Origin of the sequence: Necropsobacter rosorum (assembly GCF_964241405.1) — a bacterium.
GTDB lineage: Bacteria > Pseudomonadota > Gammaproteobacteria > Enterobacterales > Pasteurellaceae > Necropsobacter > Necropsobacter rosorum.
The window spans coordinates 1-57,671 of record NZ_CAXSXF010000006.1 but is presented as its reverse complement, the minus strand read 5'-3'; the positions used below and the strand labels follow the sequence as shown (position 1 = coordinate 57,671).

The following is a 57,671-nucleotide window of genomic DNA, read 5'->3' as shown; positions in this document are numbered from 1 at the left end:
GTAATAGGTCATCAGCACCGCATAGTTGCGCTCCAGACGGATAATTTCGCCGAAGCTGTCTTTTTCCACCAGTACGCCGACGCGATCCAGCCCCAGCACATGTTCCAGCATCGCCTGCGGCGTTTCCGTCGGAATAATTATATCGTCGGAATAAGGCACGTTTTGCAAAAACTGCTGATAGCTTGCCAGCTGTTCCAATAATTGCTCGCGCGATAACGCTCGCTGACGGGAAGACAATAACGCCGTGCCGGTTAAATTCATCGCATTGACCGCCGCCGCTTTGTTAATATTCACCATCACCTGCTGCGATACCGAATCCACCGCTTTACTGAACCAAAGCGAACGTTCTTCATCGCTATTGTCTTTCCATTGCGGAAAATGCTGATTTAAATAGTTGCTCAGCACAATGGGTTCGCCGAAATTCACATAACCTTTGCCCAAATTACGCAGTTTTTTAATCACGCGCAGCACCAAGCCGGCGTTTTCCTTTTCTTTCGCCGCACCGCGCAGCTCTTTGGCATAAGTATCCACTTCCAGCACATGTTCATAGCCCACATACACCGGTACCACGGAAATCGGACGGGTCTGGCGCTGTTGCAGCGCCTGCAAAGTCATGGACATCATACCGGTTTTCGGCGCCAGCAAGCGCCCGGTTCGGGAACGCCCGCCCTCAATAAAATATTCCACCGAATAACCGCGGTGGAACAGTTCCGCCAGATATTCACGGAAAATCGTAGAATACAGACGATTACCTTTAAAAGTGCGGCGAATAAAAAACGCTCCGCCGCGGCGGAACATGCCGCCCACCGGCCAGAAATTCAGATTGATGCCGGCGGCGATATGCGGTGTGACAAGCCCTTGATGATACAGCACATAAGACAATAATAAATAGTCGATATGGCTGCGGTGACAAGGCACATAAACGATTTCATGCCCTTCCAGCGCCAGTTTGCGTACGCGATCCGCATTCTGTACATCAATGCCCTGATACAGTTTATTCCATAACCAGCGCAGAAAACGATCCGCCATGCGCAGCCCTTCATAGCTGACATTGGCGGCGATTTCGTCGAGCATTTTATAGGCTTCTTTTTCGGCTTTATCGCGGCTGATTTTTTTGTTTTTAGCCTCGTCTTCAATGGCGTCTAAAATGGTCGGCAGCTGCAACAGTTTATTAAACATCGCCTCCCGGTTCGGCAGGCGCGGCCCGGTAGCGGAAATCCGTTGTTTGGAAAAGTGGATCTTCGCCACACGCGCCAGTTTGTTGGCGATTTTTTTATCGGAGCCGTGTTCGTTGACCATGTAGCGTAAAGAGACCGCCTGTGAAAAACGCACGAAAGTATCGCGCCCGAACCAAATTGCCGCCGCCGTTTTCTGAATGCCGTTCAGCAAGCGTAAATTCGGCAAGCCGGATTTATCCTCATGCCCCGGCGAACGCCCCCATAATACCGACCCCGGAATCAGCTGCACGTCAAGCGCTTCACAAGTGCGGTGCAATTCGAGGTATTTATTAAAAATGGTGGTGGTTTCCTGTTTCGCCCCTTTGCTTTTGAAAATCCGGCGTCCTTCGTCCAAAAATACGAAGCGCGGTAATTCGATACCGTTAATGCGATTCTGTTCAAAGGGATCCGGCAGACCGACGCTCAAACAGTTCTGACGGAAAATAACCAAGTCGGTTTGTGAAGTATAAGGCAGCACATAAACAATGGGCTGTGCGGTGTTCAGTTTTAACTCTTCGATGGGATGATGGGGAATCGGGTTGTCTTTCACCAACAAAGACAAAGGTAATTCAAGTAATTTTCTGTATAAATTAAGCACACCGGGCATATAAATTCCATTAATTGATTAACAGGTTGCAAATTTAACGCATTTTAGCATAAAAACAGCATATTTCTTTTAGGTAGATCACAAAAGAAAGATTGCAACGATTGCCATTCTGTATATAATACCAGTTGTCATGTATATAAAAACAGGGGGAGAACTATGGCATTCACGAAAGCACTTACCGCACGCCAGCAAGAAGTTTATGATCTGCTAAAACGCCATTTGGAAACCACCGGTATGCCGCCTACCCGCGCGGAAATTTCAAAAGAGCTGGGATTCCGCTCACCGAATGCGGCGGAAGAGCATTTGAAAGCACTGGCCAGAAAAGGGGTGATCGAGATTATCTCCGGCGCCTCGCGCGGTATCCGGTTACTGGCTAACGAAGATGAAAACGAAGAAGAGGGATTACCGCTGATCGGGCGCGTCGCCGCGGGCGCACCGATTCTCGCCGAACAGCATATCGAAGGCACTTACCGGGTCGATGCCAATATGTTTAAACCGCAGGCGGATTTTTTACTGAAAGTCTATGGTCAGTCGATGAAAAACATCGGCATTCTGGACGGTGATTTACTTGCCGTACACAGCACCAAAGATGTGCGCAACGGTCAGGTTATCGTCGCCCGCATTGAAGATGAAGTGACGGTAAAACGTCTGGAACGGAAGGGATCAATCATTTACCTGCACGCCGAAAACGAAGAATTCGAACCGATTGTCGTTGATCTAAACCAGCAGGCGGATTTTGAAATTGAAGGCATTGCGGTGGGCATTATCCGCAATAACGCCTGGATGTAAGCCCTTCAGATTATCGGCACGCCTTTACGCCCTCCGGCAAGCCGGCCGATAATCGCTCGTACTACAGTACCTACCGTCGGCGGCATACTCGTCGCATACCAATATTCCCCTTGCCCTTTATCCGCGTTGTCTGTATAATCGCACGCCTTACAGTCATATTCAATTTTCGTTCCTTGCTTCCGCAAGATTGGTGACTGGTCTTACCGTCGGAGGCTGATTAACCCGTAAGGAGCAGTAATGCGTCACTACGAAATCGTGTTTATGGTTCACCCGGACCAAAGCGAACAAGTACCGGGCATGATTGAACGCTACACAGGTTCTGTAAAAGAAGCCGGCGGTCAAATCCATCGCCTAGAAGATTGGGGTCGCCGTCAGTTAGCTTACCCAATCAACAAATTACATAAAGCACATTATGTGCTGATGAATGTAGAAGCGCCTCAAGAAGTCATCGACGAGCTAGAAACAACTTTCCGTTACAACGACGCAGTTCTTCGTAACGTAATTATTCGTACTAAGCACGCCGTAACAGAAGCGTCCCCAATGGTTAAAGCGCGTGATGAACGTAAAGCTTTAGCTGAAGTTGAAAACAACGATTTTGAGGATGCTGAAGAGTAATTTGACCATTCACAACCGTTTATCATTAATCGGACAAATTGCCGATTTTCCTAAACGGACAACCAGCCCTAACGGCGTCGAGCACTGTCGCTTTTATCTGGAACATCGTTCCGAACAGCAGGAAGCAGGATTGGCGCGCCGAGCATGGTGTAAAATGCCGGTTCAGATTAGCGGCGGGCAATTAATGGAAAAAACTCAAAGCATTACGGTCGGCAGCAAATTACTGGTAACGGGGTTTATTACCTCCCATAAATCGGCAAACGGTTTAAGCCAGATTGTATTGCATGCCGAGCAAATCGAATTTATAGATTAGGAGACTAGCCATATGGCACGTTATTTCCGTCGTCGTAAGTTCTGCCGTTTCACAGCGGAAAATGTGGTAGAAATCGATTACAAAGATATCGCGACATTAAAGAACTACATTACAGAGAGCGGCAAAATTGTTCCAAGCCGTATTACCGGTACTCGTGCGAAGTATCAACGTCAGTTAGCCCGCGCCATCAAACGCGCACGCTATTTAGCGTTACTTCCGTACACTGACAATCATCAGTAAGCAAGAGAGGATACGGTAATGCAAGTAATTCTTTTAGATAAAATCGTTCACCTCGGTAACGTAGGTGATCAAGTGAACGTTAAACCGGGTTATGCGCGTAACTTCTTAATTCCGCAAGGAAAAGCGGTTATGGCAACCAAAGCTAACGTTGAACACTTTGAAGCGCGTCGCGCCGAATTAGAAGCCAAAGTTGCAGAAGAACTTGCTGCGGCACAGGCTCGCGCGGCGAAGTTAACCGAACTGGCAACTGTGACTATCGCCTCCAAAGCCGGTGATGAAGGCCGTTTATTCGGTTCGATCACAACTCGCGATGTGGCGGAAGCAGTAACAGCGGCAGGTGTTGAAGTGGCGAAAAGCGAAGTTCGCCTGTCAACCGGCCCGATTCGGACAACCGGTGAGCACGAAGTGCGCTTCCAGCTGCACGGTGAAGTATTCGCAACATTAAACGTCATCGTTGTTGGTGAATAATTCCCTGTCATACTGATAAAACCCGGTATTTTGCCGGGTTTTTGTTTCTCATGAGATAACATTCTTTCCTTGCTTTCCCCTGTTCGGGGTGTCAAACTTACACTACTTTATTCCACACAAGGGAATTTCTATGGCTCGCAAAACGACAAAAAAAACCACCGCACTTCATGATCCGAATTATCAGCAGGAACTGGAAAAATATGGCAATCCGATTCCCAGCCGGGAATTTATTTTAAGCATTATCCGCGACCATAACGCACCAATGTCGAAAGAAGAAATTCTGGCCTCACTCGACATTCACAACGACGCGCAACAGGAAGGCATGCGCCGGCGGTTACGGGCAATGGAAAACGACGGTCAGCTGGTTTTCACCAAACGCAGCCGTTATGCTCTGCCGGAAAAACTGGATCTGCTAAAAGGCACGGTTATCGGCCATCGTGAGGGCTACGGATTTTTACAGGTGGAAGGAGCGAAATCCGACTGGTTTATTCCCAACGGACAAATGCAGCGCGTAATGCACGGCGATTATGTGCTGGCACAGCCGAACGGGTTTGATCGCAAAGGGCGTCCCGAAGTGCGCATTGTGCGGGTGCTGGAAAACCGCAAAAAACAGCTCGTCGGCCGCTTCTTTTTAGAAGAAGGCATCGGTTATGTGGTGCCTGACGACAGCCGCGTCAACCGCGATATTTTAATCCCCGACGAACACCGCAAAGGCGCCCGCATGGGGCAGGTGGTGGTGGTCGAACTGAAACCGCGCACCGCATCCTTTACCCGCCCGGTCGGCATGATCAAAGAAATTCTGGGCGAAAATATGGCAAAGGGCATGGAAACCGAAATCGCCATTCGCAATCATGATATTCCCCACGTTTTCCCAAGTGCGGTGCAAAAACAGAGTAAAAAATTCACGCAAGAGGTGCCGGAAGAGGCGAAACAGCATCGGACGGATTTACGTCATTTGCCGTTGGTGACCATTGACGGCGAAGATGCGCGCGATTTTGACGATGCCGTATATTGTGAGAAAAAACGCGGCGGCGGTTGGACGCTCTGGGTGGCGATTGCCGATGTCAGCTATTATGTCCGTCCGCGCAGCGCACTGGATACGGAAGCCTATAACCGCGGCAATTCGGTGTATTTTCCCAATCGCGTAGTGCCCATGCTGCCGGAGGTTCTGTCCAACGGCTTATGCTCGCTGAACCCGCAGGTTGACCGCCTCTGTATGGTGTGCGAGTTAACCTTATCGGCAAAAGGCAAAATGACCGGTTATCGTTTCTATGAAGCGGTGATGAATTCACACGCCCGCCTCACTTATACCAAGGTGGCGCGCATTCTGGACGGCGACGAAACATTATGCCAGCGCTATCAGGCGCTGGTGCCTCACCTACAGGCGCTGCATGCTATGTATCAGGCGTTGATTAACGCCCGTCATCAGCGCGGCGCCATTGATTTTGAAACCATTGAGAGCAAATTCGTATTCAATGCCATGGGGCGTATCGAACGCATCGAACCGGTAATACGCAACGAGGCGCACAAAATCATCGAAGAATGTATGATTCTTGCCAATATCGCGGCGGCGAACTTTATGCAGCGCCACGACGAACCGGCACTTTACCGTATCCACGCCGGGCCGAGCGAAGAAAAACTGCTCGCATTCCGCGCGTTTTTAAATGAATGCGGTTTAACCTTGGGCGGCGATAAAAAACCGACCACCGCCGATTACGCCAAATTGCTGGAAACCGTGCGCGAACGGCCGGATCACGAACTGATCCAAACTATGCTGCTGCGTTCGCTGAGCCAAGCGGTATATGATCCCGATAATATCGGTCACTTCGGTCTGGCATTGGAAGAATATGCCCATTTCACCTCGCCGATCCGGCGTTATCCTGATCTCACGTTGCACCGCGGCATCAAATACCTGCTTGCCAAACAGCAAGGTTCGAAACGCAAAACCACTAACGGCGGCGGTTACCATTACTCCGCCGATGAGATGGCGATTCTGGGCGAACACTGTTCCATGACCGAGCGCCGCGCCGACGACGCGACCCGCGATGTCGCCGATTGGCTGAAATGCGAATATATGCAGGATCATGTCGGCGAAGTATTCGACGGTGTGATCTCCTCAGTGACCGGTTTCGGGTTCTTTGTTCGTCTCAATGATTTGTTTATCGACGGCTTGGTGCACATTTCGACCTTAGACAATGATTATTATCAGTTTGAGCCGGGAAAACAGCAGCTTATCGGCGAAAACAGCGGCATGGTTTACCGTCTGGGCGACAGCGTCAGCATCCGCGTCGAGGCAGTCAGTCTGGAACAGCGTCAGGTGGATTTCGCCTTGGTTTCCAGCAACCGCAAGCCGCTGCGCGCCGGCAAAACGGCAAGAGAAAAAGCCAAGCAAACGCTGCGTTATGCCGACAGTATCAAAAAACAGAAAAGCAAGGCAAAATCAGAGCGGAAAAGTACTAAAAAAACCGGCACCAAGAAAAAAAGTGCGGTAAAAAAATCAACTGTTTCCGGCCGCAAATAAAGTTGTTATCGAAAGGCTACGGGCGGTGCGCATCACCGCCCATTATTTTAATCATTTAAGCTCAATAATAATCAAGGAAAACTATGTCTGAAAATATTTACGGCATCCATGCCGTCAACGCCTTCCTCGCCAATGCGCCCGAGCGTTTGATTGAAGTGTATGTGCTGAAAGGCCGAGAAGACAAACGCTTGCAACCGATGGTTGAGGCGCTTCACCGCTTCGGTATCGCAATACAGTTCGTCAACCGCGACACGCTGGATAAAAAAGCCGCCGGCGAAGTGCATCAGGGTATTATCGCCCGCATACAAGCGGCAAAAGAGCTGAACGAACATGATCTGGACAATATTCTGCACAATCACCGCGCGCCGTTATTATTGGTGCTGGACGGCGTCACCGATCCGCACAATCTGGGCGCCTGCCTGCGTACCGCCGATGCGGCGGGGGTGTGCGCCGTTATTGTTCCGAAAGACAAATCCGCGCAACTGACGGCGACCGCGCGCAAAGTCGCCTGCGGTGCGGCGGAAGTCGTCCCGCTGATCCGCGTGACCAACCTCGCGCGCACCTTACGGGATCTGCAGCAAAAGCATAATATCTGGGTGGTCGGTACGGCAGGCGAGGCGACGGAAACGCTGTATCAAAGCAAACTGAACGGCCCGCTGGCGCTGGTTATGGGAGCAGAGGGCGACGGTATGCGCCGACTGACGCGCGAAACCTGCGATCAGCTGGTCAGCATTCCAATGGCAGGCTCGGTATCCTCACTGAATGTGTCCGTCGCCACCGGCGTGTGCCTGTTCGAAATCGTCAGACAGCGCACCCGTTTCTGATCATTTTGACATCGCCACTTTATCAAGCACCGGGTTATTGGTAAAATTTGCCGTCATTGACACAAGATAATCAGGATTCAGTATGTTACAAAAATTAATATGTTCCGCAGTGAGTTTAGTGATGTTAGGCTGCTCCTGGCATGCCCGGCCGGATACTTTCCCGGCCGAATTCGCCAACGCGGATTATGTATTGTCCGACAGCGACGCGCAGCGCTGGGTTGCCGCCAGTCGTCAGGCGGAACAATGCGTTTACCCGAATTTAACCCGTATCCAGCAGGAACATTTTTCTAAAGAAGACGCGTATATTCATTCTCAGTATGTCTTTTTCTACCCGCTGGAAAGCGTGATCGGCGCCGATTATGTCAAAATGATTCAGGGCGATGAAAAATCCATGGGCTATGCGCAATATCAATACAAGAAATTCAAAGAGACCGAATTCGAGCCGCTGCCCGACGCACAATGCACCGTACTGCGCCTGAAAGCCCGCGATGATCTTGCCGTCGTCAAAGGTCAATATAAAAGCGGTATGGTGGAAGAAACCAACAGCGACGGCAGCAAAAGCAGCGACGGCGTCGCCACCAACCAGAATAAATTCTTCTTTGATATTATCAAATGGGGCTCGGCGTTATTATTGTAAGCGCTGAAATACGCGTTAAAATTTATAAAAAAATAACCGCACTTTGTTTGTCAATAATAGATTTTCTAAAGTGCGGTCAAATTTTTCATCGTTTAAGCCCTATTTCAGCTTAGTCAGAAAATATTCTACAAAGAGATTGAGATGGTTTTCTAATATTATCTTACTCTCCTAATTCCTGAAGTTTCGCCATCAAATTATCGTGTTTTAAATTACTTAATCGTTCTTCCAGAATATCAATTAAACTATTCAGAGAGATTTCTTTAACTAAAATATTATCGCTGTCTTTAATAATTTGTGTTTTTCCTTTGGTGATAATCCAAATTTGCTTATTATTGGTCGTATTCAGACTGATTTCTTTTTTATCAATTGTAATCTGAGTTTTGTTTAATCTATTAATATAATTTTCGATTTGATCCTTTTTATAATCTTTATAAAATTCGGATAAAGTACAATCATATAACACTTCCAACGCCTTAATTTTAAAGAAACCGTCCGCATTACCCGCTTGTTTTGCGCGCGGATATTGATAGGCATCGGTTAAACCCAACAGTTTTAAGATGGTAAAACAATAATCCTCAAACACATAGGGATCAGAAATAAAATCGGCATTCGTTCTGATTGTTTTCACAATATTGGCAATGGTACTTTGAAGATCAATACTGTTTTTACTTTCCGCTTCTTTCGTTTTGCTAATATTGACTGCGGATAAAAAGCCGTCTTTACCGACCCGGATTTCAAAATAAACGACATCATCTTTAGCCAGATCTGAAAATGTCAAGCCGGAAGCAAGATTAGACTTGCTGAAATAAATATCCTGCTTTCCATCAATATTAAAAATAAATCCGGATTCTTTTTCTTGATTCAGCGTTTTAATTTTACTTTGTTGTATTCCGACCGGAAATGCAGGTATAACTTTATTGGCGAAACATCCTTCTTCAGAGACAACATTAGGTAAAAACCGTACTTCCATCCCAACCGAAAGCTGTTCAAAATTAACGTTAATCAGATCAACTTCTCTAAAATAAAAATCCTTTTCTGAGATTCCATGTATTTTATGAATAAAACCAAAGCGTTTTTCCATATTTAATGTTTTAATTTTACCTGTAACTTTCTCAGCCATAATATCTCCTGTTTAAAAAGAAAAATGGATAATAAATTAATTTATTATCCATTATATATTTATTATTTAAAAGCAACCCTTGCATTTCTAAACAACCGCATCCAGGCGCCGTCTTCGCTCCAGTCTGCCGGGTGCCAGGAGTTGCTGACGGTGCGGAATACGCGTTCCGGGTGCGGCATCATGATAGCGATGCGACCGTCGGTATTGGATAAGGCGGTGATGCCGTCCACCGAACCGTTCGGGTTGGCCGGATAGGTTTCCGTCGGCTGTAGGTTGTTGTTGATATATTGCACCACAATCAGGTTCTGCTCGCGCAATTGCTGTAGCTGCTGCACATGTTTAAATTCCGCCCGGCCTTCGCCATGAGATACCGCAATCGGCATATGGGAACCGTCCATGCCGGTAAACCATAGGGAATTGCTGCGGTTAATACGGACTAAAGCGGCGCGGGCTTCAAAACGCTCGGATTTATTACGCACAAAACGCGGCCAGGCTTGTGCACCCGGAATAATATCGGTAAGGTTGGAAAGCATTTGGCAACCGTTACACACGCCTAACGCCAGTGTATTCGGGTTCTCGAAAAAGGCGGCGAATTGATCGCGAAGTGCGGTGTTAAATAAAATAGATTTCGCCCAGCCGCCGCCGGCACCCAGTACGTCACCGTAAGAGAAGCCGCCGCAAGCCACCAGCGCGTTGAAATCCTGCAGATTCCGGCGGGCGGAATGCAAATCGCTCATGTGTACGTCAACGGCTTCAAAACCGGCGCGATCAAACGCCGCCGCCATTTCCACATGGCTGTTAACCCCTTGTTCGCGCAGAATGGCGATACGCGGTCTGGCTCCGCTGGCAATATAAGGTGCGGCGATATCTTCGTTTATATCGTAGCTCAGATGCGCCGAGAAACCTTTGTCGGCAGGATCCTGCTTGGCGGCAAATTCCTGATCGGCGCATTCCGGATTATCGCGCAGGCGCTGCATTTGGTGAGTCAGTTCCGCCCAGATTGCGCGTAAGGCAGAACGTTTTTCCGCCAGCAACACTTTATTGCCGCGGGTAATTTCAAATTCATCCTCTTCGGTGACCGTGCCCAGTTCTTTGGTTAAATGAAGCAACCCATGCCGGCTCAACACGTCGCGAACCGCCGCTAAATCGCTCTCCCGCACCTGAATGACCGCACCGAGCTCTTCACTAAACAGTACGCTCAGATCGTTATCACCCAACGCGCTGATATCCACGGACACGCCACAATGGCCGGCAAACGCCATTTCCGCCAGCGTGACCACCAACCCGCCGTCGGAACGGTCATGATAAGCCAGTAATTTTTCCTGCCCTACCAGAGTTTGCATCGCATTAAAAAAGCCTTTCAGCGTTTCGGCGCTGACGACATCCGCCGGCTTGTCGCCCAGTTGCCGATACACCTGCGCAAGTGCGGTGGCGCCCAGACGGTTTTTGCCCTCGCCCAGATCAATTAATAATAAACGGCTGCCGCCTTGATCGGTGCGTAATTGCGGCGTCACGGTTTTGCGCACGTCTTCCACCCGGGCAAAGGCGCTGATGATTAAAGACAACGGCGCAGTAACGGATTTTTGTTCACCGTTTTCATGCCAGGTGGTTTTCATCGACATGGAATCTTTCCCCACCGGAATCGTCAAGCCGAGCTGCGGGCAAAGTTCCTCGCCCACCGCTTTGACCGCCGCATACAGCCCAGCATCTTCACCGCAGTGACCGGCGGCGGACATCCAGTTGGCGGATAATTTAATTCGTTTGATATCGCCGATATCCGTAGCCGCGATATTGGTAATACTTTCCGCTACGGCCAAACGGGCGGAGGCGGTGAAATCCAGCAAGGCCACCGGCGCCCGCTCGCCCATTGACATTGCCTCGCCGTAATAGCTGTCCAGACTGGCGGTGGTCACCGCACAGTCCGCCACCGGAATCTGCCACGGGCCGACCATCTGATCGCGCGCCACCATGCCGGTAACCGAACGGTCGCCGATCGTAATCAGGAAGGTTTTTTCCGCCACCACAGGCAGACGCAATACCCGGTACAACGCTTCCTGCACACCGATTTCATCTTGCAAAAGCGGCGGATTTTCCACCGCACTTGAGCGCACATCGCGGGTCATTTTCGGCGTTTTACCCAATAATACGCCCATCGGCAAATCGATCGGATTATTGTCGAAATGCGCGTCATGCAACGTCAAATGCGCCTCAGCCGTCGCTTCGCCGATGATGGCATAAGGTGCGCGTTCGCGGCGGCAAAGCTGTTCGAATACGGCTAATTTATCCGCTGCCACGGCCAGCACATAACGTTCCTGCGATTCGTTACACCAGATTTCCAGCGGTGACATGCCGCGTTCGTCACATAAAATATTGCGCAGCTCAAATTTTCCGCCGCGCCCGCCGTCATGCACCAGCTCCGGCATGGCGTTGGATAAACCGCCGGCACCCACATCATGAATAAAGGCGATCGGATTGTCTTCGCCCAACTGCCAGCAGCGATCGATCACTTCCTGACAACGGCGTTCCATTTCCGGGTTGTCGCGCTGTACAGAGGCGAAATCCAAATCCTCTTTTGATTTGCCGGAAGCCATCGATGAGGCCGCGCCGCCGCCCAAACCGATATTCATTGCCGGCCCGCCGAGGACGATCAGTTTCGCTCCGACCGGAATCTCGCCTTTTTGCACATGTTCAGCGCGGATGTTGCCGATACCGCCCGCCAGCATAATCGGTTTATGGTAGCCGCGCACTTCTTCCCCGTTGAAGCTGTTGACTTTTTGTTCATAGGTACGGAAATAGCCGAGTAATGCCGGACGGCCGAATTCGTTGTTAAAGGCCGCACCGCCCAATGGCCCGTCAATCATAATATCCAGCGCGGAAGCAATCCGGCTCGGTTTGGAGAGCGGCGCTTCCCAAGGCTGTTCAAAGCCCGGAATCAATAAGTTGGAAACGGAAAAACCGACCAGTCCCGCTTTCGGTTTGGCGCCGCGGCCGGTGGCGCCTTCATCGCGGATTTCGCCGCCGGAACCGGTCGCCGCGCCCGGGAACGGCGAAATTGCCGTCGGGTGATTGTGGGTTTCCACTTTCATTAAAATATGCGTATCTTCATTATGATAACGGTACTGACCGTCCTGATCGGGGAAGAAACGGCCGACCTTAGAGCCTTCCATCACCGCGGCATTGTCTTTATATGCGGACAACACATAATCCGGTGTTTTTTCAAAGGTATTTTTAATCATTTTAAACAGGGATTTTTGCTGCTTTTCGCCGTCAATCACCCAATCGGCGTTAAAAATTTTATGCCGGCAATGTTCCGAGTTAGCCTGCGCGAACATATACAGTTCAATATCGTGCGGATTGCGCCCAAGTGCGGTGAAATTTTCCACTAAATAATCAATTTCGTCCGCCGCCAGCGCCAGCCCTAAATCCGCATTCGCCGCCACTAACGCCTGACGGCCACCATTGAGAATATCCACCGTGGTAAAAGGTTTCGGCGCCTGATGCCGGAACAATACCTGCGCCTGTTCCGGCGTGCGGATCACCGTTTCCATCATGCGGTCGTAAATATGGGAGACCAACTGCTGTTCTTCGGCCTCACTTAATGGGCGTGTCATATCAAAATAAAACGCCAGACCGCGTTCCAGCCGCAGCACTTTGTCCAAACCGCAGTTATGGGCGATATCCGTCGCTTTCGACGACCAGGAAGAAATCGTCCCCACCCGCGGGATCACGATAAAACACTCGCCGGCCGGTTCGTGCTGCGCCAGTGTCGGGCCGTATTGCAATAACCGGGTCAGTTTCTGCGTTTCATCGGCATTCAGCGCCTCGCTCAGTTCGGCAAAATGCAAATATTCCGCATAGCAGGATTTAACCGGCAAGTCGGCTTTCTGGAAACGTTGCGCTAAGTGATTTAAACGGAATGAAGACAAAGCGGGTGAACCGCGGAAAACCTGTAACATAAACTTTTTACCATGGGTTAGAGTTGAGAAAAAACGGGAATATTATAAAGGAATTTAAACGGAAACGAAAACGTTTGCGCCGCATAACAGAAAAAACGCCCTTATTTCTCAACAAGGGCGTTTCGGCATACCGGCTGGCAATTAACCCATACCGTATTTTTTTAATTTTTTGCGCAAGGTACCGCGGTTGATACCTAACATGGTTGCCGCACGGGTTTGATTGCCGCGGGTATATTGCATAACCATATCCAGCATAGGGTGTTCAACTTCCGCTAAAACCAATTCATAAAGATCGTTCACATCCTGACCGTCTAACTGTGATAAATAGTTTCTTAACGCCTGTTTCACTGAATCGCGCAGCGGTTTGTTGGTGACCTGAGATTGTGAATTTAAAACTGAAACCGTTAACGCTTCAGCCGGATTACGTTGTTGTTCTAACATGTCTCTCTATCCAATTGAATCAAATTAAAATAATCTTCCAATGCCGCGAGCTGCCCTGCGGCTGTCGTAATGGCATTAAAAGTCTGTTTAAAACCGGAATTAGGTTGAATTCCCTGTAAATACCAAGCCACATGCTTGCGTGCTATGCGATACCCTTTTCCCTCACCGTAAAACCGGTGAAGCGCACGGATATGGCGCAAAATCACACCGCACTTTTCCGCTAAACTTGGTGGTGAAACTATCGAATCCGCTTCAACTAAAGCCGCCACCGATTGAAAAATCCATGGGTTGCCCAGTGCGCCGCGTCCGATCATGATTGCATCCGCACCGGTATAATTAAGCACATCCAATGCTTTACGGGCGGATGTAATATCGCCGTTTGCGATAACCGGAATAGAAACCTGCCGCTTCACCGCGCCGATATTGTCGTATTCAGCCTCCCCTTCAAATAAACATTCACGGGTACGCCCGTGAACGGTTAAAGCCTGAATACCGGATTGCTCCGCTATTTTCGCGATTTCCACGCAATTTCTGTTTTTCCGATCCCAGCCTGTTCTGATTTTTAGTGTTACAGGCACATTCACAGCATTGACGACCGCTTCAAGGATCCGCCGAACCAAATCAGGATATTGCAAAAGTGCCGAACCGGCCATTCTGCGATTTACCTTCTTGGCGGGGCAGCCCATATTAATATCAATAATCTGCGCCCCGTACTCGACGTTTACTTGTGCCGCCTGCGCCATTTCATCGGGATCGGCTCCCGCTATCTGTACGGCATTTATCCCTGCATCCTGATGATGAGACAGACGCAGTTTCGACTTTTCGGTATGCCAGACCTGAGGATTGGCCGACATCATTTCGGAATAAGTCAGACCTGCGCCGTAACGGGCGCAAATCCGCCGGAATGGTTGGTCGGTAATGCCTGCCATCGGCGCGAGAAGAACACGGTTTTTCAACTGATAAGATCCAATCCGCATTTTTCACTTCCCCGTTACACGCTAATCCAATCAAAGCCGGACATGCCGTTCGCCGCCTATCCGGCGACAAGGCGTGCTATCATACGCACTTTTACCCCATTTGAAAAGCATATTTTTTATACAAAATATAATTTTTTTTCAATTGTTTAACCGATGTCTAAATTTCGATAAATTAATTGCTAAAAAATAGACGGCGGGCTTGACAAGGTCAGTTTAATTTCCCCGTAATCCGGCACCATTCTTCTCTTACTTCGACAGGCGCAAGCGTAAAACGTTCGGCATAGGTTTCACACACTGACGATGCCTGAGTTTGCAAAATGCCGGATAAACAAAGTAGCCCGTTCGGTTTTACCAATTGACGGATAACGGGATACAATTCTTTCAGCGGCCCGGCCAGAATATTAGCCACCACCACATCCGCCTTTAACTCCGCCGGTTGATCCGAGGCTAAAAACAGCTGCAGCCGCTCGGCCACGCCGTTGTGCTGCGCATTATTGCGGCTGGCCAAAATCGCCTGCGGATCGATGTCGATTCCTACCGCACTTTGCGCCCCCAGTTTCAAGGCGGCAATGGCCAGAATCCCGGAACCACAGCCGAAATCGATCACCGTTTTAGCGCGTAAATCCAAACCGTCCAGCCATTCCAGACACAAGGCAGTGGTCGGATGTGTGCCCGTGCCGAACGCCAAGCCGGGATCCAGCATCACATTCACCGCCGTGTCATCCGGCACTTCGCGCCAACTCGGACAAATCCACAGACGCTGACCAAAACGCATCGGATGAAAATTATCCATCCACGCGCGTTCCCAGTCTTTATCTTCAATTTGCTCAATCTTATAGGCGAATCCTGCCGGCAGCAGCTCGCTTTGTTCAAGTGCGGTTAAAATTTGCCGCATATCGGTTTCGGCATCAAATAACGCCATAATATCCGTATTGCCCCACAGGCGGGTTTCGCCCGGCAGCGGTTCAAAAATCGGCGTATCCTGACTGTCCATAAAGGTCACGGACACCGCGCCGATAGCCTGTAAATAATCACTGATGCGTTCCGCCATCTGATCCGTGCTGTTTAAACGGATTTGTACCCAAGCCATTGTTTATCCTATTTGTTTACCAACTCGTTGATTAATTTTAATAGCGACGGAAATTCGGTGCAGCCTTCACGATCCACGAAATGCCCGCCGCGCGGCAGACGAATATACACTGCCTGCAAATGTTTTGCCAGTGCGTCGCTATAGGTATGCGGCACGACGCTATCGTCCAGTGCCGAAATTACATAAGCCGGAAACGGCATGCAGGGCGGCGCAATGGCATACAGATTGGAAAACGGCGTTAATTCCGCCAGCCCTTCTACCGGTTGATAAAAACCGGAGACAAAAATCGCCGCCCGCGGCCGGGCATAGTTAAAGGCCAGAAAATTCAATACCGCAATCGACCCCAGACTGTGCCCGATGATGATCGTCTCGTCATCCATCTCCACATTTTGCTTTAAATAATCCAGCCATTGTTGTGCATTCGGCGTCTCCGCATTCGGCATAGCCAGAATATGACATTCCATCCCCCTAGCGGCCAATTGCTGCGCCAACCACGGAAACCAGTGTTTATCCGGATTGGCGCGATAACCGTGTACGATATAAACTTTGCGCATACTGTCTCCCTTTTATTGACTTACATTGCACTTTCTTTCGCCGATTTTATTGGCAAGTAAAAAGGCCAGCAAGCCGAATACCAATGACGGCACGATAGCATGAAAATGGAATAATTTAATGCCGACAGTGGTGAGTGCGATATAGCTGCCTAATCCCACCACCATTGAACCGATAGCGCCGTACGCATTGGCTTTCCGCCAGTACAGCCCTAACACGATAACCCATAAAAACGCCGCTTCCAGCCCGCCGAAGGCGAACAGGTTGAGCCAGATAATCATATCCGGCGGGTTCAAGGCCGCCACAATCAACAGTGCGGTCAGCCCCAGCGTAATTAACGATGAAAAACGGCCGATTTTTTTCTGATCCCTCGCCCTTTCCGGCTTCGCCGACAAATATAAATCCTTCACGAAAATGGAGGAAGACTGAATCAGTTGCGCATCAATGGTGGACATAATCGCCGACATCGGTGCCGCCAGAAAAATTCCCGCCACAATCGGCGGCAACACCTGCAACATCAACGTCGGAATCACCTGATCCGGCACGGTTAAATCGGGAATAATCGCTTTGCCCAGCGCCCCGGCCAAATGCATGCCCAGCATAATCACGGATAGCACGGCCGTGCCGATCAGCATACCGCGATGCAGGGCTTTGCTGTCCTTAAACGCCATGCAGCGCACCGCCGTATGCGGCAGCCCCACCACCCCGAAACACACCAGAATCCAGAAAGAAGCCATAAACTGGAAATCCAGCATGTCATTCGGGCCGTATGGCGTGACCAGTTCGGGATTAATTTCCGTTAATTTTTGCACCGCACTTTCCACCCCGCCGGCGGCATAAATCGTGCCGACCAGCAGAATAACGGTGCCTAAAATCATTACCGTGCCCTGAATCGTGTCGGTCAGCACCACCGCACGGAAACCGCCGATAAAGGTATAAAGCCCGACGGTTAAGGCAAAAATCAGCAAAGATTGGGTATAACCGATACCGATTGAGGTTTCCAGTAGCCGCGCACCGCCGATAAACTGCACCGTCATCGCGGCAAAAAAGGCGATTAACAGCGCCAGCCCTGCGATCCAGACCAGATATTTATTTTTATAGCGATACAATAGCAGGTCATTGATGGTCAAGGCATTGGTTTCGCGGGAAAGCAAGGCGAATTTTTTGCCCAGCGCGCCCAACGCCAGCCAGACCGCCGGCACCTGAATCATCGCCAGCAACACCCAGCCCAAACCGAACTTATATGCCGCCCCCGGCCCGCCGATAAACGAACTGGCGCTGGCATAGGTGGAGGCCGTCGTCATCGCCAGCACGAAACCGGTCATTGAACGGTTGCCCACATAATATTCGGTTAAAAAATCGCCTTTGGTGCGTTTTACATAAGCGTAAAGCGCCGCACCGAAAATAAAGGTCAGATAAATGACCAGCGGAAGCACAATGCCTAAATTCATTGATCTTCCCCCGCCGTGTTGTCATGTTCAAGCGGAATATCCTGATAGACGATCTTAATCACCCAATAGGCGACGACAATAAATAAAACCGGCAAATAAAAACAGGATAATTCAAACCATAACGGAAAACCGACAGGCCCGCGGGTATCCTGCGGCAAATAAGCGCACAGACACCAGCCGATCACATACAGCACCGTTAATCCCAGCGCCCAGCGGGCTTCTTTAGCCGCTTGGCGATAACGCGGATCCTTTTTCATTTTTGTCATACTCTGTGGTTTTAGTACTCATTTTCGCATAAAAAAATCCCTCCCTCCGTCACCGGAGGAAGGGAAATTCAACATCAATCCCGCATACCTAGTTTCTTTTCCAGGTAGTGAATATTGGTGCCGCCCTGCTGGAAGTTTTTATCCTCCAGAATTAATTCATGCAGCGGAATATTGGTTTTAATTCCGCTGATAATGGTTTCCGCCAAGGCATTTTGCATGCGGCGAATCGCTACTTCACGGCTATCGCCGTAAGTGATGAGTTTCGCAATCATGGAATCGTAATGCGGCGGCACGGTATAACCGGCATACACATGGGAATCCCAACGCACACCCAAACCGCCCGGCGAGTGCAAATGAGTGACTTTACCCGGCGACGGCAGGAAAGTATTCGGATCTTCGGCGTTGATCCGGCATTCGATCGCATGCCCTCTTACTTTGATATCCTCCTGTTTAAAGGAAATCGGCAACCCGGCGGCAATCCGCAGCTGCTCTTTCACCAGATCCACACCGGTGATCATTTCCGTCACCGGATGTTCCACCTGAATACGGGTATTCATTTCAATGAAATAAAATTCGCCGTTTTCGTATAAAAATTCAAACGTGCCGGCACCGCGATAGCCGATTTCCACACAGGCTTTGGCACAGCGGGAACCGATATCGCGCCGAATTTCCTCGGAAATCCCCGGCGCCGGCGCTTCTTCCACCACTTTCTGATGGCGGCGCTGCATGGAACAGTCGCGTTCGGCCAGATACACCGCATTGCCGTGCGTATCCGCCAGCACCTGAATTTCCACATGGCGCGGATTTTCCAGATATTTTTCCATATACACCATGTCATTATTAAACGCCGCTTTGGCTTCCGCTTTAGTCATGGCAATGGATTCTTCCAGCGCACTTTCGCTGCGCACCACGCGCATACCGCGCCCGCCGCCGCCGCCGGAGGCTTTGATAATAACCGGATAACCGATGCGTTTGGCAATCTCTTTATTTTTCGCCATATCGCTGCCCACCGGGCCGTCAGAACCCGGCACGCACGGCACGCCGGCTTTTTTCATGGCATGAATGGCGGATACTTTATCGCCCATTAAACGGATAACTTCCGCAGTCGGCCCGATAAAAATAAAGCCGGAGCGTTCCACCTGTTCGGCAAAATCGGCGTTTTCCGACAAAAAGCCATAGCCCGGATGAATGGCATCGGCGCCGGTCACTTCCGCGGCGGCAATAATCGCCGGAATATTCAAATAACTTTTGGCAGACGGCGCCGGCCCAATGCACACCGTTTCATCCGCCAGCAGAACGTGTTTCAGTTCGCGGTCCGCCGTAGAATGTACCGCGACGGTTTTAATCCCGAGTTCTTTACAGGCGCGCAGAATACGCAATGCAATTTCGCCGCGGTTAGCAATAACAACTTTTTCTAACATAAGAATTTACTCTTAGCATATTGTCGCAGGGCGAAAGATGCCCTACGGAAAGAATGGATTATTCGATGACGATCAATGGCTCGTCAAATTCAACCGGCTCACCATCATTAACCAGAATCGCTTTTACCACGCCCGCTTTATCGGCTTCAATGCGGTTCATCATTTTCATCGCTTCAACGATACACAGCGCATCACCGATTTTCACCGATTGGCCGAGTTCGACAAACACTTTGGCATCCGGGCTCGGGCTGCGGTAAAACGTGCCCACCATCGGCGAACGCACGATATGTCCGCTTAATTCTTCAGAAGCCGCCGCCGGTGCCGGTGTTGCCGGCGCGGACGGTGCCGGTGCAGGCGAGGCAACCGGTGCGGCCGGCACGGTATATTGCACCGCCGCTGCCGCCGGTGTGCCGCGGTTAATGCGCACGGATTCTTCGCCTTCGGAAATTTCAAGCTCCATAATGCCCGATTCTTCCACTAATTCGATCAGTTTTTTAATTTTACGAATGTCCATAATGATTTCCTGAAATACTAAAAAATTCGACCGCACTTTTTCATCAAAGATGACAAACAGACAAAAGTGCAGCGGGTTAAAATGCTATTCCGCTCGGAAGATTACCTGAAAATCACGCTGTTGGCGATAAAATTCTGTTAAATTCGTTAAAATTCAGGCTAATTTCGCTTTTTTCGCTAAATAATCCAGCGCATAGTGCAGGGCAAATTCATAACCCTGCGCGCCCAATCCGCAAATCACCCCCTCGGCGATATCGCTGAAATAGGAATGATGACGGAAAACCTCGCGTTGATGAATATTGGATAAATGCACCTCCACAAACGGAATGGCAACCGCCAGCAATGCATCGCGCAGCGCAACGCTGGTGTGGGTATAGGCCGCGGGATTAAACAGAATAAAATCAATTTGCCCGACACTTTGATGGATTTTCTCGATCAGTTTTTCTTCGCTGTTTGCCTGAAAGCAGTTCAACACCGCCTGATGCCGCGCCGCCAGTTGCTGCATATGCGCTTCGATCGCCGCCAGCGTCATACTGCCGTAATGCTGAGGTTCGCGTTTTCCCAACATATTCAAATTCGGGCCGTTTAATAACAAAATTCGTGCCGATTGCGACATAATCCTATCCTTTTTCTTTCAAATTGCTGCATTATAGCCTTTTTCTGCCAAACTTCAGTAAGCCGAATGCTGGTCAAACCAATGGAATGTCCGGCGTTTTTGCTGACGCCGGCAATCAATACGCCTGCGACATTGCGCTTAACATGTCAGTTCGGTGACAAACTCCGAGCCGATCCCCACCAGCGGTAGGGGCGAATCCGGCCATGCTCTCAGCACCTGATAATCCATCAGGCTCAGCGTATCCAGCCCCGGTGTTACATGCGGAGTATATTGTTGCGCGATTCTGGCCAGTTGCGTTAACCCCAGACTGCTTTCAATCGATGAGCTGATCACCGCTTTCAGCCCTTGTTGATGCGCCTGCGTAATCAAATCCACACAGCGCTCCAGTGAGCCGACCAAAGTCGGTTTAATAATAATTGCCGCCACATTCGGTTCGGCTTTGACCGCAAAATCCGGCTCGCGCACCGATTCATCCCAAGCAATGGCAATGCCGGTCTGCTGCGCAAATTGGCGGCTTTCCTCACGGGTTTTGCAGGGTTCTTCCAAAAACTGAATCCGGTTGCGATGTTCGGGCTTCACATATTTGGCGAACAGCTGCGCTTTGGCCGGCGTCCAGCTGCGGTTGGCGTCCAGACGCAAGGCTAAATCGGGAATAGCTTCCAGCAACATATCGGTGATCATGCCGTCGCGGTTCGCTTCATACATGCCCACTTTGATTTTCGCCACTTTTTCGCCCTGCATGCGGTTCAGCGGTTCGTACAGTTCGTCCGGGTCGCCGTAACACAGCGGGGCAACCTGATACAGCCCGGCCGGATGTAATGTGCCTTTCAATTCGGCGAGGGCGCAGCTTAAACCGAAGGCGACGGAAGGATAAAGCCCGTCCAGAGATAATTTTTCGTTGTTGCTGCGCGCCGCATCCCAGTTTTTCAGCCAAAGTGCGGTCTGTTTTTGCGCCATTTTCAGCGTTTCCCGGCTGAATTCCGGCAACGGCGCAATTTCGCCCCATCCCTCATTCTCACCGCATTTAATCCGCACCAGCAAGCCTTCGCGCCGTTTCAGAAAGCGATTACGCAGAATCAGCTGGCTGTCAACCGGGATCGAATATTGATAAAGATGATATTCACGCACTGTCATTGTTTTACCTTTATGGAGGCGTCTGAAATAAAGGGTGGACACCGCCACCCCGCCGAAATCAATCAATCCGTTACGGATTACGTTTGAATTTGCTGAAATCCGGCGCACGCTTTTGGTTAAAGGCGTTGCGCCCTTCCTGACCTTCTTCGGTCATATAAAATAACATGGTCGCATTGCCCGCCAGTTCCTGCAAGCCGGCCTGACCGTCGCAATCCGCATTTAATGCGGCTTTCAGACAACGCAGTGCAATCGGGCTGTTGCGCAGCATTTCGCGGCACCAGCGCACGGTTTCTTTTTCCAGCTCGGCATAAGGCACCACGGTATTCACCAGCCCCATATCCAACGCTTCCTGCGCGTTGTACTGACGGCATAAGAACCAGATCTCGCGCGCTTTTTTCTGCCCGACGATACGCGCCATATAACTTGCGCCCCAACCGCCGTCGAAAGAACCCACTTTCGGCCCGGTCTGACCGAAAACCGCATTATCCGCCGCAATGGTTAAATCACACATCATATGCAGCACATGACCGCCGCCGATAGCATAACCCGCCACCATCGCCACCACCGGTTTCGGGCAAGTGCGGATGTCGCGCTGAAAATCCAACACATTCAGATGATGTACCCCGCTTTCATCTTTATAACCGCCGTAATCGCCGCGCACTTTCTGATCACCGCCGGAGCAAAAGGCTTTTTCGCCCTGACCGGTTAACACGATAACGCCGATTTTTTCATCGAAACGGGCATCGGCAAACGCGTTAATCATTTCTTTGACCGTTTGCGGGCGAAATGCGTTGCGTACCTGCGGGCGATTAATGGTGATTTTGGCGATACCGTCGGCGGATTTATGATAAAAAATATCGCTATAGCCTTGGCTGCAATCCACCCATTCAATCGGCGCATAAAGTACATCGTCTTTTGGATTCTGCATACTGAATTCCTTTATTCTAATCGGTTGTTGAAAATCGGGTCATTATATCCCAATCTCCGCGCGACTAAAAGTGCGGTGCTTTTTGGCGGCGTTTCAACCAAACGAAACGGGAACCGACCCGCGCCGATTCCCGTTAATCTGTCATTTTAGTCTTAAATGGACTTATTTCGCCAGTTTTGCTTTATAAGTCGGATTCATCAGGTTTTCCACCGACAGAATGTCATCCAGTTCCGCCTCGGTTAACAGACCCATTTCCAGCACGACTTCGCGCACGCTGCGGCCGGTTTTGGCGCAGGTTTTGCCGACGATATCACCGTTGTGGTGGCCGATAAACGGATTCAGATAAGTCACGATACCGATGGAGTTAAACACATAGTTTTCGCACACGTCTTTGTTGACGGTAATGCCGTCGATACATTTGTCGCGCAGATTGATACAGGCGTTGGTCAAAATGCTGATACTTTCAAACATTGCCTGCCCGATCACCGGTTCCATCACGTTTAATTGCAACTGTCCCGCTTCCGCCGCGAAAGTAATGGTAGTGTCGTTGCCGATCACTTTAAAGCACACCTGATTGATCACTTCCGGAATTACCGGGTTGACTTTCGCCGGCATAATGGAAGAGCCCGCCTGCAATTCCGGCAGGTTAATTTCGTTCAGACCGGCGCGCGGCCCGGAAGACAATAAACGTAAGTCATTGCAGACTTTGGATAATTTCACCGCGGTGCGTTTCAGCGCGCCGTGTACCATTACATAAGCGCCGCAGTCGGAAGTGGCTTCGATCAGGTTGCTGGCATTTACGCACGGCAGACCGGACACTTCGGATAAACGTTTAACCACCAGTTCGGAATAGCCCTGCGGCGTATTTAATCCGGTCCCGATGGCGGTGGCGCCCAGATTCACTTCCAGCAGCAATTCGGCGGTGCGTTTCAGGTTGCGGACTTCTTCATCCAGCAGCACGGAAAACGCCTGAAATTCCTGACCGACAGTCATCGGCACCGCATCCTGCAACTGAGTGCGTCCCATTTTCAGTACATTGGCGAATTCTTTCGCTTTATTCTCAAAACTTTGTTGCAGATACAGCACTTCACTGACCAGCGTCATAATGCTGTTGTACACCGCAATGCGGAATCCGGTCGGATAGGCATCATTGGTGGACTGGCTGGCATTAACGTGATCCATCGGGTTCAGGTACTGATATTCGCCTTTTTGATGGCCTAAAATTTCCAGCGCCAAATTGGCCACCACTTCGTTGGTATTCATATTCACCGAGGTACCGGCGCCGCCCTGATACACATCGGACGGGAATTGATCCATACATCTGCCGTCCACTAAAATCGCATCGCAGGCGTTCACGATGGCTTTTGCGATTTTTTCCGGAATCGCGCCCAGCTCACCGTTGGCAAGTGCGGTGGCTTTTTTCACCATTACCATGCCACGCACAAACTCCGGAATATCGGAAATCGTCATGTTAGAAATCTTAAAATTTTCCACCGCTCTTAAGGTGTGAATTCCCCAATAAGCATCCGCCGGTACGTCGCGTTCACCCAACAAATCCACTTCTTTTCTTGTATTCATTGTGCTGTCCTCTCTTTTTCATTAAAAAAATAAATCCAGAAAACCACTTAACCCGCAACGGGTTATCGTATTAATGAGAAGTATTATAGGAAAGATAATCAAGAAAAAATGTGATCCAGATCAGTATTCACATTTTGTTCACACTCATATAACTAATTAAATTGATTAGTTTTCTTAATGGCAAACCGCATCTTGAAATCCGCCGTTATGCCCTTATAAATATTCTAATCAGTTTGAAAGGAGAATTATGATGCCGCTGCTTTTATTTGTGCTTTGTGCGTTTTTGTTGGTATATGCGGAACTGTCCGTATTTATTTGGCTCGGTACCCATCTCGGTGCCATCGGCGTGCTGTTGTTGCTCGGCCTGTCTTTTCTGTTGGGCGTCGGGATGATCAGAATACGCGGCTGGTACAGTCTGGCAGGCATGCAAAAACAGCTGAGCCGGGGTGAAATTCCTACCCGCGCGCTGGTGCGTTCAGGCATCTGGATTATTGCCGGTTTGCTGTTTATACTGCCGGGCTTTGTCAGCGACATACTGGCCGTCTTCTTGCTGACTCCGTTCGGCAGCCGCCTGCTCGAAAATGCGATGACACATAAAATCAGCCTGTTCGGGCGCGGATTCTTCGTCAAAACCGACCGCACTTTTTATACCAACCCGCGCGCGCAAAGCGATATTTTCGAGGCGGAATATGAAAAACAGGCCGACGAAGACAAAAGAATAAAATAATTTAATTTTTCTCTTGAAAGGAAAAAATTGTTCCCCATATAGTGTCTGCGTTTAATTAATTAACACTCTAAGAAGGAAATTAACATGAATATTCGTCCATTACATGATCGCGTCATCGTAAAACGTGAAGAAGTCGAAACCCTTTCCGCCGGCGGCATCGTGCTGACCGGTTCGGCGGCAACCAAATCCACCCGCGCTAAAGTGCTGGCGGTAGGCAAAGGCCGTATTCTGGAAAACGGCACCGTTCAGCCGCTGGATGTTAAAGTCGGCGATACCGTGATTTTTAACGACGGTTACGGCGTAAAAGCGGAAAAAATCGATGGCGAAGAAGTGTTAATCGTTTCTGAAAACGATATCTTGGCAATCGTCGAATAATCTTTTTAATCAGTGAATTACAGAAGGAATACATAACATGGCAGCAAAAGACGTAAAATTTGGTAATGATGCACGGGCAAAAATGTTGGCGGGCGTAAACGTATTGGCGGACGCAGTAAAAGTCACCCTGGGACCAAAAGGCCGCAACGTGATTTTAGATAAATCCTTCGGCGCACCGACCATCACCAAAGACGGGGTATCCGTTGCACGCGAAATCGAACTGGAAGATAAATTTGAAAACATGGGCGCGCAAATGGTAAAAGAAGTGGCGTCTAAAGCTAACGACGCAGCGGGCGACGGTACCACTACCGCCACCGTACTGGCGCAGGCTATCGTCAGTGAAGGGCTGAAAGCCGTAGCGGCGGGCATGAATCCGATGGATTTAAAACGCGGTATCGACAAAGCGGTTAACGCAGTCGTCGCCGAATTAAAAGCCTTGTCCAAACCGTGCGAAACCTCAAAAGAAATCGAGCAGGTCGGTACCATTTCCGCCAATGCCGACAATGTGGTCGGTCAGTTGATCGCACAGGCGATGGAAAAAGTCGGTAAAGAAGGCGTAATCACCGTGGAAGACGGCACCGGTCTGGAAGACGAACTGGATGTAGTGGAAGGGATGCAGTTCGATCGCGGTTATCTTTCCCCGTATTTCATCAATAAACCGGAAACTGCAACCGTTGAGCTGGATAATCCTTACCTCTTATTGGTGGACAAAAAAATCTCCAATATCCGTGAACTGCTGCCGGTACTGGAAGCGGTGGCGAAAGCCGGTAAACCGTTATTGATTATCGCCGAAGATGTGGAAGGCGAAGCCTTGGCGACACTGGTTGTGAACACAATGCGCGGTATCGTTAAAGTGGCGGCGGTTAAAGCGCCGGGCTTCGGTGATCGCCGTAAAGCCATGTTGCAGGATATTGCGATTCTGACCGCCGGTACCGTAATTTCCGAAGAAATCGGTATGGAACTGGAAAAAGCCACGTTAGAAGATTTGGGTCAGGCCAAACGTGTCGTGATCAATAAAGACAACACCACCATCATCGACGGTGTGGGCGAAGAAGCGCAAATCAAAGGCCGTGTGGCACAGATTCGTCAGCAAATCGAAGAATCCACTTCCGACTACGACAAAGAAAAACTGCAAGAACGCGTGGCAAAACTGGCCGGCGGTGTGGCGGTCATCAAAGTCGGTGCGGCAACCGAAGTGGAAATGAAAGAGAAAAAAGACCGCGTTGAAGACGCTCTGCACGCTACCCGTGCCGCAGTGGAAGAAGGTGTGGTTGCCGGCGGCGGCGTGGCGTTAATCCGTGCCGCAACGAAAGTGGCCGCCAGCGTGAAAGGCGATAACGAAGAACAGAACGTCGGTATCAAACTGGCTCTGCGTGCGATGGAAGCGCCGTTGCGTCAGATCGTCGCTAACGCAGGCGAAGAAGCCTCAGTAGTCGCCAGCGCGGTCAAAGCCGGTGAAGGCAACTACGGTTATAACGCCGGTACCGAACAATACGGCGATATGATCGAAATGGGTATTTTGGATCCGACTAAAGTAACCCGTTCCGCTCTGCAATTCGCGGCGTCTATCGCCGGGTTGATGATCACCACCGAAGCGATGGTGACCGAATTGCCGAAAGAAGAAAAAGCCGACTTAGGCGGCGCCGGAATGGGCGGTATGGGAGGCATGGGCGGCATGATGTAATTGCCCCCGGGCAACACCCGAATACGCCTTTAGATTAGAAGTGCGGTGGATTTTTTGAAACTTTTGAAAAATTCACCGCACTTTTTTATGCCTGTTAAATCCGGGGGATAGGAATTCTCCATAAACCCGAATATAATACGCGGACTGAATCACCCACCCAGAGGACAGTATGGATTTTGCCGTTTATCTTCAATTCTTTATCGGACTTATCGCGCTGGTTAACCCCATCGGCGTGGTTCCGATTTTTTATTCGATGACCTCGGATCTCACCAAAGCGCAACAAAACCGAACCGGCTTGGTGACCAGTTTTTCCATTGCCGCGATTTTGCTGGTCAGCTTCTATTTCGGTAATTTTATTTTGCATTCTTTCAATATTTCCATCGATTCTTTCCGTATCGCCGGCGGCACCGTCGTCGTCATGATCGCGCTGACCATGATCAACGGCAAAATCGGCGAGCATAAAATCAATAAAGAAGAAAAAAACGAAAATATTGAAGATTACAACAATATCGCGGTGGTGCCGCTGGCGATGCCGATTATGGCAGGTCCCGGCTCTATCAGTGCGACCATTGTCTTCGGCTCCACCCAGCACAGCGCCCTTGAATACCTCTATTCTTCCGTCACGATTATGTTATTCGGCTTGGGCTGTTATATGCTGTTTCGCTATTCCAAACCGGTGATTCAGAAGCTGGGCAAAACCGGCTCCAACGTTATCACCCGTATTATGGGGTTATTGCTGATGTCGCTGGGCGTGGAAATCATCACCACCGGGTTAAAAAATTTAGGCGTGTTTTAAACCTTATCTAACAGTTTCCCTTAAAGTGCGGTGATTTTTTAAAAAAATTTGCAAAACTACCGCACTTTAGTCTTATTCCGGGCAAAAATTTAAAAAAACAGATTTTCAATCCGCTCAATACGCCATCAAAATTAGATCACATTTAATAATTTCTTATTTTTCAAAAAATTTTCTAATTAAGTTTTATTTCTATAAAATCCGGCATTAAAAAAGTTTGCCTTGGAAGGATATTTTATTGCATAGTAACTACGCGCCGCTTACCGGCACAGATTCTTATAATAATGTTGCAAACCATCAATATCCAGCCAAGAAGGAAAGTTATATGTCAACAGTCGCATCCTTAGAAGCGTTTTTAGCCAAAGTCCAGCAGCGTGACCCGCATCAACCCGAATTTCTGCAAGCGGTTCGCGAAGTTTTAACCTCACTGTGGCCGTTTTTGGAAAAACATCCTCAATACCGCTCCGAAGCGTTACTCGAACGTTTAGTGGAAGCCGAACGCGTCATCCAGTTCCGTGTGGCATGGCTGGATGACAACGGTCAGGTGCAGGTAAACCGCGCGTTCCGCGTACAATACAACAGCGCGATCGGCCCGTTCAAAGGCGGCATGCGTTTCCATCCGTCGGTCAACCTGTCCATTTTAAAATTTTTAGGCTTTGAGCAAACCTTCAAAAACGCCCTGACCACCTTGCCGATGGGCGGCGGAAAAGGCGGTTCCGATTTTGATCCGAAAGGAAAATCCGATGCGGAAGTGATGCGATTCTGTCAGGCGTTAATGATCGAATTATATCGCCATGTCGGCCCGGATACCGATGTGCCGGCCGGCGATATCGGTGTCGGCGGACGCGAAGTGGGCTATCTGGCGGGGATGATGAAAAAACTCTCCAATCAGGCGGCCTGCGTGTTTACCGGACGGGGGTTATCTTTCGGCGGCAGCCTGATTCGCCCTGAAGCTACAGGCTATGGTTTGGTGTATTTCGCACAGGCCATGCTGGGCGAAAAAAATCAGTCCTTTGCTGGCAAAACCGTCGTGGTTTCCGGCTCCGGCAACGTGGCCCAATATGCCATTGAAAAAGCCCTGCAATTAGGCGCCAAAGTGGTTACCTGCTCCGACAGTGCAGGCTATGTTTACGATGAAGCCGGTTTTGATGCGCAAAAATTAGCCGCCTTAATGGAAATCAAAAATGTCAAACGCGGTCGGGTGAAAGATTATGCCGAACAGTTCGGCTTACAGTATGTTGCCGGCGAACGGCCGTGGGGCGTAAAAGCGGATATCGCCCTGCCTTGCGCGACGCAGAACGAACTGGAACTGGCTGATGCGGAAAAACTTATCGCCAACGGCGTGCAGTTAGTGGCGGAAGGTGCCAATATGCCGACCACAATCGAAGCGACCGACGCTTTCTTAGCGGCTGGCGTTTTATTCGGCCCGGGCAAAGCCGCCAACGCCGGCGGTGTGGCCACTTCCGGTCTGGAAATGGCACAAAGTTCACAGCGCTTATACTGGACCTCGGAAGAAGTGGACAAAAAATTACATCAAATCATGCTGGACATCCACGCCAACTGTAAAAAATACGGCACCGTCGAAGGTCAGTCCAACATTAACTACGTTGTCGGCGCGAACGTCGCCGGTTTCGTTAAAGTGGCGGACGCCATGCTGGCGCAGGGGGTGTATTAATCCATCGCGCCAACGGTTTTACATAAACTGATAGAAAAAGGCATAACGGAGAACATCCGTTATGCCTTTTAGCTTAACTCGAATTGATTAAAAATATTTTTCTTTTAACGCTTTTGCCACGATCAATTGCTGGTCGGTGGCTTTGGCGGTCATCGGTTCGCGGCAGTAGCCGGCATCGACACCTTCCAGTTTTAATAATTCTTTAATGGTCAAATATAACCCGTTAGCCAGAATACCTTCGATCAGATCGTTGGTTACATGCTGAACTTTCAGGGCGTCTCCCAGTTTGCCCGCTTTGGTCAGATCGAAGATCTGTCTTGCGCGAAGGCCGTTTACATTGAATGTGCTGCCGATGGCGCCGTCAACCCCTAATGCGACCGCAGGCAACATCATTTCGTCGAAGCCCGCCCAAATCAGATGGGTCGGATAGGCTTTTTTCAGGCGTTCAAGCAGGTAGAAATCACCGGCAGTAAATTTAACGCCCAAAATTTTCGGATTTTTGTATAACTCGCCGAACTGTTCGACTCCGATATTGACGCCGGTTAAGAACGGAATGGAGTAAACGATCATATTACTGCCGGTTTGCGCAATAATGGTATCGTAATAATGTTTGATTTCGGCAAAGCTGAATTTATAGTAAAACGGTGTCACCGCGGATAAACAGTCATAACCCAATTCGGTCGCATATTTTCCCAGTTCTACCGCTTCATGCAGATTTACACTGCCCACCTGCGCGATTAACGCCACGTCGTCTTTCGCTTCGTCTTTGGCTATGCGGAAAATTTCTTTCTTCTCGGCGGTGGAAAGCATAAAATTCTCGCCGGTACTGCCGCCGACATATAAACCGTCCACTTTCATTTTATCGATATTGTAACGGACAATTTGACGAACGCCTTTTTCGTTAATGGATCCGTCTTCGTTATAAGATATCAGCAAGGCACTGAAAATGCCTTTTAAATCCTTCATTGTGTTCTCCTGACAAGATAGAGTTATTTAACCCGTTGTTCCAAAATAACGTTTACCGTTTTTTGCTTCATTTCGACCGCATTTGCTTCTTCCGCCTGCACCAGCAAGGCATAAATCAAATCCAGTACAAAAAGCTGAGCGATTTTGGTGCCGATAGAATCTCCCTGCAGCCGTCCCTGACGGTGTCCGTTAATCAGCACATAATCCGCCGACTGGGTTATCGGCGAGCGCAGGTTGTGCGTCAACGCGACCGTCACCGCACCGTTCTTTCTGGCAATGTTTAATGCCTGCGTGGTTTCTTTTGAATAGCCTGAATGACTGATTCCGATCACCACATCGTCAGGATTCATCAATGCCGCCTGCATATACATAAAATGATTATTGCTGGTCGCATCCACCTGCAGGCCGATGCGCATCAGTTTATGTTTGGTATCTTCCGCCGTGATCCCGGAAGAACCGGCGCCGAAGATAAAAATCCGTTTCGCCCGTCTTAACGCCAGCACCACTTCTTCCAACTGATCGAAATCCAATAAATTAATCGTTTCGGTAATCACGTTATTAATTGAATTGTGCAGTTTCTCTGCAATACTTTTCGCATCATCGGCTTTCGTGATATCACTTTCCAGTAAGGAATTAGGCTGTTTTTCTCGGGTTGCCAATTCAATGGAAAGCTGTAATTTGAAATCGGTAAATCCTTTAAAGCCTAAAGTGCGGCAAAACCGAATGAACGTTGCCTCACCGACATCAAACTGCTGGGCTATTTCAGCCAAAGAACACTGACTTAATAAATGCGGCGAAGAGAGAATCGTCGTCGCAATTTTTTTCTCCGTTTTCGTCAGGCTATTATATAAAGCACCAATTGTGTCTAAAATATTTCCGCTCGCCGCTGCCATAATATGCCCCTTTAATTCTCAATTTATTTTTTATTGGTCAATCAACGCCACAGGAATCTTAACCACCAGTTTTTTAATGCTTACGCCGTCGCCTTCCGCGTTACAACACGGTTTATGCGGTTCATAAGGGAAAAAGACGGCAAACATTTTCGATTTCAGCAGTACGCTGCTTTTATTCGCAATGTCTGGCGTCAGCTGATAATCGTCCTGTTCATTATAATCGGTATAGGCGCAAAGATCAGGATAATTTACTCCGTATTCGATCCGTTCCGCGCCGCAAATCAATACCTGAACGTCAACGTATTGGCGGTGCAGCTCGGCTTGTTTGCTGTCCGCCGCCGCAGTGGTCGGTTCCATCACATTCATATAAATACCGTCACGAATATCATGCCGCCCGTTCTCCAGCGCCATCAGATCCAAACCGTTCAGATAATCGCAAATCTCCGCAATAATCGGCGGTAAGCCGCGTTTGAAATCCGCTCTGGTTAAATCCCCGAAAATCATCTGTATGTCCTCTTTAATCTAGAATAAATTATTGTTCAGGTTGTTTTCCATCCAGTAAGCCGCGCCGATCAATCCCGCATCGCCGCCGTATCTGGCCGCCTCAAGCGGGCACTGATAAAAACGCGGCAAATCGCTTAAATATTGTCGGACTAAAGGCAAATAGCCCGCCGCCAGACCGACGCTGCCGCCGATAACCGCTTTTTGCACATCCAGCCCGATCACCATATCCGCCACTAAATTCGCAATGGCGGCGGCGGAACGCTGTACAAGTGCGGTCGCTTTTGCATCATTTTTGCGAAACAGTTCAAATACCTGTTTCGGCGTGCACGGTGTTTCCCAACCGGAGGACACCGCCTCAATCGCACGACCGGACGCCACCGCCTCCACACAACCGCGGCGACCGCAGCCGCAGAGTGGACCGTTCGGATCCGCCAGCGTATGACCGATATGTCCGCTAATGCCGTTCGGCCCGGTGGAAAGCTGACCGTCTAAAATAATACCACCGCCGACGCCGGTAGAAACAGTAATAAATACGAAATTTTGCACCGCACTTTTATCCTGTTCGCGGTATTCCGCACACACCGCCGCCTGTACGTCATTTAACAAGCCGATGGGTTTGTCCGTATGCCGGGCAATGCTGGCCTGCAGCGGAAAATCCGCCAGTCCGCCTAAATTTTTCGGATTCAGCGCGGTTAACACGCCGTGATTAATAATCCCCGTCGATGCGACCGCCACCGCGTCGAACTGTCCCTGATAAGTTTGTATTATCTCGGCCAGCGCATGCTGTAGTCCCACAGCCGGATTTTGCTGCGGGGTGGCAATTTGGCGGCGTTGCTGAAGTTGGCCGTCCACCACCAACGCCGAAGCCAGTTTAGTGCCGCCGAGATCAAGTGCTAAACAACGCATAGGCTTACTACCTCATCGTTGAGCCGATTTCACGGCTTCAGCAAACCAGCTGACAATATGTTCCAGACGGGTCAGCGCGGAGCCTACCGTCACCACATCGGCACCGTTTTCAATTGCCGTTTTCGCCAATTGCGGCGTGTTATAACGTCCTTCCGCCATCACATAACAGCCGTGCGCTTTCAGATCTTGAACCAGCTGATAATCCGGCTCTGACGGAATTTCACCGCCGGTATAACCCGACATGGTACTGCCGACGATATCAAAACCGAGCTGATGACAATACAGACCTTCCGCTAACGTTGAGCAATCCGCCATAGCAAGACAGCCGAGCTGTTTAATTTTTTTCAGCGCGGTTGCAATATCCACCGGCCGCGGGCGATCCGTGCCGTCAACGGCAATAATATCCGCTCCCGCCGCCGCAAGGTCTTCAATATCCTGCAAAAACGGGGTAATCCGCACCGGGCTGTCGGGTAAATCGCGTTTTACAATCGCGATAATCGGCACATCCACAACCGACCGCGTGGCGATTAAATTCTCTATCCCCTCAATTCTTAATCCTGAAGCGCCGCCAATTACCGATGCCTGTGCCATCGCCGCCACAATCTCGGGTTTATCCATAGGGCCGTCATCAACCGGTTGGCAAGAAGCAATTAATCCGTAGCGAATACGGTTCAGAATGTCTTGATGTGATAGTTTTGACATATAAACTCCAATATAGAAATGACAAAAGAAGTTAATTTTCATCGTTAGCATAGTCGGATAAAAATAAAAAACAAGCGAAATAATCAAAAATTGAGATCTTGATCATAAAATCGGAGTGAAACTTCACAAAAATAAAAACAATGCAATTCTTTTCCAAAAAGAGACCGTTCCTTCCGCTCGCGGTTGATTTTATCTGCGATACCGCCAAATTAGGCTTTGCAATTCTCTTTTCAGCCATCACGTTGTGATCCGTCTCACAATAATGAAATATTACTTTATTTTTTATCAGGCAATCTGGAAATTACGCTCCACAAATGCTTTAATAAGCCCTGTTTCGACCACGCAGACTAAAATTAAGGGCACATCATGTCATCAGAAAATCCGCTTTCCGCACGGCTTCAATATATCCAGCAACGGGGTATGTTAAGCGATCAGGCGATGCTTAACCGTTACCGGCAGAAGCAAAACGAATTTGCAAAACATGCCGATATTTCTTTAATCGGCCATTCATTATTTGATATGTGGTCGGATTTACCCGGCTACCAACCCTTTCTGGCGGGTAAAAGCGTTGCCAATCTGGGCATTTCCGGTATCAGCGCCTATCAATATCTGAATTGCATTATTAAGCGCGATCTGATCGAACGACTGGGGCAAACCGTCTTTCTTTTTCTTGGGGTTAACGATATTCTGAAAGAAATGGATTACAGTCCGCAGCAGGTCAGCGACTGGATCAACGAAATTTTTACCCACCTTAAACACATTGCCCCGCACTCCGATTACTTTCTCTTGGAAGCCACGCCGGTGTTAAACCAAGCGACGATCCAAAACCATCAGGTTCGCGAACTTAACGCCGCGCTGAAAGCCCATTGTCCGCCGGGCATCGGTTTTATTGAAACCTATCGGCCGTTCAGCGACCGCCAGCAGGATTTGCAGGCGGCGCTAACCACCGACGGCGTGCATTTTACCGCCGCCGGTTATGAGCTGCTGACTCAACTGCTCACGCCTTATGTCCGCTAGCCGCTTGATTCTGCCGCCGGCCGCCTGAAAATACCGTATTGTTAAAGTGCGGTATTTTTTCTTCTCATTTTTACCGGTTTCACGGTAAACTATGAACCCTAATTGATGGAATGATGAAATATAACTTTTAATATGCGTTTACTTATTTTTATTCTTGCGGCGTTTTTACTCCTGTTCCAGTATGATTTCTGGTTCGGAAAAAACGGCTATTTCGACTATCAGGATACGGCTAAAGAAATCGCGCTGCGCCAGCAGGAAAATGAAAAATTATCTCAACGCAATCAAATTATCGCCGCCGAAATCAAAGACCTGAAAGAAGGGGTCGACGCCATTGAAGAACGCGCTCGATTGCAGCACGAAATGGTTAAACCGAGCGAAACCTTCTACCGTATAGTAAAAGATCATAAATGATGAACACGCCATTACGCCAATTTATCGCCGTGGTACCCGCCGCCGGTGTCGGCAGCCGTATGCAGGCCGGCAAACCGAAACAATATCTTGAAATACAAGGCAAAACCGTACTGGAACACACGTTAAACGCACTGTTGGCACATCCTGCAGTCAGTAAAATCATTGTCGCAGTGGCACCGGACGACCCGTACCCCGCGCAGCTGGCCTTTTTGCGCCAGCCGAAAATTCAGCTCACCGCCGGCGGTGACACGCGCGCGCAATCGGTCTTCAACGGATTATGTCAGATAGACAGTCCGCAAAATACTTGGGTTTTGGTACATGATGCCGCGCGGCCGTGTTTAAACCGGCAGGATCTGAACCGGCTACTGGAAATCGACGATGAAAACGGCGCTATTTTAGCCGTGCCGGCAGTCGATACCGTAAAACGTGCGACCGAGCAGCAACAGATTCAGCGCACCGAAGATCGCAGCCGGCTCTGGCTGGCGCAAACACCGCAGCTTTTTCGCGCGGACTTATTAAAACACGCACTACAACAGGCTTTTGTTCAGGGCTTTTCCGTCACCGATGAGGCATCGGCGATGGAACTGATGGGATTTCGACCGCACTTGGTGGCGGGACGGGGCGATAATATTAAAATCACCCGCCCGGAAGATCTGGCATTAGCCGAGTTTTATTTAAGCCGAACATTATAAACCGGGGGAACATTATGGCAGCAGAAGGTGCAAATCAACTTATCAATGTGGTGACATTACTTGCCGCCGCCGTCATTGCCGTGCCGTTATTCAAACGGCTGGGATTGGGTGCGGTGCTCGGCTATCTGGCGGCCGGTCTGGTGATCGGCCCTTTCGGTTTCGGATTATTTACCGATCCCGAAGGGATTATTCATATCGCCGAACTGGGCGTGGTCATGTTTTTATTTATTATCGGTCTGGAAATGAAACCGTCCCATATCTGGGGATTGCGTAATCACATTTTTTGTTTGGGCGCCTTTCAAATCACCGTCTGTACCGCCGCACTGACTGCCATTACCATCGCTTACGGTTTCGACTGGAAAGTCGCCTTCGTCAGCGCCGCAGGTTTCGTGTTAACCTCCACCGCCATTGTGATGCAGGAGCTTAGCGATCGCGGCGATATTGCCTCACCGCGCGGACAAAAAATCGTCTCGATTCTGTTGTTTGAAGATCTGCTGATCGTGCCGTTGCTGGCATTCGTCACCTTTCTGGCGCCCACCGACCCGGCAATGGTCAGCGATCAGCCTTTATGGCAGAAAATCGCTATCGCCGGCGTGTCGGTCGCCGTATTAGTGGCCGCCGGACTCTGGCTGCTCAATCCGCTGTTCAAAATGCTGGCGAAAACCAAAATCCGTGAGGTGATGACCGCCGCCGCATTGTTGGTCGTGCTGGGATCGGCCCTGTTAATGGAACAAGGCGGCTTATCCATGGCAATGGGCGCCTTTGTCGCCGGGGTGTTATTATCCGAATCCAGTTTCCGCCATCAGCTAGAAGCGGATATCGAACCGTTCCGCGGGCTGCTGCTCGGTCTGTTTTTCCTCGGCGTCGGCATGTCGCTCAATTTATCGGTGGTCGCCCAGAACTGGTTGTTGATCATTTCCGGCGTGCTGGCGTTTATGCTGGTCAAAGGTTTCTGTATTTATGTTATCGCGCTGCTCACCCGCAACAGTAATGCGAATGCCATCGACCGCACCGTTATTATGGCGCAGGGCGGTGAATTTGCTTTCGTGCTGTTTTCTGCCGCCGCCACACAGGGCGTAATCAGTGCGGAAGTACAGGCGAATATGACTGCCATCGTGGTGTTATCCATGGTGTTAACGCCGCTGTTTATCATTCTGCACAAAAAATACATTATCCCGCGTTTATCCAATAAATATGACCGACAGAGCGCGGATCATATTGAAGAGCAGCATCCGATCATATTAATCGGTCTGGGGCGCGCGGGACAAATCATTAATCGCCTGCTGGTCATGACCGGGCACCATCCGACGATTATCGATAAAGATGCGGCATTAATTGCCGGCATGAAGAAAATGGGGACTAAAAGTTATTACGGCGATGCCACCAGACCGGAATTACTCCATGCCGCCGGCATTGAAAATGCGGAATTACTGATTGTCGCCATTGATGATAAAACTCAGGCCACGCATATCGTGGAGACTGCGCGCAAAATGAATCCGCAGCTTAAAATCATTGCGCGTGCCTACGACAGAATCCATGTTTATGAACTCTACCGCGCCGGCGCCGATCTACAGGTGCGCGAAACTTTCGACGCCTCGGTAAGAATGGCGAAAAAAGCGCTGCGCCTGTTAGGCATGGATGAAGAAATGGCGGAAGAAATCGCCAGAACCTATTTTTACAAAGATCGCCACAGCCTGAAGCGCACCGCCGAAGTGTATGATCCGCACATTGATCGCTTTGAAAATAAACAGCTTATTCAGGCCGCTTTAGAGGTCAATCAGGAAATCATGGCGGAAATCCAGCAGATTATGCACAAAGAGCGTTGAGAGCCTGTTCTCAACGCACAACGATTATTTGGTTAGCGCCCGGCTGACGCTGAACAATGCGATCAACGCCAAAACCGCCAATAAAATAAAGGCATTCTGACTGCCGTCAATGGTGGCTTGCGCAAGTTGTTCCTGCGGAGCGGCGTTTTGTGCGCTCGCCACCAGCGTCGCCACAATCGCGGTACCGATCGCGCCGGCTAATTGCTGCAGCGTATTCAGCACCGCGTTGCCGTCCGCCGACAATTCCTTCGGCAGTTTCGATAAGCCGTAAGTTACCGTATTGCCCACCGCCAGCCCTTGTCCGACGGCATAAAACGTATAAATCAGCATAAATAACGGTGTGGTCAGATGTTGCCCCAACAAGGCGAAAGCGATTAACGCCAGCAACAATATGATCGCACCGCACAAAATCGGTTTTCGTGCGCCGAAATGATCATAAGCCATGCCGCTGAACGGTGCCATCACCGCTCCGGCTAGACAGCCCGGCAACAATAATAACCCGGCCACCGACGGGCTTTGATGAGTGCCCAGCTGAGAATAATTCGGAATAAGATAACCCAAGCCCAGCACACATAACTGAATCAGCAAAATAAACACCAGCGCATAACAAAAAGTGCGGTTATAAAATACCGATAAATTAATCAAAGGCGCGGCGGAACTCAAAGAACGCGCCACAAACAAGACCAGCGCAAGCAACGACAACGCAAACAGCCCGATCACAAAAGCCCCGCGCCAGCCGAATTCGGCGGCTTTTTCCATGGCAAAAATAAAGCAGGTAAAACTCAGCGCCAATAATAGGTAATCGCCCACATTGAGCCGAATAGGCTGCGGCTCGGCAAGCGGTTCGATGGTGGTGACGCCTAGCAGAAAAGAGAGCGACAATAACGGCAGCAAAATCAGAAAAATTTCCCGCCAGCCGTAGCTGTCCACCACAAAACCGCCGAGCACCGGCCCGATTGCCGGCGCCATCGACACAATTAATGAGGCGATCCCCATAATCAGACCGATGCGCGATTTCGGCGCCTGCGTAAGGATGATATTAAACATCAGCGGCAACGCCACGCCGGTGCCGATGCCCTGTAATAGCCGTCCGCCCAGCAAACAGGCGAAATCCGGCGAATAAGCGCATAACAATGTGCCGCCGATAAACAATATGCTGGCGCTGATAAACAAAAACTTGGTGGAAAAGCGTTTTCTCAGAAAGGTGGACAGCGGAATCGTCAACGCCAGCAGCAATAAATAACCGGTGGTAAGCCATTGCACGGTGGCGGTGCCGATCGAAAATTCCCGCATCAGGGTCGGAAAGGTCACATTCATCGCCGTTTCGCTCACCACGCCGGAGAAGGTCATTAATCCCGTTGCGATAATGGCGCATAATAATTTAGCCGAAATTTTTTCTCTCATATTTTCCTACTTATTAGTGATTAATGCCGATTACCGAACGGCGGTTTGGCAAACCAAACGATAACAAACAAGAGCATAAACAGTATGGCCGATAGCCAGAAAATCTCATTAGCGCCGATAATAAATCCTTGCGCGGTAATTTTCTGTGCCACGGCAACCGAGGTTTGCGCCTCGCTCAGCCCAAGTGCGGACATGCTGTCATAATAGGCCTGCGCATTGAAATTATACGGATTAATCACTTCGCTTAACTGGGTATGATGTACCGCTTCACGGTCATACCATAAAAAAGTAGTCAGTGAGGTACCCACCGATCCCGCCAGAGTTCGCAGAAAATTAAACAAACTGGAAGCGGAAGCCATTTTCTGCGCCGGCAGACCGGACAACGTAATCGTGGTCAGCGGCATAAAAAAACAGGCCACCGCCAGCCCCTGCACCAACTGCGGCAACGCCACGTCTTTAAATGCCATGCCGGGTTCAAAGGTCACCGCACGCCAGTAAAACGTCAGAGCGTAAACCATAAAACTGACCGTCACCAGAATCCGCATATCGATTTTATACCCGAACCGGCCGATAATCGGCGACAGCAGAATCGGAAACAGCCCGACCGGCGCAGCAGCAAGCCCGGCCCAAGTGGCCGTATAACCGTACACCTGCTGTAGCAACAGCGGGATCAGCACCACCGAGCCCAGATAAATCAAAAACGCCAGACTGGTACACAAACAACCGACGCTGAAATTACGCGATTTAAACAGGGAAATATCCACCACCGGATTCTCATCGGTAAGCTCCCAGATAATTAACGCGCTCAGCGCAATGGCGGACACCACCGTCAGCACGACGATTTCGCCGGAATTAAACCAATCCTGCTCGCGCCCCTGATCCAGCATCAGCTGCAAACAGCCGACACCGACGACCAGCAACACTAAACCGACCATATCAATCGGTTGACTGCGGGTTTGGGTTTCCCGATTGCCGAGCACTTTCCAAGTCAGGAAAACCACCAGCAAACCGATCGGCACATTAATAAAGAAAATCCAGCCCCAATGCAGATTATCGCTGATCCAGCCGCCCAGAATCGGGCCGAAAATCGGCGCGACCACCACGGTCATCGACCAGAACGCCAGCGCCATACTGCGTCGCTGCGGCGGATAATTATTCAGCAATAAACTTTGCGACAACGGAATCACCGGGCCGGCCGCCAGCCCCTGAAATACGCGGCAGACAATCAGCATTTCCAGACTGTGGGAAATGCCGCACAGCCAAGAGGCGAACACAAACAAGCCGGTTGCAATTAAAAACAACCGCACTTCACCGAAACGCTTGGCAAGCCAGCCGGTAATCGGAATAGAAACCGCATTCGCCACGCCGAACGAGGTGATCACCCAAGTACCCTGACTGGATGAAGCGCCCAAATCGCCGGCAATGGTCGGAATCGCCACATTCGCAATGGTCGAATCCAGCACTTGCATAAAGGTTGCCAGCGACAGCGCCAATGTCATCAGCACTAACGCCGCGCCCTGAACAGTTTTTTGCATCACTGTCCGGCCTTAATTGCGGTTCGCGCGAATAATATTTTCGATCAAATTTTCCACCGCACTTTGATCATATTGCAACACATCGGTGCGATAGCGAACGGTTTCATGCGGCTGTTGACGCAAGACCTCGCCGCGGGTATCGGCAATATTCACTTCCGCACTTGCCGACAAACCGATACGCAGCGGATGTTCCGCCAGTTGTTCGGGATTCAGTTCGATCCGCACCGGTACACGCTGCACCACTTTGATCCAGTTACCGGTGGCGTTTTGCGCCGGCAACAAAGAAAAGGCGCTGCCGGTTCCCATTTCGATGCCGGCGACTTTACCGTCGAATTTCACCTTATCGCCATATAAATCAAAAACCAGCGTCACCGGCTGACCGATACGCATATTCCGTAGCTGGGTTTCCTTAAAATTGGCATCCACCCACATTTGCAGCGGAGAAACCACCGCCATCAATGCGCTGCCGACGGCCGCTTTCTGCCCCACCTGCGCGCTACGGCGCGCCACATAACCGTCAATCGGGCTGACGATTTTAGTCCGTTGTAAATTCAGCCACGCCTGTTTTAATGCGCTCGCCGCTTTCTGAACTTCCGGCTGCTCGGTTAACGGCAGCGCTTTCAACAATGCCCGGTTTGCCGCCAGCTGATTTTGCGCCGCATCCAGCTCCGCCTGCGCACTCACCGCCGCATCTCTGGCATGCAGCAGGGTTTCTTTATCAATCGCACCGCTTTTATCCAGCTGTTCACGCCGGCGTAAATCGCCCTTGGCTTTGGCTAAGGCGACGGTTTTCGCCTGCACCGCGGATTCCAGCTGTTTGACGGTATAACCCAGCTGCTCGATTTGACGCACCGCACTGGCCAGATTGTTCTGCGCCTGCGTAAAGTTCAGCTTCGCATCTTCGTCATCCAGTTCCAGCAGCACATCGCCGGCGCGCACAAAATCCATATTATCCACATTGATCTGCGCGATATTGCCGCTCACCTGAGCGGAAATCATCACTTGATTGCCGCCCACATAAGCATCTTCGGTGTGTTCATAATCCTTTAGCAGGAAAAACCAATACAACCCGACGGCAAGCGCGATAAGCGCCAAAATAAGCACAAAATAGCCCAGCGCTTTTCGCCGTTTCAGCTTTTTAGACGCGGCAGTGTTGCTCGCGGCGGCGGACGCACTGCCCGTCGCATTGACCGCAGTGGCCGCATCGGTCGTATTTTCTGATTGTTCGTTCATAATATTCCTTTATATTTATGCTTTTTGCAGATGTTCCAAGCGGGTGGACAGTTTTAATAACAGATGGGTCAGTTCCACATGTTCTTCCGGTTTCAGCACGGAAAAAATCTGATCCAGACGGTGCCATTGATTCGGCAGCAGCTCTTGAAAAAAATGAATGCCCTGCGCGGTCAATCGCAGCAAAAATGCCCGTCTGTCGCCTTCCACCGCCACGCGCTCAACCCAACCGTTCGCCACCAGCACATCGGCAATGCGGGTAATATTGGTGCGCGACAGGCCCAACATTTCGCTTAGCTGAGAAGGCTGTAATGCCCGTTCCGACTGGTAATACAGCACAATCAGCGCCATAAACGACGTGTCGTTCAGCCCGTGTTGTTTCAATAGCCGGTTGCGGTGCTCCAGATACAGCCCGTTCACATGCAGCAGCAGACGCACCAGAATAATGTTATCCACCGGCATCGACGGATTATCCCGACCGAAATCACGAATACACTGCTGCTGTTCAGAAAAAGAAATCGGCATAATATTCTCCTCCCCATCAAAAGTAAGACGCGTAATAGTAACGCCAGTGACTACTTAAGTCAAAAATAACGGGCGGATTTTTCACTTTGGCGTACGGAGAATTTATTTTTCAGCAAAATCCCGATGAATGATATAATCGGCAGACTTTCAGCTGCAAACGGAAACACAATAATGCTAAGAATAGGTCACGGTTTTGATGTACATGCCTTCGGCGGCGAAGGCCCGATTATGATAGGCGGAGTCGCCGTTCCTTATGAACGGGGCCTGCTGGCGCACAGCGACGGCGATGTGGCGCTGCACGCGCTGACCGACGCGCTGTTAGGCGCGGCCGCGCTAGGCGATATCGGCAAACTGTTTCCGGATACGGATATGCGCTACAAAGGCGCCGACAGCCGCGACTTGTTGCGCCAAGCCTACCGTCGGATTCAGGATGCAGGCTATCGTGTCGGTAATGTGGATGTCACCATTATTGCGCAGGCGCCGAAAATGCGTCCGCATATTGACGACATGCGGGCAGCGATTGCACAGGATCTGGCCTGCGATATCACACAGGTGAATGTCAAAGCCACCACGACGGAAAAACTCGGTTTTACCGGCCGCGGCGAAGGGATTGCCTGTGAAGCGGTGGCGTTGTTAGAGCAATGCTGAGAAAGCCATGACAGAATTAGCTTACTTGCAAAAAACGGCGCCGAAACAGACCGCACTTTTAAAAGCCTGCCCCACGGATTTTATCGTACGGGAACAGCTCGGTTATGCGATGTCCGGCAGCGGCGAATTCGTAGCGCTGAAAATCCGCAAAACCGGCTGCAACACCCTGTTTGTGGGCGAAAAACTGGCGCAGTTTGCCGGTATCCCGGCGCGTCATATGAGTTACGCCGGTTTAAAGGATCGCAATGCCGTAACGGAACAATGGTTCTGCCTGCACATGCCGGGGCGGGAAACGCCGGATTTCAGCACTTTTCGGCTTACCGGCGTAGATATTCTGCATATCACCCGTCATCACCGCAAAATCCGCATCGGCAGTCTGGACGGTAATGCCTTTGAGATTATGCTGCGCCATGCGCCAAACAGTGATGAATTAACCCAACGGTTAGAAAACGTACGGCAAAACGGCTTTCCCAATTATTTTACCGAACAGCGTTTCGGCCATGGCGGCGACAATCTGACACAAGCGCTGCGCTGGGCAAGGGGCGAAATCAAGGTAAATGATCGCAAAAAGCGCAGCTTTTATCTTTCCGCCGCCCGCAGCGAAGTGTTCAATCAGGTGGTCTCCGAACGCATCAGACAACATACCGCCGAACAGGTTTTACCCGGCGATATTGTGCAGCTGGCCGGCTCGCACAGCCTGTTCACGGCAGATCAGAAAGAAGATTTGAACGCCTTACAAGTGCGGTTGGAAAAACGGGATATTTTACTGACCGCACCGCTAATCGGTGAGAGCGAGGTCTGTGCAACGGCGCTGGAAAATGATATTGTGCGGCAATATCAAGATATTACCGCCCTGATGCGGCAAGCGCGCCTCTCGCCTGCCCGTCGCCCGATGATCATGCAGGCGCGGGATTTCAGCTGGGAATTTACTTCGTCCGGGCTGAAATTGAATTTTTATCTGCCTGCAGGCAGTTACGCCACCGCATTAATCCGAGAACTGGTGCGGACCGACACGGCATAACGCGGCATACCCGCGCGTCAATAACAACAAACAATAAGGATAAACACTCATGCACATACTGCTTTCCAATGATGACGGCATTCATGCCGACGGGATCAAAGCGCTGGCGTACGAACTGCGTAAAATTGCTCAGGTTACGGTGGTCGCGCCGGATCGCAACCGCAGTGCGGCCTCAAGCTCACTGACTTTAGTTGAACCGCTGCGCCCGTTAAAACTGGACAACGGCGATTACTGTATTAACGGCACGCCGGCGGATTGTGTGCATCTGGCCTTAAACGGCTTTTTATCCGGCCGGGTCGATCTGGTTGTGTCCGGCATTAACGCCGGTGTCAATCTCGGCGACGATGTGATCTATTCCGGTACGGTGGCCGCTGCGCTGGAAGGGCGTCATCTCGGTTTACCGGCCATCGCTGTGTCGCTGGACGGACGTCAGCATTATGAAAGTGCGGCTAAAATCGTCTGCGAATTAGTGCCCAAACTGCACAACCGGCTGCTGAAAAGCCGGGAAATTCTCAATATTAACGTACCGGATCTGCCCTATGCACAGTTAAAAGGCATTAAAGTCTGCCATTTGGGTCACCGGGCTGCGGCGGCGGAAGTGATCAAACAGCAAGATCCGCGCGGCGAGCATATTTACTGGATCGGGCCGTCCGGTCTGGCGGAAAATGAGCAGGAAGGCACGGATTTTCACGCGGTAAAAAACGGCTATGTGGCAATCACGCCGCTTCAGGCCGATATGACCGCCTATCACTCAATCGACGCTTTACAAGATTGGTTAAAAAGTGAATAATGTTCCGCTTTCGCGAATAACTTAAGGAGAAATCCATTGAACATTTTCGGCGCAATGTATGATAAAACCATGCAATGGTCAACCCATCGTTATGCAACCTTCTGGCTCAGTTTCGTCAGTTTTATCGAAGCGATTTTTTTCCCGATTCCGCCGGATGTGATGTTAATTCCGATGTCCATGTCAAAACCGAAAAGCGCCGTCAGATTCGCCCTGTATACCGCCGTCGCTTCGGCCGTCGGCGGGATGCTCGGTTATGCGCTGGGCTATTATGCCTTTGATTTCGTTCAGCATTATATTCAGCAATGGGGCTATCAGGCGCATTGGAATACGGCAATCTCATGGTTTAAGCAATGGGGCATTCTGGTGGTGTTTGTCGCCGGATTTTCGCCGATTCCCTATAAAGTGTTCACTATTTGCGCCGGGGTGATGCAAATGGCGTTTTTACCCTTTGTCATCACCGCATTCGTTTCGCGCGCCGCCAGATTCCTGATTGTGGCGAAACTGGCTGCCTGGGGCGGTGAGAAATTCGCAGCGAAATTACGCAAATCCATTGAAATTATCGGTTGGTCGGTTGTTGCGCTGGCCGTTATCGCTTATTTAATTTTACGATAATCAGGGTGTGAAAATGAATAAATTGTGTTTATTGTTGTCTATACTCTTAATGCTTACCGCCTGCTCATCTGCCGAGGCGCCGCCCGATGAAAACAGCTTAGCGCCGGGAATGATGGAGCCGGTGCCTGAAACGGGTGCGGTTGCAGGTGCCGACTGGTCGCCGAACATTGAGAAACAACAAATGCCTGAAACGATGAATTAATAGAAGGAAGACAAAAGAAATGAACAAATCCTTTTTACTTTTACCTGTCAGCCTGGCTGTACTGGCGGCCTGTAGTTCCAATACGCCCGCGCCGGTTGAAAATGCAGATAATGCGCTTACCCCCGGCATTATGCAGCCGGTCGATAGCGGCGGCAATAATACTTGGAATCCGCAGATTCAGCAGCAAAGCATGCCGGAAAGTATGACCGTTCAGCCTGCCGCATCAAACAGCTTACCTGCCGCACAGACCCAACCGGTTTCGCAGCCGCAGATTCAACAACCGGCAATGCAGACAGCGGCACAAACGCCGGTGCAACAACCGGCGGCACAACCCGTTGCCAATCAACAAAGCGCGCCTGCCAGCGCAGCGGTAACAAAACCGGTCAGCCAGAATTTTGAAATTCCGCGCAATCCGCAAACCAACGCACCGGATTACAGCAAAATCGACAAGGGTTTTTACAAAGGTGAAACCTATACCGTCAGAAAAGGCGACACCATGTTCCTGATCGCCTATATTTCCGGCATGGATGTCAAAGAGCTTGCCGCCTTAAATAATATGGCCGAACCTTATCATCTCAGCGTAGGACAAACCTTAAAGATTACTAATCACACCAACACGGCGGCAGTGGCGGCACCTGCGGTTACCACAACGGCAACCGCGCAGACCGCCGTTAAACCGGTCGAACCGGCGGTTACTTACACACCGGGGCCGAACGGCACTCAATACGGTTCGGACGGTTCAATTATCGGGCCGATTAAATCGGGAGTCGGCACCAATCCGCCGCTGACTCAAACCGCTTCGGTACCGGCAGGCAACACCGCGCCGGCACAACCGACCGCGCAGGCCGTTCCGGTACAAAGTACCGTGGTCGCGCCTGCCGTATCCAATGTCGTCTGGCGCTGGCCGACCAATGGCAGCATCGTGCAAGGCTTCTCCAGCTCCGACGGCGGCAATAAAGGGATTGACATCAGCGGTTCGCGCGGACAGGCGGTCAATGCGGCGGCGGCCGGTCGTGTGGTTTATGCGGGCAACGCATTACGCGGTTACGGCAACCTGATTATCATTAAACATAACGACGATTATCTGAGCGCCTACGCACATAACGAGAGCATTCTGGTGAAAGATCAGCAGGAAGTGAAAGCCGGTCAGCAAATTGCCAAAATGGGCAGCTCCGGTACCAATAGCGTAAAACTGCATTTTGAAATCCGCTATAAAGGTAAATCCGTTGATCCGGTACGTTATTTACCGCGGCGTTAATGCAGATGAATATGCGAGCCTTGCCGCTGTTAGGCGGTATTCTGCTGACGGCCGCCTGTACGGCGCAATCGGCCGATATGCCCTTAGTGGGCGCCGATAAAGACGCGCACGATTGCATCGGCTCCGCCGGTTACAGTTGGTCGATACTGAAACAGGAATGCGTACAGCCGTTTTCCGTGGCGGATATTCGCCTGACCGATCCGGATAATGCCACGCTGGCGGTGTATGTGATCTTATCGGCGGACAAATCTCAGGCGGAACTGTTCGCCGCCGATCTGCCGCCGGGCACGCGGCTTCAGGCGGTAAAAGGCGGTTATCTGTCCGATGACGGCAACATACGCCTGCTAAAAACCCGGCAGGGCTGGACGCTGAAAAAATAATTTAGTGCGGTCAAAAAATAACGCATTTTTGACCGCACTTTTAATAACGGAGGGCGCAACTGCTATTGCAGTGCTTTTAACGTCTTGTGATATTCGCCGGAGTTTTGCAGCAGAATTCTGGCCGCCTGTTTCAATTTATTCACATCCGAGCGGGGCAGATAAAAGGAAGTGCTGATATTCAGCACCTCTTTTTTCAGCGGCGATTCGGGCAAATCTTTCAACCCCAGACTGACGAAATACATCTCAACCCGTTTTTGCGCCGGCATTTTACGCATAAACTGATTCCATCCGTCGGTAAACTCCCGGAAACGGCGCAGCGTGGTTTGCGTATTGCGATCGATCGGCACGTTAATCACCGTATTAATCACATAGGCGGCCGTCGGCACATCGGCGGATTTATCAATTTCGTTGGACACCTCGTTCTGCGCATTCACATTAATCACCACAATACGTTTTACACCGGTCTCCATCGCCTTGTGATACAGCAACTCCTGCCCCGCCACATCGTAAATATCAACCAGCCCCGCCAGCCCCAGATTATCAGTCAAACCGCCGTCCACCAAATGAATATAAGGCCGCTCTCGGCTGTTACTGTACAGCGACAAGGTGTTTTCCAGCTCGTCGATATTTTTAGCGCGCAACATATCATTTTTATTGGTCACGATATATTCCAGCGCTTGCGAAGAAAAATGACAATTTCCCGCATTATTGTTCAGCGTCAGCGGGCTGAATACCAACGGTACCGCGCTGGATGCCGCCACCGCCCGGGCGATTTCCATATCGCTTAAATTCAGGCACAGACCGTCAAAAAATTCCTGCGTAAAGGTGACTTTCTGCCCCACATTCATATCCGTCGCACTGATAATCGCAAAGGGGCCTTTACGCTGCGTTGCCAAATCGCCGAAGGTTTTCTTTTTGTACAGCGCGAGATTAAACTGTTCCTGCAGCAAATCACTGCGCCCGAACTGGGGCGATGTCAGACGCGGCAAATTAGACAGGGAAAATACTTGGCTGATGATTTCGCGCTGGAAATCTTTTTTCAGAAAATTCTCTTCAAATTTCGGCACCACATCGCGCCCTTCCAAAGAAAAATACGCGGCCAGAACGGAACCGCCGGAAACGCCGTACACCAGGTCAATATTGTCCAACAGCGTATCCCCTTTCTTGCTGCGGCGCACCGGCGTGCGTTTAAACTCTTCCAATATGCCGTACCCCAGCGCGGCGGCACGGCTTCCCCCGCCGGAAAATACCAGCACGACCAGATTGCCATCACTGGTCTGCACCGCCGTTTTGGTGCGATAACCTTCCTGCGGATTAACCCGGCTGATGGTTTCCACCGGCTGATAAGCCACCAGACTACAGGCGGATAACAAAAGCGTACACGATAAAATTAAAATGTTTTTCATATTATTCCGATATTATGACGCGCTTTCATAAAGATTTTACCGATTAAAAACCATAAAATCTCTATTAAAACTTTAACTCAATGGAGGGTTATTATGGCAGAAAGCCGCTTGATTTCGCAACTTTAAGCCGTGATAGAAAGGTATTGCAAAGCAAAAGCGATAGCGCTCAAATAAATGAAATGAATTAAGCGACGCGGTGTGACGGCAGCGCTATATGATTGCCGCGGGCTGGCAATCATTAACGGCATGATTTGTTTGCGAAGTGCTAAACGCCTGAGCGGACATTTTTATGCCATTAGCGAAACGGTGGAGATGGCATAATTTGCAAATTCCTATCAAAATCTGATCGCTTGTTTCATTTCATCAAAATTTTCACCCGCACTTTTTCTTTTGAAACAAAAGTGCGGTTGTTTTTTGTGCCGTTTTGAAAAGACAAGCAGTCAAATTTTTCTAATTTTATCCGCTTAATTCGCCATCAGTTGATCCAGAAATTGAGACAATTTTTCGTTCATTTCTTGATAATCGTGACGGGCAATTTCGTCGGCGGAATAAATGTGCATTTTATTTTACTTTCCTGTGTTTATGAAAGGGAGAAAGTGTAATGAAATGCGAACGGTTTTTCGCTGAATTTCAACATAAATCCACCATTTCACGACACATCGGCAATGTGTTTAACAAAGGTGAGCTTGAACCACATTCGGTTGTTGCAAAATGTGCAACAACTGCCAGCGATAACAGAATATTCGTAGGAACGGCTTCCCCATCATTGCATATTTTCGGCCAGTTTTTGATGGGCTAAAGCCCCCTATAATTTACACATTGTTAGCCAAATTAGACCGTTTAGCCCTCCACCAGCTCATCGGCAATTTTTTCCGCTTGCGTCAGTACAAACTCAATGGCTTCTTCTTGTTTATCAGGCGGATATTTGAACAAACGTAGCACACGGCGGACTTCGAGGCGCATTCTGGAACGCACGCTTTCTTTGCGCTGCCAGTCTATGGTTGCCGATTTGCGCAGTTTGTCGGTGATCGTTTGCGCGATCTGTTTAAGAACTTCATCGCCCATTTCGCGCAGCGCACTTTCGTTTTTGGCGAGCGCGTCATAAAAAGCGATTTCGGCGGCGGTCAGCCCTAATTTTTCGCCTCGCGCACGGCGGGCTTCAAATTCTTTGGCGAGCTTAATCAACTCGTCCAACACTTGCACCGTGCTTAAACTTTGGTTGTGATATTTGTTGATGGCATCTTTCAGGCGTTGCTCAAAATCCTTTTGCAGCGCGATATTGTTGTTGGATTTGTCACGAATTTCCTTGGCGAGATAACGTTCAATCGCCGACACCCAAAGCGATTGCTGCTGGCTGTTTTTGACTTTGTTGAGAAATTCATCGGACAAAATGCTGATATTCGGCTGCTCTAAATTGAGTAATTCAAACAAATTGACCGCGCCGTCGGCGTGCACCGCTTGGTTGAGCAGGGCAACGAGCTGTAATAATTTATCGCCGTTTTGCTTGCCCGATTTCGGTTCAGGCTTGGCAATCACCGCTCGCACCGCATCCAAAAACGCCAACTCTCGATGATAGGCTTTCATTTCAGGGCTGTAACCGCAGAGCGAATAGCCTTTTTTCGCCAAGCGGACAGCTTTCAGAAAAGCGTTTTTGCGTGGCGTTGGATCTTTTTCATCGTGCTGTTCATTTAGGCTATCTAATGACAAAATATGGTTCGCTGCCGCTAAAATCGCACGGAACAGAGCTTGCTCATCGGTTAGGGCTAATTTGTCAAAAAGTGGGAAAATCTGACCGTTTACAGGTGTCGCAAACTGCCCACGCACGATGTCCAAACATTCCAACACTTTATTTTTAATTTCGCCAATATCAGTGGTCATCTCACCCTTGCCGTTGGCGTTAGTATATTCACACGCAGCGGCTTTAAGTTCTTCGGCAATACCGACATAATCGACGATAAGCCCGCCATTTTCACGGCTTTTGTTGCGAAAAACACGGTTTACCCGAGCTATCGCCTGCATTAAATTATGCCCTTTCATCGGCTTGTCGATATACATTGTGTTACAGCACGGCGCGTCAAAGCCCGTCAGCCACATATCCCGCACAATCACGACTTTGAGCGGATCGGACGGATTTTTAAAGCGCGTTTCCAGCGTTTTTTTATCCATCGCGCCATGAATATGCGGCTGGAAATGGGCGGGATCGGTCGCCGATCCTGTCATTACAATCTTAATTTCGCCATCGTTAATCTCGTCGCTGTGCCAACTTGGGCGAAGTGCGGTGATTTTTTCGTACAATTTTACGCAAATCTCGCGGCTCATCGCGACAATCATCGCCTTGCCGTCTTGCAGTTCGTTGCGCTTTTCAAAATGCTGAACAAAATCTTCCGCCAATTTTGACAGCCGCTCGTCCGTACCCATCAACTGCTCGCGCAGGCGGAACATCACATTTTCATCATCGCCGTACACCGCATCCATTTCTCGCACTTTGTCGGCAAAATCCAACCCTTCTTCAATCGGAATTTGGCGAGCTTCATACACAATCGGCACAGTCGCGCCGTCTTCGACAGCGTCGTGAATATCATAAATCGACACATATTTGCCGAACACTTCTTGGGTGTCGCGATCCTCTAAACTAATCGGCGTGCCTGTAAAACCAATAAAAGCGGCGTTCGGTAACGCATCGCGCAAATGTTTGGCGTAACCGAAACGGTAGCCCTGCGCGCCTTGATATTCGCCGTTTTGCTTGTTCAAACTCAACTTTTCCGTAAAGCCATATTGCGAACGGTGCGCCTCGTCGCTAATCACAATAATATTGCGGCGATCGTTGAGCATTGGGTGTTTTCGCTCATCGTCGAGCAGGGCGAATTTTTGAATGGTAGTAAAAACAATGCCTCCGGCCTCACGTTTGGCAAGCTCGGCACGTAGTTCATCGCGGCTGTGCGCTTGCATAGGCTGCTGGCGAATCAGCTCGCTACCTGCGGAAAATGTGGCGAAAAGCTGCCCGTCTAAATCGTTGCGATCGGTGACTACCACAATCGTCGGGTTTTGCAACGTCGGTTCTGCTAACACTTTTGCCGCATAAAACAGCATTGAAATCGACTTACCCGAACCTTGCGTATGCCACATCACGCCGATTTTGCCGTTGCCGCACTCGCCACTTGCAAGTAACGTACATTCAACCGCTTCATTCACGCCGTAGAATTGATGATACGCCGCGATTTTTTTGATTAAATCGCCGCTTTCCGTGCGTTCAAACAAGATGAAATTTTGGATATAGTTGAGCAGATTTTTTGGCGACATTAAACCGTTAACCAGCCCCGACAGTTCATTTTCAAAGGGAATACGCGTTTTTTGCTTCTCGTCCACCACACGCCAAGGTGTAAAGCGGTCGAAATTCGCCGTTAAAGAACCAAGGCGAGCCGCCGTGCCATCGCTAATCACTAACGCTTGATTGTAGGCAAACAGATCAGCGATTTCATCTTTGTAGGTTTGTAATTGTTGATATGCGTCAGTCAGCGTTGCATTTTCGGTCAGCGGATTTTTCAGTTCAAACAGCACCATCGGCAAGCCGTTGATAAAGCCAATCACATCAGGGCGGCGGTTGCCTTTTTTGCCCTTAATCGTCAGCTGATTAACCACGCAAAAATGGTTATTTTCCACATTCTGGAAATCCACAATACGTGCCGGCTCCACTTTTTGCTCGCCAGCCGCATTGCGATAAACCACACGCACACCAAAGCGTAAAAAATGATAAAACTGCTGATTACGTGCAGCCAAATCCACCAAATCCGCACGCAATACTGTTGAAACCGCCTCATCTACCGCAGTCGGCGGCAAATTAGGATTTAAGCGCACCACCGCCGCACGCAACTCATCACGAAACACCACATCGGTCGCTTTCGCACGCAACGGCAAACTACCCGAAGGGGTAATATCATAGCCATAAACAGACTCCCATCCTAACCGCTGCATTTCTTCCAACGCAATTTGCTCGATAGTGTTTTCATTGATGAGGCGCATTTTGTTCTCCCGTGTTTATATTTGTATATTTGATATTTTGCGGAAATTTGACCGTTTACATTTTAATTCGGCATTTCGTGCATATTCGATATTTTTCGGACGCACGCAGTGCGTCCCTACATTAGATCGAGCATTTAATACGATTTACTAAAAATCACCAATATTGTGTAGGGACGCACTGCGTGCGTCCCTACATTAGATCGAGCATTTAATACGATTTGCCAAAATCACCAATATTGTGTAGGGACGCACTGCGTACGTCCGCAGCGATTCTAATGTTCCAAATATTATCAATTTGATGCTCAAAGTATAATTTTTGCGATCATGATCGAAAATTGCCACATTCCCATTTTACATTTCCAATAACTCATTTCATATTTTCCCCAAAATTCGGAGGATTCATGTTACCAAATCGAAAATTAATTCGTGTGAAATGGCATAATTATCAAAACGGAGCATATTTCATTACCATTTGTACCAAAAACAAACAACATTATTTCGGTAAAATTTATAATCAAAAAATGTATTTATCCATTTTGGGCGAAAAATTACACTCAATTATATTGAATACAATAGAAATTCGTCAAAGCCAATATATAAATCTTCCCATTTTTACCATAATGCCCAATCATTTACATTTTATTATAGTGTTAAATACATCCAAAGATATTTCACAACATTCATTCCAACCACAACGAGAAAACTTAGCGTCAATAATTCGTGGTATTAAGTGCCAATTAACTAGTTTTGCCAAACAAAATAATATTCCATTTGAATGGCAATCACGATATTACGATCGCATTATTCGCAATGATCGTGAATTTGGTTTTATTTATGATTATATTGATCATAACGTAATAAATTGGGAGCAGGATAAATTGTATTCATAACATAAACATTTGCATAAATTTTTGTTTACGGACGCATTCAATGCGTCCCTACATTTGATCGAGCATATACGCAAGATATCGTAAAAATCACAGAACCCTTGTAGGGACGCACTGCGTGCGTCCGCCATCACAACCCCAAAATTTATTAATTTCCAAAAAAAATCAACCAGTTAAATTTCCATTCACAATGCAGTAATATTTTCGAATATATTTGCAAATAAGTTCATCGATAAAATAAACATTGGCGTAAATTCCTGTTTGCGGACGCATTCAATGCATCCCTACATTTGATCTCGATAAATTCGAGATCTTGTTAAACCCACAGAACCATTGTAGGGACGCACTGCGTGCGTCCGCAATCACAACCCCAAAATTTATTAATTTCCAAAAAATCAACCATTTAAATTTCCATTCACAATGCAGTAATATTTTCGAATATATTTGAAAATAAGCTCATCGGTAAAATAAATTTGGCATAAATTCCCATTTGCGGACGCATTCAATGCGTCCCTACATTTGATCTCTATAAATTCGAAATTTCGTAAAAACCACAGAACCATTGTAGGGACGCACTGCGTGCGTCCGCAATCCCAACCCGCAATTTGTCAATTTTTCTGAAAAAATGACCGTTTACAGTGTTTCTTGTAAACGTAAATTTTCTAAATCTTTAAAATTCTCCAATTCATCACAATAAGCGATTTTATCTTGATTAAATAAGGCTTTTGAATAAGATATTTTAAGCATTAAACTTCCAGTTTCTTGCTCAAAATAATCATCTAAAAATCTGTTAAATTCAGGATAATCTTCATATCGTATTCTCTCTGATTTTTGATAATCGCCTGAAACAATGTAAAAATGTAAAATGAAGCCTAGAACTGCATTAGTTGAATGAGCAACAAATAATGCAAGATCTGATGATAATTTAGGGTGTTCAATATCTTGTCCGTGTGTTGCAAAACTACTATTATTTCTAATTTCAGCAATGTAATGAAGAATGCCTTTTAATTTTTTTATTAATGCAATGATATGATTTTTATCTGGGTGATAATCTACGTTTAATGCATCTAAGGCAGCTGATGTTAAATTAGGAAAATTATTAGGAATTGGCTTTCCTTTATCATTTAAAATTGTTTTGCAAACACCTTCAATTACAGACTTACTTGTTTCAATGCTTAGCATTGGATTTTTGTGTATGTTTTCTATAATACAATGAATATGCTCTTGATAATGTTGAAAACTTGGAGCTTTATCCATTGAATCTAAAATCCATTTCATCATAATTGGATTTCTCCACCCAACAACTTAGGCAATAACTCATCTCTAATTTTCTCTAATAGTGAAGAGTTTTCTTTGTTTTCTATTATTTTCTTAATTGAGTTTAACAATAGCTCATTGAAAAATAGAATTAAATCATCAGAAGGAATGATGAACTCATAGTTTAAAACCCTAGATTTATCTGTGTGCGGAATGCTTGTCCCTGTCGTATGAGCTTGAATATCACTTTCTTGATATTTTAAATATTGGTTTAATAACGCCCAATATTTTTTATTGGCTAAATTCATCTTGGCTAATGTAGAACCAATAACACCATTAAATCCAATGAAGACTTTTCCCGAAGCAGAACCGTCCATTAAAATTAAAGTATCCGTGATTTCACAGATCACGCTTCTTTCAATTTGGGCATATTCAATTTGGTTTCCTGATATGGTAGCCATTAGAATATGGGGTAAATATCCATTATTTGGGTTTTCCGAAATATGTTTAGGTTTTTTGCCTTTTACAAATTGTGCGATTTCCCCAATCTTTTTCGTTTCCCACCCCAACGGCAAACCATTCTCCCCAATCCCACTCGGAAACGCTTCCGCCACTTTATACAACATTTCAAACCGTTTTGGTTCTTCGGTTTGCAAGCGGTCTAATTCTGCTGATGATTTACCACTTATCACTGCCATTGCTGCAAGGTTGGCTTGGTGTTCGGTTTCGCCACGGGTAAGACTTTCGGCTTTGGTATGCACGGGGTCGAAGTCAATAAACCAGCTTTTGAAGATCGCTTGGGCGATTTGTTCTAGGGTTTGGTTGATTTGGGTGTTGAGTTCGATTTTTTCATCTAAATTACCTAGAATATACGAAATCTTCTCTTGCTGTTCTAAGCTAGGTAAACTTATTTTTAAATTTAAAAGATGTGGCACTTTTAAACTGGGCTGAACACTACCAATATCTAAACTTAAAATTTTATTTCTAATAGTTTTATCGTTCAAAAAATAATACAAAAAATCAGGGCTTAGAATTTCAGTTTTGGCTCTTAATGCAATTAGATTTTGGGCAATGCAACCTCTATCTTCTGATAAAATAGCTACATTTCCTAAACTTCCTACGGTAGGAATTAATATATCTCCGCATTTTGGGTGTCCTTTTCTAAACCAAGAATTAAAAGTGTCAGTTGATACAAATTTGCTTATCTTTGTATAATCAGGATTTTTCTTTTTATTTGTTATTGATGCTACTTCAATTAACTCATATCCTGTATTTGATAATGGCGGAGTTTTTCCCCTATTATCAATTACTAGTGAAATACAATCTCCTAATTTATAAGTTGCCCACTTACTCATACCCCAATTCCCCCAAATTCATTTTAATTTTCGCTTCCAATTCCGCACTTTGTTTAAATTGTTCCTTTAAAAGTGCGGTCAGATTTTGCATTTTTTCTGCAAATGGAATGCCGTCGTCTTCTTGTTCAGGCGTGCCGACGTATCTCCCCGGGGTGAGTACAAATTCGTTTTGGGCGATTTCATCAAGCGTGGCGGCGTAGCAGAACGCTGGCTGGTTTTGGTAATCGCTTCCTTGTTGCCAAGCGTGGTAGGTGTTGGCGATGTGAGCGATGTCGGCTTGCGTGAAGTCTCGCAAAGTGCGGTCTTTCATATAGCCGATTTGGCGTGCGTCGATAAACAACACTTCATTTTTGCGTGCTTTGGCTTTGTTGAGCAGCCAAATGCAGGCGGGGATTTGGGTGTTGGTAAAGAGCTGGCTTGGCAGTGCGATCATCGCTTCAACAAGGTCTGCGTTGATGATGTTTTTGCGGATTTCGCCTTCGTTGTTGGTCTGTGAAGACATTGAGCCGTTGGCGAGCAGCAACGCCATTTTGCCTTTTGGGGAAAGGTGGTAAATCATATGTTGCAGCCAGGCAAAGTTGGCGTTGCCCGTAGGCGGTGTGCCGTATTGCCAGCGTGGGTCGGCGGCGAGTTTTTCGCTCCACCATTCCTTCATATTAAACGGCGGATTTGCCATTATGAAGTCCATTTTTTTGTCGATGTGCTTCGGTTGGTTGAAGGTGTCGGCATTTGAGCCGCCGAAATCGCAATCTAGCCCACGGATCGCCATATTCATTGACGCAAGTTTCCATGTGGTTAGGTTGGATTCTTGCCCGAAAATGGAGATTTGGTTGCGGTTGCCTGCGTGTTCGGCAATAAAGCGTTCGGTTTGCACAAAAAAGCCGCCCGAACCCATTGCTGGGTCGTACACTCGCCCTGCGTAAGGCTCTAACATTTCGACAATCAGCGTTACAATGGATTTTGGCGTGAAGTATTGCCCGCCTTTTTTGCCTTCGGCAAGGGCGAATTGCCCAAGAAAATACTCGTAAACGTGTCCGAGAATATCTTTGGCGGCGAGCGAAATTGGCTTACCGTCGAGCGTTGGGCGAGTGAAATCGGTGTCGGAGAAGATTTCGATTAAGCCGATCACGGTTTCTTCTTTCACTTCATATTTGGCAAGGCGTTCTAGCACGCCTTTGAGTTTCGGGTTCTCTTTTTCGAGCAGGTCGAAAGCGTCGTCAATTAGGCTGACTACGCCGTTGAATTTTTTGTCGTTCCAAATGGTTGAGCCGATTGGCACACGGGCGACGGCTTTGATTTCGTCCCAGCGGGCTTGTTTTGGCACATAGAAGATGTTGTCTTGTTGGTAGTATTCCCGAATTTCCAGCTCGGCTTGGATTTCGTCTTCTGATAAATCAGGCAGGTAGAAGTCGGATTGCGGGTCGTTTAAAGCGGCAAGAATTTGAGCTTGCTGGGCGGCGAAGCTGTCGGAGACGTATTTTAGGAAGATTAAACCGAGAACGATATGTTTGTAGTTGGCAGCGTCCAGTTCCTTGCGGAGTTGGTCGGCAGATTTCCAAAGTTTGGCATCAAGTTGATTTAAAAACGCTTGTTGTTCGGCAAGAACAACGGCATCATTTTGCTGTGCTGTGCTGTGCTGTGCTGTGCTGTGCTGTGCTGTGCTGTGCTGTGCTGTGCTGTGCTGTGCTGTGCTGTG

General features: G+C 49.0%; 54 protein-coding genes (1 of these 54 running past the window's edge). 25 read left to right on the top strand and 29 right to left on the bottom strand.

Translation table 11 applies throughout. The features are described 5' to 3' along the window. Positions 1–1,824 carry the 5' portion of a glycerol-3-phosphate 1-O-acyltransferase PlsB gene (plsB, locus tag ACESOH_RS10525; RefSeq protein WP_373101073.1) on the bottom strand. 600 nt of this gene lie to the left of the window's left edge, so only the first 1,824 of its 2,424 coding nucleotides appear in the window; its start codon is at positions 1,822–1,824; the stop codon falls past the left edge of the window. Positions 1,825–1,980: 156 nt separating this feature from the next. Here plsB and lexA point away from each other — a divergent pair, with 156 nt between their 5' ends. From lexA to ACESOH_RS10485, 8 genes are all read left to right on the top strand, one after another. Further along, positions 1,981–2,613, top strand: a complete 633-nt coding sequence (gene lexA / locus ACESOH_RS10520) for a transcriptional repressor LexA (protein ID WP_032092349.1) — start codon at positions 1,981–1,983, stop codon at positions 2,611–2,613. Between the two features lie 237 nt (positions 2,614–2,850). Beyond that, entirely contained in the window at positions 2,851–3,228 is a 378-nt protein-coding gene (gene rpsF, locus ACESOH_RS10515) for a 30S ribosomal protein S6 (protein ID WP_032092350.1), read from the top strand. Further along, positions 3,215–3,541 carry a primosomal replication protein N gene (gene priB / locus ACESOH_RS10510; protein WP_373101072.1) on the top strand — a complete coding sequence of 109 codons (327 nt, stop codon included), beginning with the start codon at positions 3,215–3,217 and terminating at the stop codon, positions 3,539–3,541. Before rpsF ends, priB begins: the two co-directional genes overlap by 14 nt. Before the next feature lie 12 nt (positions 3,542–3,553). Further along, complete coding sequence (gene rpsR / locus ACESOH_RS10505; protein ID WP_005759927.1) at positions 3,554–3,781, top strand: 30S ribosomal protein S18; 228 nt, start codon at positions 3,554–3,556, stop codon at positions 3,779–3,781. Positions 3,782–3,799: 18 nt separating this feature from the next. Further along, positions 3,800–4,249, top strand: a complete 450-nt coding sequence (gene rplI / locus ACESOH_RS10500; protein ID WP_032092352.1) for a 50S ribosomal protein L9 — start codon at positions 3,800–3,802, stop codon at positions 4,247–4,249. Between the two features lie 130 nt (positions 4,250–4,379). Next, positions 4,380–6,770, top strand: coding sequence for a ribonuclease R (rnr, locus tag ACESOH_RS10495; protein ID WP_373101071.1), 2,391 nt, complete (start codon positions 4,380–4,382; stop codon positions 6,768–6,770). Between the two features lie 83 nt (positions 6,771–6,853). Further along, the gene (gene rlmB / locus ACESOH_RS10490; protein WP_373101070.1) at positions 6,854–7,594 is read left to right on the top strand and encodes a 23S rRNA (guanosine(2251)-2'-O)-methyltransferase RlmB; all 741 of its coding nucleotides are present in this window, start codon (positions 6,854–6,856) and stop codon (positions 7,592–7,594) included. Positions 7,595–7,715: 121 nt separating this feature from the next. Continuing rightward, complete coding sequence (locus tag ACESOH_RS10485) at positions 7,716–8,231, top strand: DUF5358 domain-containing protein (RefSeq protein WP_373101194.1); 516 nt, start codon at positions 7,716–7,718, stop codon at positions 8,229–8,231. 160 nt (positions 8,232–8,391) lie between these two features. On the opposite strand, the gene ACESOH_RS10480 is transcribed toward ACESOH_RS10485, so the two are convergent. The 14 genes from ACESOH_RS10480 to aspA all read right to left on the bottom strand — a co-directional run bounded on the left by ACESOH_RS10480 (position 8,392) and on the right by aspA (position 24,274). Next, positions 8,392–9,351 (bottom strand): cold shock domain-containing protein, encoded by a 960-nt coding sequence (locus ACESOH_RS10480; RefSeq protein WP_373101069.1) that lies wholly within the window; start codon positions 9,349–9,351, stop codon positions 8,392–8,394. A 62-nt stretch (positions 9,352–9,413) separates the two neighbouring features. Beyond that, entirely contained in the window at positions 9,414–13,307 is a 3,894-nt protein-coding gene (gene purL / locus ACESOH_RS10475; protein WP_373101068.1) for a phosphoribosylformylglycinamidine synthase, read from the bottom strand. A 141-nt stretch (positions 13,308–13,448) separates the two neighbouring features. Further along, positions 13,449–13,748 (bottom strand): DNA-binding transcriptional regulator Fis, encoded by a 300-nt coding sequence (fis, locus tag ACESOH_RS10470; protein ID WP_032092358.1) that lies wholly within the window; start codon positions 13,746–13,748, stop codon positions 13,449–13,451. Beyond that, positions 13,742–14,725, bottom strand: a complete 984-nt coding sequence (gene dusB / locus ACESOH_RS10465; protein ID WP_373101067.1) for a tRNA dihydrouridine synthase DusB — start codon at positions 14,723–14,725, stop codon at positions 13,742–13,744. The genes fis and dusB overlap by 7 nt, the downstream gene beginning before the upstream one ends. Before the next feature lie 208 nt (positions 14,726–14,933). Continuing rightward, positions 14,934–15,815, bottom strand: a complete 882-nt coding sequence (gene prmA / locus ACESOH_RS10460; RefSeq protein WP_032092360.1) for a 50S ribosomal protein L11 methyltransferase — start codon at positions 15,813–15,815, stop codon at positions 14,934–14,936. Positions 15,816–15,823: 8 nt separating this feature from the next. Beyond that, positions 15,824–16,369, bottom strand: coding sequence for an RBBP9/YdeN family alpha/beta hydrolase (locus tag ACESOH_RS10455; protein ID WP_373101066.1), 546 nt, complete (start codon positions 16,367–16,369; stop codon positions 15,824–15,826). Between the two features lie 12 nt (positions 16,370–16,381). Then, complete coding sequence (gene panF / locus ACESOH_RS10450) at positions 16,382–17,818, bottom strand: sodium/pantothenate symporter (protein ID WP_373101065.1); 1,437 nt, start codon at positions 17,816–17,818, stop codon at positions 16,382–16,384. Then, complete coding sequence (locus ACESOH_RS10445; protein ID WP_373101192.1) at positions 17,815–18,075, bottom strand: YhdT family protein; 261 nt, start codon at positions 18,073–18,075, stop codon at positions 17,815–17,817. Before ACESOH_RS10445 ends, panF begins: the two co-directional genes overlap by 4 nt. Before the next feature lie 83 nt (positions 18,076–18,158). Then, complete coding sequence (accC, locus tag ACESOH_RS10440; protein ID WP_373101064.1) at positions 18,159–19,505, bottom strand: acetyl-CoA carboxylase biotin carboxylase subunit; 1,347 nt, start codon at positions 19,503–19,505, stop codon at positions 18,159–18,161. Between the two features lie 58 nt (positions 19,506–19,563). Further along, complete coding sequence (gene accB, locus ACESOH_RS10435) at positions 19,564–20,019, bottom strand: acetyl-CoA carboxylase biotin carboxyl carrier protein (protein ID WP_373101063.1); 456 nt, start codon at positions 20,017–20,019, stop codon at positions 19,564–19,566. A gap of 153 nt (positions 20,020–20,172) precedes the next feature. Continuing rightward, a complete protein-coding gene (gene aroQ / locus ACESOH_RS10430; RefSeq protein ID WP_373101062.1) occupies positions 20,173–20,634 on the bottom strand; it encodes a type II 3-dehydroquinate dehydratase in 462 nt (153 codons plus the stop codon). A gap of 138 nt (positions 20,635–20,772) precedes the next feature. Next, positions 20,773–21,768: an o-succinylbenzoate synthase gene (menC, locus tag ACESOH_RS10425; protein WP_373101061.1), complete on the bottom strand. Its 996-nt coding sequence runs from the start codon at positions 21,766–21,768 to the stop codon at positions 20,773–20,775. A 70-nt stretch (positions 21,769–21,838) separates the two neighbouring features. Continuing rightward, positions 21,839–22,696 carry a 1,4-dihydroxy-2-naphthoyl-CoA synthase gene (menB, locus tag ACESOH_RS10420; protein WP_032092368.1) on the bottom strand — a complete coding sequence of 286 codons (858 nt, stop codon included), beginning with the start codon at positions 22,694–22,696 and terminating at the stop codon, positions 21,839–21,841. Positions 22,697–22,858: 162 nt separating this feature from the next. Further along, on the bottom strand, positions 22,859–24,274 hold the full coding sequence (aspA, locus tag ACESOH_RS10415) for an aspartate ammonia-lyase (RefSeq protein ID WP_373101060.1): 1,416 nt from the start codon (positions 24,272–24,274) through the stop codon (positions 22,859–22,861). A 247-nt stretch (positions 24,275–24,521) separates the two neighbouring features. Between aspA and ACESOH_RS10410 the strand changes: the two genes are divergently transcribed. The 5 genes from ACESOH_RS10410 (at position 24,522) to gdhA (ending at position 29,528) form a co-directional block, all read left to right on the top strand. Beyond that, entirely contained in the window at positions 24,522–25,001 is a 480-nt protein-coding gene (locus tag ACESOH_RS10410) for an FxsA family protein (protein ID WP_373101059.1), read from the top strand. An 84-nt stretch (positions 25,002–25,085) separates the two neighbouring features. Then, the gene (locus ACESOH_RS10405) at positions 25,086–25,376 is read left to right on the top strand and encodes a co-chaperone GroES (RefSeq protein ID WP_032092371.1); all 291 of its coding nucleotides are present in this window, start codon (positions 25,086–25,088) and stop codon (positions 25,374–25,376) included. Positions 25,377–25,413: 37 nt separating this feature from the next. After that, positions 25,414–27,060, top strand: coding sequence for a chaperonin GroEL (gene groL, locus ACESOH_RS10400; RefSeq protein WP_032092372.1), 1,647 nt, complete (start codon positions 25,414–25,416; stop codon positions 27,058–27,060). A 169-nt stretch (positions 27,061–27,229) separates the two neighbouring features. After that, positions 27,230–27,856, top strand: a complete 627-nt coding sequence (locus ACESOH_RS10395) for a YchE family NAAT transporter (protein ID WP_032092373.1) — start codon at positions 27,230–27,232, stop codon at positions 27,854–27,856. Positions 27,857–28,178: 322 nt separating this feature from the next. Next, positions 28,179–29,528 carry an NADP-specific glutamate dehydrogenase gene (gene gdhA / locus ACESOH_RS10390; protein WP_373101058.1) on the top strand — a complete coding sequence of 450 codons (1,350 nt, stop codon included), beginning with the start codon at positions 28,179–28,181 and terminating at the stop codon, positions 29,526–29,528. A gap of 87 nt (positions 29,529–29,615) precedes the next feature. Here gdhA and nanA read toward each other — a convergent pair whose 3' ends face one another. From nanA to ACESOH_RS10365, 5 genes are read right to left on the bottom strand one after another with little or no spacing between them, the layout of a single operon-like run. After that, on the bottom strand, positions 29,616–30,494 hold the full coding sequence (gene nanA, locus ACESOH_RS10385; protein ID WP_373101057.1) for an N-acetylneuraminate lyase: 879 nt from the start codon (positions 30,492–30,494) through the stop codon (positions 29,616–29,618). A gap of 23 nt (positions 30,495–30,517) precedes the next feature. After that, positions 30,518–31,387 (bottom strand): MurR/RpiR family transcriptional regulator, encoded by an 870-nt coding sequence (locus tag ACESOH_RS10380; protein ID WP_032092383.1) that lies wholly within the window; start codon positions 31,385–31,387, stop codon positions 30,518–30,520. Positions 31,388–31,417: 30 nt separating this feature from the next. Next, positions 31,418–31,891 carry an N-acetylneuraminate anomerase gene (gene nanQ / locus ACESOH_RS10375; protein WP_032092384.1) on the bottom strand — a complete coding sequence of 158 codons (474 nt, stop codon included), beginning with the start codon at positions 31,889–31,891 and terminating at the stop codon, positions 31,418–31,420. Positions 31,892–31,909: 18 nt separating this feature from the next. After that, the gene (locus tag ACESOH_RS10370) at positions 31,910–32,797 is read right to left on the bottom strand and encodes an N-acetylmannosamine kinase (RefSeq protein ID WP_373101056.1); all 888 of its coding nucleotides are present in this window, start codon (positions 32,795–32,797) and stop codon (positions 31,910–31,912) included. A 12-nt stretch (positions 32,798–32,809) separates the two neighbouring features. Further along, complete coding sequence (locus ACESOH_RS10365) at positions 32,810–33,499, bottom strand: N-acetylmannosamine-6-phosphate 2-epimerase (protein ID WP_032092386.1); 690 nt, start codon at positions 33,497–33,499, stop codon at positions 32,810–32,812. Between the two features lie 420 nt (positions 33,500–33,919). Between ACESOH_RS10365 and ACESOH_RS10360 the strand changes: the two genes are divergently transcribed. The 4 genes from ACESOH_RS10360 to ACESOH_RS10345 all read left to right on the top strand — a co-directional run bounded on the left by ACESOH_RS10360 (position 33,920) and on the right by ACESOH_RS10345 (position 37,445). Then, on the top strand, positions 33,920–34,516 hold the full coding sequence (locus ACESOH_RS10360; RefSeq protein WP_373101190.1) for a GDSL-type esterase/lipase family protein: 597 nt from the start codon (positions 33,920–33,922) through the stop codon (positions 34,514–34,516). Between the two features lie 132 nt (positions 34,517–34,648). Then, positions 34,649–34,927 carry a cell division protein FtsB gene (gene ftsB / locus ACESOH_RS10355; protein WP_032092388.1) on the top strand — a complete coding sequence of 93 codons (279 nt, stop codon included), beginning with the start codon at positions 34,649–34,651 and terminating at the stop codon, positions 34,925–34,927. Beyond that, positions 34,927–35,619 carry a 2-C-methyl-D-erythritol 4-phosphate cytidylyltransferase gene (gene ispD / locus ACESOH_RS10350; RefSeq protein ID WP_373101188.1) on the top strand — a complete coding sequence of 231 codons (693 nt, stop codon included), beginning with the start codon at positions 34,927–34,929 and terminating at the stop codon, positions 35,617–35,619. The genes ftsB and ispD overlap by 1 nt, the downstream gene beginning before the upstream one ends. Before the next feature lie 14 nt (positions 35,620–35,633). Then, positions 35,634–37,445, top strand: a complete 1,812-nt coding sequence (locus tag ACESOH_RS10345; protein WP_373101055.1) for a monovalent cation:proton antiporter-2 (CPA2) family protein — start codon at positions 35,634–35,636, stop codon at positions 37,443–37,445. A 24-nt stretch (positions 37,446–37,469) separates the two neighbouring features. Here ACESOH_RS10345 and ACESOH_RS10340 read toward each other — a convergent pair whose 3' ends face one another. The 4 genes from ACESOH_RS10340 to ACESOH_RS10325 are packed head-to-tail and all read right to left on the bottom strand — an operon-like array spanning position 37,470 to position 42,139. Continuing rightward, a complete protein-coding gene (locus ACESOH_RS10340; protein WP_373101054.1) occupies positions 37,470–38,849 on the bottom strand; it encodes a DHA2 family efflux MFS transporter permease subunit in 1,380 nt (459 codons plus the stop codon). Between the two features lie 20 nt (positions 38,850–38,869). Further along, entirely contained in the window at positions 38,870–40,384 is a 1,515-nt protein-coding gene (locus ACESOH_RS10335; RefSeq protein ID WP_373101053.1) for a DHA2 family efflux MFS transporter permease subunit, read from the bottom strand. A 12-nt stretch (positions 40,385–40,396) separates the two neighbouring features. Then, positions 40,397–41,617 carry an EmrA/EmrK family multidrug efflux transporter periplasmic adaptor subunit gene (locus ACESOH_RS10330; protein ID WP_373101052.1) on the bottom strand — a complete coding sequence of 407 codons (1,221 nt, stop codon included), beginning with the start codon at positions 41,615–41,617 and terminating at the stop codon, positions 40,397–40,399. A 15-nt stretch (positions 41,618–41,632) separates the two neighbouring features. After that, a complete protein-coding gene (locus tag ACESOH_RS10325; protein WP_373101051.1) occupies positions 41,633–42,139 on the bottom strand; it encodes a MarR family transcriptional regulator in 507 nt (168 codons plus the stop codon). A gap of 171 nt (positions 42,140–42,310) precedes the next feature. Here ACESOH_RS10325 and ispF point away from each other — a divergent pair, with 171 nt between their 5' ends. The 7 genes from ispF to ACESOH_RS10290 are packed head-to-tail and all read left to right on the top strand — an operon-like array spanning position 42,311 to position 47,050. Next, positions 42,311–42,787, top strand: coding sequence for a 2-C-methyl-D-erythritol 2,4-cyclodiphosphate synthase (gene ispF, locus ACESOH_RS10320; RefSeq protein WP_373101050.1), 477 nt, complete (start codon positions 42,311–42,313; stop codon positions 42,785–42,787). Positions 42,788–42,794: 7 nt separating this feature from the next. Then, positions 42,795–43,808 carry a tRNA pseudouridine(13) synthase TruD gene (truD, locus tag ACESOH_RS10315; protein WP_373101048.1) on the top strand — a complete coding sequence of 338 codons (1,014 nt, stop codon included), beginning with the start codon at positions 42,795–42,797 and terminating at the stop codon, positions 43,806–43,808. A gap of 49 nt (positions 43,809–43,857) precedes the next feature. After that, positions 43,858–44,598, top strand: coding sequence for a 5'/3'-nucleotidase SurE (surE, locus tag ACESOH_RS10310; protein WP_373101047.1), 741 nt, complete (start codon positions 43,858–43,860; stop codon positions 44,596–44,598). 36 nt (positions 44,599–44,634) lie between these two features. After that, positions 44,635–45,210 (top strand): YqaA family protein, encoded by a 576-nt coding sequence (locus ACESOH_RS10305; protein ID WP_032092396.1) that lies wholly within the window; start codon positions 44,635–44,637, stop codon positions 45,208–45,210. Between the two features lie 13 nt (positions 45,211–45,223). After that, entirely contained in the window at positions 45,224–45,412 is a 189-nt protein-coding gene (locus ACESOH_RS10300; protein WP_373101046.1) for a hypothetical protein, read from the top strand. 19 nt (positions 45,413–45,431) lie between these two features. Further along, positions 45,432–46,670, top strand: a complete 1,239-nt coding sequence (gene nlpD, locus ACESOH_RS10295; protein WP_373101044.1) for a murein hydrolase activator NlpD — start codon at positions 45,432–45,434, stop codon at positions 46,668–46,670. After that, positions 46,670–47,050, top strand: coding sequence for a hypothetical protein (locus ACESOH_RS10290; RefSeq protein ID WP_373101043.1), 381 nt, complete (start codon positions 46,670–46,672; stop codon positions 47,048–47,050). The genes nlpD and ACESOH_RS10290 overlap by 1 nt, the downstream gene beginning before the upstream one ends. A gap of 62 nt (positions 47,051–47,112) precedes the next feature. Here the strand turns inward: ACESOH_RS10290 and ACESOH_RS10285 are convergent, their stop codons facing one another. Continuing rightward, on the bottom strand, positions 47,113–48,456 hold the full coding sequence (locus ACESOH_RS10285) for a patatin-like phospholipase family protein (RefSeq protein ID WP_373101042.1): 1,344 nt from the start codon (positions 48,454–48,456) through the stop codon (positions 47,113–47,115). A gap of 840 nt (positions 48,457–49,296) precedes the next feature. Beyond that, the gene (locus ACESOH_RS10280) at positions 49,297–52,476 is read right to left on the bottom strand and encodes a type I restriction endonuclease subunit R (protein WP_373101041.1); all 3,180 of its coding nucleotides are present in this window, start codon (positions 52,474–52,476) and stop codon (positions 49,297–49,299) included. A gap of 401 nt (positions 52,477–52,877) precedes the next feature. Between ACESOH_RS10280 and ACESOH_RS10275 the strand changes: the two genes are divergently transcribed. Continuing rightward, a complete protein-coding gene (locus ACESOH_RS10275; protein WP_373101039.1) occupies positions 52,878–53,366 on the top strand; it encodes a transposase in 489 nt (162 codons plus the stop codon). A gap of 630 nt (positions 53,367–53,996) precedes the next feature. On the opposite strand, the gene ACESOH_RS10270 is transcribed toward ACESOH_RS10275, so the two are convergent. The 3 genes from ACESOH_RS10270 to ACESOH_RS10260 form a co-directional block, all read right to left on the bottom strand. Further along, positions 53,997–54,644 carry an abortive infection family protein gene (locus tag ACESOH_RS10270; RefSeq protein ID WP_373101037.1) on the bottom strand — a complete coding sequence of 216 codons (648 nt, stop codon included), beginning with the start codon at positions 54,642–54,644 and terminating at the stop codon, positions 53,997–53,999. Beyond that, positions 54,641–55,975 carry a restriction endonuclease subunit S gene (locus ACESOH_RS10265; protein WP_373101035.1) on the bottom strand — a complete coding sequence of 445 codons (1,335 nt, stop codon included), beginning with the start codon at positions 55,973–55,975 and terminating at the stop codon, positions 54,641–54,643. Before ACESOH_RS10265 ends, ACESOH_RS10270 begins: the two co-directional genes overlap by 4 nt. Next, positions 55,968–57,671 (bottom strand): class I SAM-dependent DNA methyltransferase (locus tag ACESOH_RS10260; RefSeq protein WP_373101033.1); only part of this gene is annotated, 1,704 nt, incomplete at its 5' end. The genes ACESOH_RS10260 and ACESOH_RS10265, both read right to left, overlap by 8 nt.

Coding starts and splice junctions, on each gene's coding strand:
- lexA (WP_032092349.1), top strand. CDS start 1,981: ATGGCATTCACGAAAGCACTTACCGCACGCCAGCAAGAAGTTTATGAT.
- rpsF (WP_032092350.1), top strand. CDS start 2,851: ATGCGTCACTACGAAATCGTGTTTATGGTTCACCCGGACCAAAGCGAA.
- priB (WP_373101072.1), top strand. CDS start 3,215: ATGCTGAAGAGTAATTTGACCATTCACAACCGTTTATCATTAATCGGA.
- rpsR (WP_005759927.1), top strand. CDS start 3,554: ATGGCACGTTATTTCCGTCGTCGTAAGTTCTGCCGTTTCACAGCGGAA.
- rplI (WP_032092352.1), top strand. CDS start 3,800: ATGCAAGTAATTCTTTTAGATAAAATCGTTCACCTCGGTAACGTAGGT.
- rnr (WP_373101071.1), top strand. CDS start 4,380: ATGGCTCGCAAAACGACAAAAAAAACCACCGCACTTCATGATCCGAAT.
- rlmB (WP_373101070.1), top strand. CDS start 6,854: ATGTCTGAAAATATTTACGGCATCCATGCCGTCAACGCCTTCCTCGCC.
- ACESOH_RS10485 (WP_373101194.1), top strand. CDS start 7,716: ATGTTAGGCTGCTCCTGGCATGCCCGGCCGGATACTTTCCCGGCCGAA.
- ACESOH_RS10480 (WP_373101069.1), bottom strand. CDS start 9,351: ATGGCTGAGAAAGTTACAGGTAAAATTAAAACATTAAATATGGAAAAA.
- purL (WP_373101068.1), bottom strand. CDS start 13,307: ATGTTACAGGTTTTCCGCGGTTCACCCGCTTTGTCTTCATTCCGTTTA.
- fis (WP_032092358.1), bottom strand. CDS start 13,748: ATGTTAGAACAACAACGTAATCCGGCTGAAGCGTTAACGGTTTCAGTT.
- dusB (WP_373101067.1), bottom strand. CDS start 14,725: ATGCGGATTGGATCTTATCAGTTGAAAAACCGTGTTCTTCTCGCGCCG.
- prmA (WP_032092360.1), bottom strand. CDS start 15,815: ATGGCTTGGGTACAAATCCGTTTAAACAGCACGGATCAGATGGCGGAA.
- ACESOH_RS10455 (WP_373101066.1), bottom strand. CDS start 16,369: ATGCGCAAAGTTTATATCGTACACGGTTATCGCGCCAATCCGGATAAA.
- panF (WP_373101065.1), bottom strand. CDS start 17,818: ATGAATTTAGGCATTGTGCTTCCGCTGGTCATTTATCTGACCTTTATT.
- ACESOH_RS10445 (WP_373101192.1), bottom strand. CDS start 18,075: ATGAAAAAGGATCCGCGTTATCGCCAAGCGGCTAAAGAAGCCCGCTGG.
- accC (WP_373101064.1), bottom strand. CDS start 19,505: ATGTTAGAAAAAGTTGTTATTGCTAACCGCGGCGAAATTGCATTGCGT.
- accB (WP_373101063.1), bottom strand. CDS start 20,019: ATGGACATTCGTAAAATTAAAAAACTGATCGAATTAGTGGAAGAATCG.
- aroQ (WP_373101062.1), bottom strand. CDS start 20,634: ATGTCGCAATCGGCACGAATTTTGTTATTAAACGGCCCGAATTTGAAT.
- menC (WP_373101061.1), bottom strand. CDS start 21,768: ATGACAGTGCGTGAATATCATCTTTATCAATATTCGATCCCGGTTGAC.
- menB (WP_032092368.1), bottom strand. CDS start 22,696: ATGCAGAATCCAAAAGACGATGTACTTTATGCGCCGATTGAATGGGTG.
- aspA (WP_373101060.1), bottom strand. CDS start 24,274: ATGAATACAAGAAAAGAAGTGGATTTGTTGGGTGAACGCGACGTACCG.
- ACESOH_RS10410 (WP_373101059.1), top strand. CDS start 24,522: ATGATGCCGCTGCTTTTATTTGTGCTTTGTGCGTTTTTGTTGGTATAT.
- ACESOH_RS10405 (WP_032092371.1), top strand. CDS start 25,086: ATGAATATTCGTCCATTACATGATCGCGTCATCGTAAAACGTGAAGAA.
- groL (WP_032092372.1), top strand. CDS start 25,414: ATGGCAGCAAAAGACGTAAAATTTGGTAATGATGCACGGGCAAAAATG.
- ACESOH_RS10395 (WP_032092373.1), top strand. CDS start 27,230: ATGGATTTTGCCGTTTATCTTCAATTCTTTATCGGACTTATCGCGCTG.
- gdhA (WP_373101058.1), top strand. CDS start 28,179: ATGTCAACAGTCGCATCCTTAGAAGCGTTTTTAGCCAAAGTCCAGCAG.
- nanA (WP_373101057.1), bottom strand. CDS start 30,494: ATGAAGGATTTAAAAGGCATTTTCAGTGCCTTGCTGATATCTTATAAC.
- ACESOH_RS10380 (WP_032092383.1), bottom strand. CDS start 31,387: ATGGCAGCGGCGAGCGGAAATATTTTAGACACAATTGGTGCTTTATAT.
- nanQ (WP_032092384.1), bottom strand. CDS start 31,891: ATGATTTTCGGGGATTTAACCAGAGCGGATTTCAAACGCGGCTTACCG.
- ACESOH_RS10370 (WP_373101056.1), bottom strand. CDS start 32,797: ATGCGTTGTTTAGCACTTGATCTCGGCGGCACTAAACTGGCTTCGGCG.
- ACESOH_RS10365 (WP_032092386.1), bottom strand. CDS start 33,499: ATGTCAAAACTATCACATCAAGACATTCTGAACCGTATTCGCTACGGA.
- ACESOH_RS10360 (WP_373101190.1), top strand. CDS start 33,920: ATGTTAAGCGATCAGGCGATGCTTAACCGTTACCGGCAGAAGCAAAAC.
- ftsB (WP_032092388.1), top strand. CDS start 34,649: ATGCGTTTACTTATTTTTATTCTTGCGGCGTTTTTACTCCTGTTCCAG.
- ispD (WP_373101188.1), top strand. CDS start 34,927: ATGAACACGCCATTACGCCAATTTATCGCCGTGGTACCCGCCGCCGGT.
- ACESOH_RS10345 (WP_373101055.1), top strand. CDS start 35,634: ATGGCAGCAGAAGGTGCAAATCAACTTATCAATGTGGTGACATTACTT.
- ACESOH_RS10340 (WP_373101054.1), bottom strand. CDS start 38,849: ATGAGAGAAAAAATTTCGGCTAAATTATTATGCGCCATTATCGCAACG.
- ACESOH_RS10335 (WP_373101053.1), bottom strand. CDS start 40,384: ATGCAAAAAACTGTTCAGGGCGCGGCGTTAGTGCTGATGACATTGGCG.
- ACESOH_RS10330 (WP_373101052.1), bottom strand. CDS start 41,617: ATGAACGAACAATCAGAAAATACGACCGATGCGGCCACTGCGGTCAAT.
- ACESOH_RS10325 (WP_373101051.1), bottom strand. CDS start 42,139: ATGCCGATTTCTTTTTCTGAACAGCAGCAGTGTATTCGTGATTTCGGT.
- ispF (WP_373101050.1), top strand. CDS start 42,311: ATGCTAAGAATAGGTCACGGTTTTGATGTACATGCCTTCGGCGGCGAA.
- truD (WP_373101048.1), top strand. CDS start 42,795: ATGACAGAATTAGCTTACTTGCAAAAAACGGCGCCGAAACAGACCGCA.
- surE (WP_373101047.1), top strand. CDS start 43,858: ATGCACATACTGCTTTCCAATGATGACGGCATTCATGCCGACGGGATC.
- ACESOH_RS10300 (WP_373101046.1), top strand. CDS start 45,224: ATGAATAAATTGTGTTTATTGTTGTCTATACTCTTAATGCTTACCGCC.
- nlpD (WP_373101044.1), top strand. CDS start 45,432: ATGAACAAATCCTTTTTACTTTTACCTGTCAGCCTGGCTGTACTGGCG.
- ACESOH_RS10290 (WP_373101043.1), top strand. CDS start 46,670: ATGCAGATGAATATGCGAGCCTTGCCGCTGTTAGGCGGTATTCTGCTG.
- ACESOH_RS10285 (WP_373101042.1), bottom strand. CDS start 48,456: ATGAAAAACATTTTAATTTTATCGTGTACGCTTTTGTTATCCGCCTGT.
- ACESOH_RS10280 (WP_373101041.1), bottom strand. CDS start 52,476: ATGCGCCTCATCAATGAAAACACTATCGAGCAAATTGCGTTGGAAGAA.
- ACESOH_RS10275 (WP_373101039.1), top strand. CDS start 52,878: ATGTTACCAAATCGAAAATTAATTCGTGTGAAATGGCATAATTATCAA.
- ACESOH_RS10270 (WP_373101037.1), bottom strand. CDS start 54,644: ATGATGAAATGGATTTTAGATTCAATGGATAAAGCTCCAAGTTTTCAA.
- ACESOH_RS10265 (WP_373101035.1), bottom strand. CDS start 55,975: ATGAGTAAGTGGGCAACTTATAAATTAGGAGATTGTATTTCACTAGTA.